The 54,047-nt window shown below is 70.7% G+C and carries 30 protein-coding genes; 24 read left to right on the plus strand and 6 right to left on the minus strand.

Annotation, left to right across the window (positions count from 1 at the left end; all coding sequences use genetic code 11):
* The first annotated feature begins 176 nt into the window (after nucleotides 1-176).
* From ACZ49B_RS11465 to meaB, 3 genes are read left to right on the plus strand one after another with little or no spacing between them, the layout of a single operon-like run.
* The gene (locus ACZ49B_RS11465; RefSeq protein WP_468303566.1) at nucleotides 177-2,072 is read left to right on the plus strand and encodes a methylmalonyl-CoA mutase family protein; all 1,896 of its coding nucleotides are present in this window, start codon (nucleotides 177-179) and stop codon (nucleotides 2,070-2,072) included.
* A complete protein-coding gene (gene scpA, locus ACZ49B_RS11470) occupies nucleotides 2,069-4,273 on the plus strand; it encodes a methylmalonyl-CoA mutase (RefSeq protein ID WP_468303568.1) in 2,205 nt (734 codons plus the stop codon). Before ACZ49B_RS11465 ends, scpA begins: the two co-directional genes overlap by 4 nt.
* A gap of 9 nt (nucleotides 4,274-4,282) precedes the next feature.
* On the plus strand, nucleotides 4,283-5,269 hold the full coding sequence (gene meaB / locus ACZ49B_RS11475) for a methylmalonyl Co-A mutase-associated GTPase MeaB (RefSeq protein ID WP_468303571.1): 987 nt from the start codon (nucleotides 4,283-4,285) through the stop codon (nucleotides 5,267-5,269).
* A gap of 163 nt (nucleotides 5,270-5,432) precedes the next feature.
* On the opposite strand, the gene ACZ49B_RS11480 is transcribed toward meaB, so the two are convergent.
* On the minus strand, nucleotides 5,433-6,434 hold the full coding sequence (locus ACZ49B_RS11480; protein ID WP_468303574.1) for an asparaginase: 1,002 nt from the start codon (nucleotides 6,432-6,434) through the stop codon (nucleotides 5,433-5,435).
* Between the two features lie 133 nt (nucleotides 6,435-6,567).
* Here ACZ49B_RS11480 and ACZ49B_RS11485 point away from each other — a divergent pair, with 133 nt between their 5' ends.
* The 10 genes from ACZ49B_RS11485 (at nucleotide 6,568) to ACZ49B_RS11530 (ending at nucleotide 32,220) form a co-directional block, all read left to right on the plus strand.
* Nucleotides 6,568-7,023: an Lrp/AsnC family transcriptional regulator gene (locus ACZ49B_RS11485; RefSeq protein ID WP_468303577.1), complete on the plus strand. Its 456-nt coding sequence runs from the start codon at nucleotides 6,568-6,570 to the stop codon at nucleotides 7,021-7,023.
* A 44-nt stretch (nucleotides 7,024-7,067) separates the two neighbouring features.
* The gene (locus tag ACZ49B_RS11490; protein ID WP_468303580.1) at nucleotides 7,068-9,173 is read left to right on the plus strand and encodes a protein kinase domain-containing protein; all 2,106 of its coding nucleotides are present in this window, start codon (nucleotides 7,068-7,070) and stop codon (nucleotides 9,171-9,173) included.
* 54 nt (nucleotides 9,174-9,227) lie between these two features.
* Nucleotides 9,228-10,178, plus strand: coding sequence for a protein kinase family protein (locus tag ACZ49B_RS11495; RefSeq protein WP_468303582.1), 951 nt, complete (start codon nucleotides 9,228-9,230; stop codon nucleotides 10,176-10,178).
* 5 nt (nucleotides 10,179-10,183) lie between these two features.
* Nucleotides 10,184-12,400: a protein kinase domain-containing protein gene (locus ACZ49B_RS11500; protein WP_468303585.1), complete on the plus strand. Its 2,217-nt coding sequence runs from the start codon at nucleotides 10,184-10,186 to the stop codon at nucleotides 12,398-12,400.
* A 222-nt stretch (nucleotides 12,401-12,622) separates the two neighbouring features.
* Nucleotides 12,623-13,042, plus strand: a complete 420-nt coding sequence (locus ACZ49B_RS11505) for an effector-associated constant component EACC1 (protein WP_468303587.1) — start codon at nucleotides 12,623-12,625, stop codon at nucleotides 13,040-13,042.
* Nucleotides 13,039-16,938, plus strand: a complete 3,900-nt coding sequence (locus ACZ49B_RS11510; protein ID WP_468303589.1) for a caspase, EACC1-associated type — start codon at nucleotides 13,039-13,041, stop codon at nucleotides 16,936-16,938. The genes ACZ49B_RS11505 and ACZ49B_RS11510 overlap by 4 nt, the downstream gene beginning before the upstream one ends.
* A 732-nt stretch (nucleotides 16,939-17,670) precedes the next feature.
* Nucleotides 17,671-24,036, plus strand: coding sequence for a protein kinase domain-containing protein (locus ACZ49B_RS11515; RefSeq protein ID WP_468303590.1), 6,366 nt, complete (start codon nucleotides 17,671-17,673; stop codon nucleotides 24,034-24,036).
* A 50-nt stretch (nucleotides 24,037-24,086) separates the two neighbouring features.
* Nucleotides 24,087-27,047, plus strand: a complete 2,961-nt coding sequence (locus ACZ49B_RS11520) for a helicase-related protein (RefSeq protein ID WP_468303593.1) — start codon at nucleotides 24,087-24,089, stop codon at nucleotides 27,045-27,047.
* Nucleotides 27,047-31,111, plus strand: a complete 4,065-nt coding sequence (locus ACZ49B_RS11525; protein WP_468303596.1) for an Eco57I restriction-modification methylase domain-containing protein — start codon at nucleotides 27,047-27,049, stop codon at nucleotides 31,109-31,111. Before ACZ49B_RS11520 ends, ACZ49B_RS11525 begins: the two co-directional genes overlap by 1 nt.
* A 137-nt stretch (nucleotides 31,112-31,248) precedes the next feature.
* Nucleotides 31,249-32,220 (plus strand): EcsC family protein, encoded by a 972-nt coding sequence (locus tag ACZ49B_RS11530; protein ID WP_468303598.1) that lies wholly within the window; start codon nucleotides 31,249-31,251, stop codon nucleotides 32,218-32,220.
* A 61-nt stretch (nucleotides 32,221-32,281) separates the two neighbouring features.
* Here ACZ49B_RS11530 and ACZ49B_RS11535 read toward each other — a convergent pair whose 3' ends face one another.
* Nucleotides 32,282-32,473, minus strand: coding sequence for a DUF397 domain-containing protein (locus tag ACZ49B_RS11535; protein ID WP_468303601.1), 192 nt, complete (start codon nucleotides 32,471-32,473; stop codon nucleotides 32,282-32,284).
* Nucleotides 32,470-33,354 carry a helix-turn-helix domain-containing protein gene (locus tag ACZ49B_RS11540; RefSeq protein WP_468303603.1) on the minus strand — a complete coding sequence of 295 codons (885 nt, stop codon included), beginning with the start codon at nucleotides 33,352-33,354 and terminating at the stop codon, nucleotides 32,470-32,472. Before ACZ49B_RS11540 ends, ACZ49B_RS11535 begins: the two co-directional genes overlap by 4 nt.
* 148 nt (nucleotides 33,355-33,502) lie before the next feature.
* Between ACZ49B_RS11540 and ACZ49B_RS11545 the strand changes: the two genes are divergently transcribed.
* The 8 genes from ACZ49B_RS11545 (at nucleotide 33,503) to ACZ49B_RS11580 (ending at nucleotide 44,729) form a co-directional block, all read left to right on the plus strand.
* Nucleotides 33,503-33,940 carry an ATP-binding protein gene (locus ACZ49B_RS11545; RefSeq protein WP_468303606.1) on the plus strand — a complete coding sequence of 146 codons (438 nt, stop codon included), beginning with the start codon at nucleotides 33,503-33,505 and terminating at the stop codon, nucleotides 33,938-33,940.
* 173 nt (nucleotides 33,941-34,113) lie between these two features.
* A complete protein-coding gene (locus ACZ49B_RS11550; RefSeq protein WP_468303609.1) occupies nucleotides 34,114-35,952 on the plus strand; it encodes a tetratricopeptide repeat protein in 1,839 nt (612 codons plus the stop codon).
* The gene (locus tag ACZ49B_RS11555) at nucleotides 35,949-36,236 is read left to right on the plus strand and encodes a hypothetical protein (protein ID WP_468303611.1); all 288 of its coding nucleotides are present in this window, start codon (nucleotides 35,949-35,951) and stop codon (nucleotides 36,234-36,236) included. Before ACZ49B_RS11550 ends, ACZ49B_RS11555 begins: the two co-directional genes overlap by 4 nt.
* Nucleotides 36,233-36,859, plus strand: coding sequence for a nucleotide exchange factor GrpE (grpE, locus tag ACZ49B_RS11560; RefSeq protein WP_468303614.1), 627 nt, complete (start codon nucleotides 36,233-36,235; stop codon nucleotides 36,857-36,859). Before ACZ49B_RS11555 ends, grpE begins: the two co-directional genes overlap by 4 nt.
* A 59-nt stretch (nucleotides 36,860-36,918) precedes the next feature.
* Nucleotides 36,919-39,420 (plus strand): Hsp70 family protein, encoded by a 2,502-nt coding sequence (locus ACZ49B_RS11565; RefSeq protein ID WP_468303617.1) that lies wholly within the window; start codon nucleotides 36,919-36,921, stop codon nucleotides 39,418-39,420.
* A gap of 87 nt (nucleotides 39,421-39,507) precedes the next feature.
* Nucleotides 39,508-41,325 carry an AAA family ATPase gene (locus ACZ49B_RS11570; protein ID WP_468303620.1) on the plus strand — a complete coding sequence of 606 codons (1,818 nt, stop codon included), beginning with the start codon at nucleotides 39,508-39,510 and terminating at the stop codon, nucleotides 41,323-41,325.
* Nucleotides 41,322-42,548: an McrC family protein gene (locus tag ACZ49B_RS11575; RefSeq protein WP_468303623.1), complete on the plus strand. Its 1,227-nt coding sequence runs from the start codon at nucleotides 41,322-41,324 to the stop codon at nucleotides 42,546-42,548. The genes ACZ49B_RS11570 and ACZ49B_RS11575 overlap by 4 nt, the downstream gene beginning before the upstream one ends.
* 36 nt (nucleotides 42,549-42,584) lie before the next feature.
* A complete protein-coding gene (locus ACZ49B_RS11580) occupies nucleotides 42,585-44,729 on the plus strand; it encodes a UvrD-helicase domain-containing protein (protein ID WP_468303626.1) in 2,145 nt (714 codons plus the stop codon).
* A gap of 45 nt (nucleotides 44,730-44,774) precedes the next feature.
* On the opposite strand, the gene ACZ49B_RS11585 is transcribed toward ACZ49B_RS11580, so the two are convergent.
* On the minus strand, nucleotides 44,775-46,430 hold the full coding sequence (locus ACZ49B_RS11585) for an N-6 DNA methylase (RefSeq protein WP_468303628.1): 1,656 nt from the start codon (nucleotides 46,428-46,430) through the stop codon (nucleotides 44,775-44,777).
* A gap of 162 nt (nucleotides 46,431-46,592) precedes the next feature.
* Between ACZ49B_RS11585 and ACZ49B_RS11590 the strand changes: the two genes are divergently transcribed.
* Nucleotides 46,593-48,296, plus strand: a complete 1,704-nt coding sequence (locus ACZ49B_RS11590) for a TIGR04141 family sporadically distributed protein (RefSeq protein WP_468303631.1) — start codon at nucleotides 46,593-46,595, stop codon at nucleotides 48,294-48,296.
* Between the two features lie 588 nt (nucleotides 48,297-48,884).
* On the opposite strand, the gene ACZ49B_RS11595 is transcribed toward ACZ49B_RS11590, so the two are convergent.
* On the minus strand, nucleotides 48,885-50,216 hold the full coding sequence (locus tag ACZ49B_RS11595) for a class I SAM-dependent RNA methyltransferase (RefSeq protein ID WP_468303634.1): 1,332 nt from the start codon (nucleotides 50,214-50,216) through the stop codon (nucleotides 48,885-48,887).
* A 92-nt stretch (nucleotides 50,217-50,308) separates the two neighbouring features.
* Nucleotides 50,309-52,357, minus strand: a complete 2,049-nt coding sequence (locus ACZ49B_RS11600) for an APC family permease (RefSeq protein ID WP_468303637.1) — start codon at nucleotides 52,355-52,357, stop codon at nucleotides 50,309-50,311.
* A gap of 197 nt (nucleotides 52,358-52,554) precedes the next feature.
* On the opposite strand from ACZ49B_RS11600, the gene ACZ49B_RS11605 reads away from it, so the two are divergent.
* Together ACZ49B_RS11605 and ACZ49B_RS11610 are read left to right on the plus strand one after the other, a co-directional pair.
* Nucleotides 52,555-53,223 carry a potassium channel family protein gene (locus tag ACZ49B_RS11605; protein WP_030293876.1) on the plus strand — a complete coding sequence of 223 codons (669 nt, stop codon included), beginning with the start codon at nucleotides 52,555-52,557 and terminating at the stop codon, nucleotides 53,221-53,223.
* Nucleotides 53,220-53,882 carry a potassium channel family protein gene (locus tag ACZ49B_RS11610; protein ID WP_053691455.1) on the plus strand — a complete coding sequence of 221 codons (663 nt, stop codon included), beginning with the start codon at nucleotides 53,220-53,222 and terminating at the stop codon, nucleotides 53,880-53,882. The genes ACZ49B_RS11605 and ACZ49B_RS11610 overlap by 4 nt, the downstream gene beginning before the upstream one ends.
* Nucleotides 53,883-54,047 lie beyond the last annotated feature (165 nt).

The following is a 54,047-nucleotide window of genomic DNA, read 5'->3' on the forward strand; positions in this document are numbered from 1 at the left end:
GCTGTCCGTCGTCCCCGGTTCGGATGCCCTCGAGGCCGAACCCGCCCGCCGGGGACGGGCCAGGTGGCCGCCCGCCCAGGGTGCTCTTTCGTGACCCGACCCGTCTCACATGAGAGGGCGAGATCACACCCTGTCGTTATAGTGGTTCCCAAGGTGACCCCCCTAGCATTCGAGCCATGACGGTCCTGCCTGATGACGGGCTCTCCTTGGCCGCCGAGTTCCCTGACGCGACGCATGAGCAGTGGCAGCGCCTGGTAGAGGGCGTTCTACGCAAGTCCGGCAAGGATGTATCCGGCGAAGCTGCAGAAGACGCGTTGTCCACAAAGCTCGAGGACGGGCTCACCACCCGCCCGCTGTACACCGCGCCCGAAACGGCCGACGAAACCGGTTTCCCCGGGTTCGCACCGTTCGTCCGGGGCGGCAGCCCCGCCGGCGGTGCCGCCGGCGGCTGGGACGTGCGGCAGCGGCACCTCGGCAGTGATCCCGCACGGGTGAACGAGGCCGTTCTCACCGACCTCGAGAACGGGGTCACCTCCCTCTGGCTGTCGCTGGGCGGACCCGGCGGACTCCCCGTCGACGCGCTCCCGCGCGCCCTCGAAGGCGTCTACCTCGACCTGGCACCCGTGTCCCTGGACGCCGGAGCCGAATACGCCGACGCCGCCCGTGCCTTGCTGCGCCTGTACGCCGAGCGCGGTGTGCCCCCCGAGGCCGCCCGCGCGAGCCTCGGCGCCGACCCCCTGGGCCACGAGGCCCGTACGGGTGAGGCCCTGGAGCTGGCCGACGCCGTCGAGCTCGCCCGGGAGGCGGCCGCCCACTGGCCCGGCGTCCGCGCCCTCGCCGTCGACGCCCTGCCGTACCACGAGGCCGGCGGTAGCGCAGCCGAGGAGCTGGGGCTGTCCCTGGCCACCGGCGTCGCCTACCTCCGCGCCCTCACCGAAGCCGAAACCGATGCCGATGCCGGCAACGGCAGCAGCACCCTCGGCGTCCAAGCCGCCCTCGGCCAGCTCGAGTTCCGCTACGCCGCGACCGCCGACCAGTTCCTCACCATCGCGAAGTTCCGCGCCGCCCGCCGCCTGTGGGCCCGGATCGCCGAGGCCTGCGGGGCCCCCGACGCCGGCGCCCAGCGCCAGCACGCCGTCACCTCGCCGGTGATGATGACCCGCCGCGACCCCTGGGTGAACATGCTGCGCACCACCGTCGCCTGCATGGCGGCGGGCGTGGGCGGGGCGGACTCGGTCACCGTGCTCCCCTTCGACCACGAGCTGGGCCTGCCGGACGCCTTCGCGCGCCGCATCTCCCGCAACACCTCCACCATCCTGCTGGAGGAGTCGCACCTGGCCCGCGTCATCGACCCGGCCGGCGGCTCGTACTACGTCGAGCAGCTCACCGACGAACTCGCGCACGCCGCCTGGGAGTTCTTCCAGACGATCGAGAAGGCCGGCGGCCTGGCCGCCGCCCTGCGCTCAGGGCTGGTCGCCGACCGGCTCGCCGCGACCTGGGCCGAGCGCTCCAAGAAGCTCGCCAAGCGCCGCGAACCCGTCACCGGCGTCAGCGAGTTCCCGCTCCTCTCGGAGAAGCCCCTCGACCGCGAGCCCGCCCCGGCGGGCCCCACCGGCGGGCTGCCCCGCGTACGGCGCGACGAGGCGTACGAGGCGCTGCGCGCCCGCAGCGACGCGCACCTGGCCGCGACCGGGAACCGCCCGCGGATCTTCCTCGCCGCGCTGGGCCCGGCGGCCGCGCACACCGCGCGCGCCACCTTCGCCGCGAACCTGTTCCAGGCGGGCGGCGTCACACCCGTCCACGACCCGGTGTCGGTGGACCCGGCGACGGCCGCCGAGGCCTACGCCGCGAGCGGCGCGGACGGCATGGCCGTGCTGTGCTCCAGCGACGCGCTGTACGAGGAGCAGGCCGAGGCGGTGGCCGAGGCCCTGCGCGCGGCCGGTGCGACGACCGTGTTCCTCGCGGGCAAGCCCGGCACGTCGGCCGGCGCCGTGGACGAGTACGTCTTCGCCGGCTGCGATGCGGTCGCCGTGCTGTCCTCCGTACTCGACCGGATGGGAGTCGCTCTGTGAGCAGCATCCCCGATTTCTCCACGCTCGCCCTGGGCGGCGGCGCCTGCGCGGCCGGCTCCGAGGACCAGTGGCGTGCGGCGGTGAAGGAGTCCACCGGGACCGCCGCCGGCGACCTGCTGTGGGAGACCCCCGAGGGCATCGGCGTGAAGCCGCTGTACACCGGGCGCGACCTGGAGGGCCTGGACTTCCTGCGGACCTACCCGGGCGTGGCCCCGTACCTGCGCGGCCCGTACCCGACCATGTACGTCAACCAGCCCTGGACGATCCGCCAATACGCGGGCTTCTCCACGGCCGAGGAGTCGAACGCCTTCTACCGGCGCAACCTCGCGGCCGGTCAGAAGGGCCTGTCGATCGCCTTCGACCTGCCCACGCACCGCGGCTACGACAGCGACCACCCGCGCGTCACGGGCGACGTCGGCATGGCGGGCGTGGCGATCGACTCGATCTACGACATGCGCCAGCTCTTCGACGGCATCCCGCTGGACAAGATGACGGTGTCGATGACGATGAACGGCGCGGTGCTGCCGGTCCTCGCCCTCTACATCGTGGCGGCCGAGGAGCAGGGCGTCTCGCCCGAGAAGCTCGCCGGGACCATCCAGAACGACATCCTCAAAGAGTTCATGGTCCGCAACACCTACATCTATCCGCCCAAGCCCTCGATGCGGATCATCTCGGACATCTTCTCGTTCACCTCGCAGAAGATGCCGCGGTACAACTCCATCTCGATCTCCGGGTACCACATCCAGGAGGCCGGGGCCACGGCCGACCTGGAGCTCGCGTACACCCTCGCGGACGGCGTGGAGTACCTGCGCGCCGGGCAGGCGGTCGGGCTGAACGTGGACGCCTTCGCGCCGCGCCTGTCGTTCTTCTGGGCGATCGGCATGAACTTCTTCATGGAGGTCGCGAAGCTGCGCGCCGCGCGCCTGCTGTGGGCGCGGCTCGTCAAGCAGTTCGACCCGCAGAACGCCAAGTCCCTTTCCCTGCGCACGCATTCGCAGACCTCGGGCTGGTCCCTGACCGCGCAGGACGTCTTCAACAACGTCACCCGCACCTGCATCGAGGCGATGGCGGCGACCCAGGGCCACACCCAGTCGCTGCACACCAACGCCCTCGACGAGGCGCTCGCGCTGCCGACGGACTTCTCGGCGCGCATCGCCCGCAACACCCAGCTGCTGCTCCAGCAGGAGTCGGGGACCTGCCGGTCGATCGACCCGTGGGGCGGCAGCGCGTACGTCGAGAAGCTGACGTACGACCTGGCGCGCCGGGCCTGGCAGCACATCCAGGAGGTCGAGGCGGCCGGCGGCATGGCGCAGGCCATCGACGCGGGCATCCCGAAGCTGCGCGTGGAGGAGGCCGCCGCCCGTACGCAGGCGCGGATCGACTCGGGGCGCCAGCCGGTGATCGGCGTGAACAAGTACCGGGTGGAGAACGACGAGCTGATCGACGTGCTCAAGGTCGACAACTCCTCGGTGCGCACCCAGCAGATCGAGAAGCTGCGGCGGCTGCGCGAGGAGCGCGACGAGGCGGTCACGCAGGACGCGCTGCGGGCGCTGACCAACGCGGCCGAGCGGGGCGCCGGGCAGGGCATGGAGGGCAACCTCCTCGCGCTGGCGGTGGACGCGGCGCGGGCCAAGGCGACCGTGGGTGAGATCTCGGACGCACTCGAGAAGGTGTACGGGCGGCACGCGAGCCAGATCCGTACGATCTCGGGTGTGTACCGCACCGAGGCAGGCGAGTCCCCGAACGTGGAGCGCACGCGTGCGCTGGTCGACCGGTTCGAGGAGGCGGAGGGCCGCCGTCCGCGCGTCCTGGTCGCCAAGATGGGCCAGGACGGGCACGACCGCGGCCAGAAGGTGATCGCGACCGCCTTCGCCGACCTGGGCTTCGACGTGGACGTCGGCCCGCTGTTCCAGACCCCGGCGGAGGTGGCCCGTCAGGCCGTCGAGGCGGACGTCCACGTGGTGGGCGTGTCGTCGCTGGCAGCCGGCCACCTGACCCTCGTACCGGCGCTGCGCGAGCAGTTGGCGGAGGAGGGGCGCGAGGACATCATGATCGTGGTGGGCGGGGTGATCCCGCCGGCCGACGTGCCGACGCTGCTGGAGATGGGCGCTGCGGCGGTGTTCCCGCCCGGCACGGTGATCCCGGACGCGGCCCACGACCTGGTGACGCGGCTGGCCGCGGATCTGGGCCACGAGCTGTAGGCGCGGCCGATGCCTCCGAAGATCGACATCGAGGCCTACGCGAAGGGGGTGCTCGACGGGAAGCGCGCGTTCATCGCGCGCGCGATCACGCTCGTCGAGTCCACCCTGCCCGCTCACCGGGCGCTCGCTCAGGGGCTGTTGACCGAGCTGCTGCCGCATGCGGGGCGGGCCCGGCGGATCGGCATCAGCGGGGTGCCGGGCGTGGGCAAGTCCACGTTCATCGACGCGTTCGGCACGATGCTGACGGGGCTGGGCCACCGGGTCGCGGTCCTGGCCGTGGACCCCTCGTCCACCCGCACGGGCGGCTCGATCCTGGGTGACAAGACCCGGATGGAACGCCTGTCGGTGGACCCGGCGGCGTTCGTACGCCCCTCTCCTTCGGCCGGCACGCTGGGCGGGGTCGCGAAGGCCACCCGCGAGTCGATGATCGTGATGGAGGCCGCGGGCTACGACGTGGTCCTCGTCGAGACGGTCGGCGTGGGCCAGTCGGAGACGACGGTGGCCGGCATGGTCGACTCCTTCCTCCTGCTCTCCCTGGCCCGTACGGGGGACCAGCTCCAGGGCATCAAGAAGGGCGTCCTGGAGCTCGCGGACGTCCTCGCGGTGAACAAGGCGGACGGCCCGCACGAGCGCGACGCGAAGGCGGCGGCGCGGGAGTTGTCGGGCGCGCTGCGCCTGATGCACCCCGCCGATGCGGCATGGACTCCGCCGGTGCTGACGTGCAGTGCGCAGGAGTCGGCGGGTCTGGACGAGGTGTGGAACCGGCTGGAGCAGCACCGGCGGCTGCTGGACGCGGGGGGCCGGCTGGCGGCCAAGCGGGCGGCGCAGCAGGTGGAGTGGACCTGGTCGATGGTCCGGGACGAGCTCCTGGAGCGGCTGCGCGCCAGTCCGTCGGTCCGCGACCTGGCCCCGGGCCTGGAAGCGTCCGTCCGCGCGGGCACGGTCACCCCCACCTCGGCGGCGGACCGCATCCTGTCAGCGTTCTCGGGCCACTGACGGCCCGGCCCGGCAGAGTCGAGCCCCGCCGGCGTTTGAGGTGCGGGGGCGCGAGCGCCCCCGCAACGGCGCCGCAGACGCAACGGGGGTTCGGGGCTCGCCCCGAGAAACGGTGAAAGGGCGGGGCGGGGAGACGGCACCGCGCGGCGGAGCGCCAACCGGCTCAGGCAGTGACCAGCGCCGACCCCGCCGAAGAAACACTGCGCTGCAGAATACGGACCTGGTCCGCCGCATCCCCGGACGCCAGCAGCGCCGAAAGCACCGCGATCCGCGCCTGCGGCGCCCGCAGAGTCCCCGTCGGGACCGCTCCCGCCGCCACCAGGTCCACCGCACCGCCGTGCGTGTAGATCTCCGTCACCGGCCCGGCGGCCACCCGCGTGGTCAGCGCCACCAGTACGCCCCGTGCAACGGCGTCCTTCACCGCGTCCACGATCTCCGGCGTCGCGTTGCCCGCGCCCGTGCCGATGAGGACGATGCCCCGCGCACCCGCCGCGACCGCCGCGTTCAGGAGCACCGGATCGCCGTCCGCGTGGTGCATCACCATGTCCACCCGCGGCGGCAGCTCCGGCATCGCGGGCAGCGGCAGCGGCTCCGGGCGCTGCGGGGTGCGCAGCATGGTGACCTTGCCGAAGCCGATCTTCCCGAGCAGTTGCTCGGAGGGGTCGGCGAACGCGTCCAGCGCCACCGCCTGGGTCTTCACCGTGCCGCGGGCCGCGTGGACCCGCCCCCCGAAGGCGATCAGCACGCCGAGCCCGCGCGTGCCGGCCGCGGTGAGCAGCGCGTCGTACAGGTTGCCCGGGCCGTCGCCGTCGGCGGTGCCCATGGGGCGCTGCGCGCCGGTGAACACCACGGAGCGCGGGTCGTGGTGGTGCAGGTCGACCAGGAAGGCCGACTCCTCGAGGGTGTCGGTGCCGTGCGTGACGACGATGCCGTCCACGCCCGGGTCGGCGAGCACCTCGTGCACGGTACGCAGCAGGGTGAGCTGGTGGGCGGTGGTGAGCCGGGGGCTGTTCACGCTGAACAGGTCCACCACCTCGACGGTGATGTCCTCGGGCAGCGGCGCGGTGGCCATGACCTCGCTGCCGTCGGCGTCGGCCGCGAAGCCGGAGCCCTGCCAGCGGCTGGCTATCGTCCCGCCGGTGCTGATGACGACGATCCGTCCCATTGGCCGCGGCCGCCCTTCCCTCGCGTGTCTCTCGTACACATGTGCTGAAAGCAGCAATGATACGGACATCCATGCGCAATACGATTGCCTCTTCAACCCAGCTCTCCGCCACCCAGTAGGTGATAATTGCGCAATGGACGCGATTGACCGGGATATCTTGCGCGAGCTCCAGGCGGACGGCCGCCTCAGCAACCAGGAGCTCGCCGCGCGCGTCGGCCTGACCCCCTCCCCCTGCATGCGCCGGGTGCGCCAGCTCGAGCAGGACGGGGTGATCCAGGGCTACCGCGCGGTGATCTCCCCCGAGGCGGTGGGCCGCGGCTTCGAGGTGCTGGTCTCGGTCGAGGTACGCCGCGACCGCGCCGCCGTCGAGGCCTTCGAGGCGGCCCTGCAGGACATCCCGGACGTCATCGAGGCCTACCGCCTCTTCGGCAGCCCCGGCTGCCTCCTCCGCATCGCCGTCGAGGACCTGCGCGCGTACGAACGCCTCTGGATCGAAAAACTGACGGCCCTCTCCGGCGTCACCGAGGTCAACTCCCAGATCATCATGAAGCGCATCAAGGAACCCACCGGCCTGCCCGTCGAGCGCTGACGCCGCCCCAGACGTACCGGACCAAGCGAAGGAAGCAGCACCCCATGGAACCTCTCGGCACCGGCGACCCGGTCCGGCTGGGCCCGTACCGACTCCTCGGCGTCCTCGGCGCCGGCGGCATGGGCAAGGTCTACTTCGGGCGGGACGACGCCGGCCGGACGGCAGCGGTCAAGGTGCTGCTGCCGGAGCTCGCGCACGACCCGAACCTCGCCCAGCGGTTCGTCCGCGAGGCGCACACCGCGCAGGCCGTCACCAGCTCCGGCGTCGCCCGCGTCCTGAACGCGATGAGCGAGGACGGCAACCGGCCTTGGATCGCCACCGAGTTCCTGACCGGACCCACCCTCGACGACGCCGTCCGCCGGTACGGGCCGTTCGGCGCCGACGCGGTCCGCGCACTGGCGGCCTCCCTCGCCACCACCCTGCGCGAGATCCACGCCGCGGGACTGGTCCACCGCGACCTGAAGCCTGCCAACATCGTGCTCACCTCCGACGGGCCGCGCGTCATCGACTTCGGCATCGCCCGCCCCGAGCACGGGCTGACGCTCACCACCACCGGCCAGGTCCCGGCCACCCCCGGCTACGGAGCCCCCGAGCAGGTGCTCGGCCGGCGCGTGGGTCCCGCCGCGGACGTCTTCTCGCTGGGCGCGGTGCTCGCGTACGCGGCGACCGGGCAGCGCGCCTTCGACGGGACGCACGTGGCCGCCGTGCAGTACGAGGTGGTGCACGGCGAGGCCCAACTCACCGGGGTTCCCGACGAGTTGCGACAGCTCATAGCACCCTGCCTCGCCAAGGACCCCGCCCGACGACCGACCCCCGAGCAGATCGCGGGCGCCTTCGCACCGCCGCGCGGAGCGGACCGCGTCTGGCGTACGGGGCCGCTCGCCCAGGACATCGCGCGGCGCGGGAGCGAGGCCGAGCGGCAAGCCGCCACGGTGATCGGCCAGGGGCCCGGAACCGGACCGTCCCGCAGGCGGTTGCTGCGCGCCTCCCTGGCGGCCGGCGGCGCGCTGGCCGCTACCGGCGGCGCGACGGGCGCCTGGTGGCTGATGCGCGACGAAGCCCTCCCCCCGCCCGGCACGGCCCACAACGCGCAGCCCCTTTCTTCGCTCTCCACGCAGTCCGGCACACCTCCGGACCCGCTGTGGGGCCCGCTGCCGGTAGCGGCGCAGGCGGTGGACGGCGTGGTCACCACCCCGCTCCCGCTGCTCGACGTGGTCGTCTTCGCCGCGAAGGAGGGCGGGCTGGCGGCCCGGCTGACGGCCGACGGCAAGGAGAAGTGGCGGCTGCCCGGCACCGTCCCCGCCGCCGGCCTGGTCGCCCTGCCCGGCAACCGATTCGTCACCGGCGGTCCCGGCGGGGGGCTGCTGTGCTTCGAACCCTCCACCAGCAAGCGGCTGTGGACGGTCGCCGCCGACACCCACCGCATCCTGGCCGCGGACGCGTCGACCGTGTACCTGGTGACCCGGGACGGGCGGCTGCGTGCCGTGGACACCGGCACCCGCAAGGTCCGCTGGACCGTGGCGCTGGCGCAGGACGCCCTGCGGGCGCCCGGCTCCAAGGCCGCACCCGGTGCACGGGCCGCGGCCGGCCCGGACCGGCTCGTGGTCTGCGGCGCCGACGGCACCGTGATCGCCGTCGACACCTCCACGGGCGGCACCATCTGGGAGGTCGTCAGTCAGGCACGGTCCGCCGTGCAGCCGCTCGTCGTGGCGGATGCGGTGTACCTCGGCGGCCGGACGCTGAAGGGGCTGAACATCCGGACGGGCACCGAGCTGTGGGACCCGACCGACGCGAAGGAGCCCCCGAAGGAGGACAGCGGCGGCTGGGGGCCGCCCGTCCGGTACGGCGAGTCCCTGTGGGCCATGGACGGTACGGCGATGAGCCAGGCGCGGCTCGCGACCGGACTGCCCACCCCGTACGGCAGCGCCGTCCACGGCCCCCTGCCGCACGTACCCCCCGTGGTGCAGGCCCGTACGGTCTTCGCCGTGGAGGGCGAGGGGCAGGGCGTCTCGGCGTACTCCGCCTTCGGCGGCAAGCGGTACTGGACCTGGTCGCCCGAGTCGCGCGGGGTCTGGGCGATGGCCGGCGCGGGAAACCGCCTGTTCACCGTCAACAGCTGGAAGCTGACCGCCCTGCCGGTCGTGGACTGACGATCGCCTAGGCTCGGGGCTCGGGCCGGGCAACCGAATGGGGAGAGCGCGCACATGGAACGCCTGCGGCAGGACGACCCCGCGCTGATCGGGCCGTTCGCGACCCTGGCGCGGCTCGACGCGGAATCCGCCGAGCGCTCCGTGCCCGAGCGCCGCTACCTCGCGCGCAGCGCCGACGGGGAGCGCACCGTCCTCGTCGGCGTACCGCGGGTCGGGGCCGACCCCTCCCGGTGGGCGGTCGAGGTCGAGGGCGCGCGGCGGCTGCGGCTGCCGCGGTTCCTCGACGTCGCCGAGGTCGGCGGCACGGCCGGCTTCCCCTGGTACGCGACCCCGTACGAGCCGATGCTGCCGCTGCCGGCGGTGCTCGCCGCCTACGGCGGTCCGCTGCCCGACGACGTCGTACGCGGGCTCGGTGCCGCGCTCGCGGAGGGGCTCGTCGCCGCGCACGCCCGCGGAGTGGCGCACGCGGGGCTGTCGCCGGCCGCCGTGCTGGTCACCTCCGGCGGGCCGGTGCTGTCCTGCGTCGGCGCCGTGCGGGCCGCCGCTCCCGACGGGGTGCCCCGGGCCGGGCTGCCGGGGCTCGACCCGGGCTGTCTGGCTCCGGAACTGGCCTCGGGCGCAGCCCCCGGCCCGGGCGGGGACGTCTTCGCGCTGGGATCCGTACTGGCCTACGCGGCGACCGGCCACACGGTGCCCGAGCAGGGCGAACTGCCGCCTGGGTTGCGCGGGTTGGTCGGTGCTTGCCTGGCGCGCGATCCCGCGGACCGGCCCGGGTCGGCCGGGGAGCTGCTGCGCGGGCTGGCCGCCCCGGCGCGGGTCCCGGACCCGCGGCTGCCGCCCTCCCCCGGACCCGCCACGGCCGTCGACGGCGCCGCTCCCCCGGTCGTACTGCCGGGCCGCGTCGTCGCCGCGCTCGCCGCCCAGTCCGCGTGGCTGCTCGCCGCCGAACTCCCGGCGGCACAGCAGCAGTTCGCCTCATCCGCATCACCGCAGAAAGTGCACTGACCCCGATGCCTCCCCTCCCGTCCCCGCTCGCACCGCTCACGCACGACGACCCCGTGCACCTCGGTGGCCACCGGCTGCTGGCCCGGCTCGGCAGCGGCGGCATGGGCACGGTCTACCTGGCCCGGTCGGCGGGCGGGCGTACGGTCGCGCTCAAAACCGTGCACACCCGCATCGCCGCCGACACCTCCTTCCGCACCCGGTTCCGGCTGGAGTCCGACGCGGCGCGGGTCATCGGCGACCGGTACGGGGCGCGCGTGTTCGGCGCCGACCCGCTGGCGCCGACACCGTGGCTGGCGACCGAGTACGTGATCGGCCCGCAGCTCGACGAGGCGGTGCGCCTCGGCGGTCCGCTGCCCGAGGCGTCGGTCCGGTCGCTGGGCGCCGATCTCGCGCGGGCCCTGGGCCAGTTGCACCGCTCGGACGTGGTGCACCGCGACCTCAAGCCCTCCAACATCATGGTCACCGCCGCCGGGCCGAAGGTCATCGACTTCGGCATCGCGCGCGCCCTCGGCGACGAACGCCTGACCAGCACCGGGGCCGCGGCCGGCACCCCCGCCTTCATGTCGCCGGAGCAGGCCGGCGGCCTCGAACACACTCCGGCCGGCGACGTGTTCGCGCTCGCGGGCGTCCTGGTCTTCGCGGCCACCGGGCACGGCCCGTTCGGCGGCGGCCAGGCCGCCGACCTCCTCTACCGGGTGCGGTACGCGGAGGCCGACCTCGGCGGCGTCCCGGTCGCACTGGCGCCGCTGCTGGCCCGCTGCCTGAGCAAGGACCCCGCCCTGCGGCCGGGCACCGACGAGCTGGCGGAGCTCCTCTCCCCCGGTGAGGCGGCCGTCTTCGCCGACGGGCTTCCGCAGCCGGTCCTCGCGGACATCGCCCTGCGGGCCGCGGCGGTGTGGCAGGCGCCGCCGCCCCGGCTCGCGGCGCCGGCCGAGGAACCGGATACCGCCGTTGCGGCGCAGACCGGGATGTCGCGGCGCAGGCTCCTGACGCTGGGCGCCGGAGCGGCGGTCGCCGGGACCGTACTTGCTGCGGGCGGCGGCTGGTGGGCCTGGCGCAACAGCCGCTCGGAGACCGCGGCGAAGAAGCAGCCCCTCCTCCAGCCGCCGCCCGAACCGCTGTGGTGGGCCGACGCGACGATCCCCCTGGTCCGCCCCGAGCCCCTGTTCGTGGGCGATGTCCTGGTTGCGGCCGCGGGGATCACGGTCGAGGCCGTCGACACGCGGACCGGCAAGGACGAGACGGAGTTCCTCGGTTACGCGGACCGCTGGCGGGTCGGCACCGACGGCAAGGTCCTGTACGGGCTCGGGAGGCGGGACCCCGACACCGCACCCGACAAGGCGGTCGCGGTCTCCGTGCTGCCCATGCAGTACGTGGAACGCGGCAAGGAGGCGCCGCCCCGCGTTCGCCTGCCCGCGTACGACGGCACCCACCCCCTGACCCAGATCCTGGGCGCGAGCGGGGACACGGTGTTCCTGCACGCGAAGACCGCGGGAGGCGAGCAGTGGTGGGTGGTGGCCGCGAGCCTGACCTCCGGCAAGGAGCTGTGGCGCCGGCCGGCGGCCGGCCCCACCCCGCACCAGATCGAGCTCGAGTACCCAGCTGTGCTGCGGCTGGGGGCCGTACGCGGCGGGGTGCTGCTGTGGCAGCGGGCCGAACTCGGCGACGACCTGCGGGTCTCCCACCACGACGCCGCGAACGGCACCGAACGCTGGTCCGCGACCCTGGCGGCGCCGGGCGCGACCCCGGACCAGCCGGCCACGGACGACGACCACGTCTACCTCGGCGCGGCCACGGTCCAGGCCCTCCGCCTCTCGGACGGCAAACCCGCCTGGTCCTTCGGCGAGGGCCGCGACGTGGGCCCGGTCGCGGGCAAACGCCGCTACGGCATCCCGACGGTCCGGGACGGCGTGGTCTACGCCGTCGAGGGCACCCACGGCCTCGTCGCCCTGGACGCCCGCACCGGAGCAGAACGCTGGCACGAGACCACCCTGAAGAAGTCCGCCGCGGGCGAGTCCACGCCCAACCGCGACGTGGCCCCGGTGGCCACGCCGAACCACGTCTACTTCCTGGACACCCTGGGCGTCCGAGCCGTGGACCTCCGCACGCACCGCCCGGTCTGGCGCTACGAAACCAAGGCGACCACCCTGACCCCGGACCCGTCGGGAACCCGGCTGTACGTGCGCGAGAAGGGCAGGATGACGGCCCTCCCGACCGACTGACGGCGCGGACAGCCAGCTCGGGTCAGAACACCGCGGAACCGGCATTGAGCCATGCCTCGATCGTGGAGTCGGGGCGCCCGGCAGGACCGCATGGGCGAAGATGACTGTTTCACGCCAATGACCAGCAGATTTTAGGAAATTGGCGGGTTCGCCGCCGAGGGTCTTCGCTACGCTCGCCCGTCCGTGTGTCCGCCGCACGGGTGACCTAGGGGGACGAAAAGCGTGAGCACAACCACCGACCCGGCGGCCGCCGGCCACCGTATCGCCATCCTCGACGAGGACCCGCTGCGCGCCCGGCGCGAAGCGCGCGAACTGCTCGCCGCCCTCGCCGGGGCCGATCCGCGGGCCGCGCTGGACATCCCGCGCTTGCAGCCCGAGGACGAGACCCTCAAGGGAGGCCCGGTCGCCGACCTGATCGGACTGGTCTTCAGCGGGGGATCGCTCGTCGCCGCCGCCATCCAGGTCTGGCTGGCCCGCGTACCCCAGCGAGCCGTCGTCATCACCCGGGCGGACGGGGCGACGCTCCGCGTGTCCGGCAAAGAGGCCCGGGCCGACAGCGAGCTGATCGACCGATTCCTCGCGGGCGGTGCGGCCGAGGTCCGGGGCGAGGGCGGTGGCGAGGCGGGGCCGGGGGCGCAGTGAGCGACAACGACCGGTACGCGATGCTCATCGGCGTATCCACGTACGACAGCGACCGCTACCACGACCTGCCGCCCGTCCGCGCCGACCTGCACTACATGCAGGCGGTGCTGGAGAGCACCGAGATCGGCATGTACAACGACTGTGCGGTGGTCGCCGAGCCGACCCGCGCCGAAATGCTGTACGCCGTCGAGCAGTTCCTGGAGGAGCGGCAGTCCAGCGAGACGGCGCTGTTCTACTTCAGCGGGCACGGCCAGTTCTGCGAGGCCGACGGGCAGCTGTACTTCCTGACCCGGGACGCCGACCCTGACGACCTGCCGGGCACGGCGGTCCCGGCCGAGTTCCTGGAGCGGATGCTCACCTCTTGCCGGGCCGCGTCGAAACTGGTGCTGCTGGACTGCTGCTCCAGCGGGTCCGTCGTACAAGGTTGGACGGCCAAGGGCGGCCCGGACACCGCCACCGACACCGGCGGAGGGCCTGCCTCGAGTACGCTGCTTCGCCCGACCGGCGTGTACTTCATCACCGCCTCCGACGCCCTTCAGGCCGCGTCCGCCATGGCTCCGGCGGGGTCTTCCCTCGGTACCTCCCGGTTCACCGGGGAGATCGTGGAGGGCTTGCGGAGCGGGCGGATCAAGGCGGGCGGCTGGATCACCCCGGACGACCTGTTCGAGTACCTGACCGCACAGATGGTGATCAAGGGTGTTCCTGAGGACCAGCAGCCGACCAAGTCCACGATCCGGGCCACCCGTTCACTGCCCTTCGCCCGCTCGGTCGCTCGTCCCGTCCGTCTTCCCGAAGCGCCGCGCGACCCGGCCCAGGCCGCCGCTCGAAACGGTGTCTCCCCCACGCTGCTGAAAGCGCGGCAGCTGGTCGACCAGGATGCCGGGGAAGGCGTCGACCCGCAGCGGTTGCTGCGGTACTACGCGCACTGCCTCGGAGCCCAGGCGGCGTCCGGCATGCTGCCGGACCGCGACAGCGGCCGGGGCTCCGCGTACTTCCTGCTGGGCCAGGGCTCGGAGGCGATCCAGTCCGGGTCAGGGCATTCCTTCCCCGCCCCCGGACAGTTGCCCAAGCCGAAGAGCACAGGCGCGCAGGGCGAGGGGGCCGGGCTCCAGGAGTACTGGTACGGGTATCCCGCGGTCACTCTTCCCGAACGCAGCGGGGACGGTCGTCGGCGGGCAGCGGTGCGGATCGCACCGCTGCTGGTCCGGCCGATGGAGCTCGCTCCGGACGAGAACGGCCGCGACCTGCTGCGTCCGAGCGGGGTCCCGTCCCTGCACACCGGTGTGATCACCGCGCTGCTGTCCGACGACGAGGCTGCCGAACTGCTGGCCCGCTGGCAGCCGAGCTGGCAGGAGGGCAACGGCGCCCAGATGGTCAAGGCGGTCCGGGAGCTCCTGAACGAACTCGGTGTTCCGGAGCTGGAGCCCCTCGACCTTTCTTCGCTCAGCGAGCGGTCCGTGATGGACTCGTTGCGGCCCGGCGCCCACAACGCCGCCGTGCTGTTGGTGCCTTCCGGCATGGAGCGGGTCGCGACCGAGGGCCTGGTCGACAATTTGCTCACGATGTCCACGCGCGCCGGCCAGATCGCGGGGACTGCACTGGACGCTCTCCTGACCGGCGGCGGCGACCGGGGTGAGGGGACGGGTCATGATGCGGCGGCCGTGACGGTGGTTTCCCCCGGCCCGTGCAACGAGAGCCAGGAGCAGGTGATCTCCTCGGCGATGACCCGCCGGCTCACCGTCGCGACCGGCCCGCCCGGCACCGGTAAGAGCGAGGTGGTGACGGCCGTGGTCGCGACCGCCGTCGCCGCCGGGCAGTCCGTACTCGTCGCGTCCACGAACAACGAGGCCGTCAACGTGGTGGCCGAGCGGTGCGACGAGATCTCGCCCGGTCTGCTCATGCGGACCGGAAACAGGGACGCCCGGGAACGGGAGGCCGAGAAGCTGGCCGGACTGCTGGCCGAACCGGTCGCTGTCCCGGCCCGGGGCGCCGCGACCGTGGCCGGTGAGCTGCGCAACCGCCAGGCGCGTACGGCCGCACTGCGGGCCGAGGCAGCAGGTCGGATCGGCGAGGAGGCACACCTGCTGGAGCTGGTCCGCGAGCGGGCTCGGCGGGCGGACGGGCTCGCGCTACCCGTACGGCTGCTGGAGGGCGCTTGGGCGGACGCGAATTCGGCTGCGCTCGCCCGCTGGGAGGAGCGCGCCCGGAGGGCCGCCGGAGCCGGCCGGCTGACCCTGGGTGGGTGGCGTCGCGGGCGGGCTCTCACAGCCCTCGTGGGTTCGTCCGGCCGCGCATCCGGTGCTTCGTGGCCGGCTTGGGTCACGGAGCGCCCTGTCCCGCCCGAGCTGCTGCTCGACCTCGCAGAGACCGTGGCGGTGGAGCGGGCCTTGCGGGAGCTCGTACCGGCGCATCTGGCCTGGGACGAGGGCGCGCTGAAGCAGGCCCGGCTGGGGAACGCCGCCGCGTCCTCCGCAGTCTCGGGTGAGCTGGCACGAGCCGCGGCCGCCGAGGCCACTGCGCGAGGCCGGTCGCTGATGAACCAGCGGCTCCAGGCGCTGCGCCGACGCTCCGGCTTTCAGAAGAGCCAGCGCAATCTGATGGCACACCTCAAAGCGTGGGCCATCAGTACGCATTCGGTGCGCCAGCTCGAGCTCGCCCCGAAGCTCTTCGACCTCGTGGTGATCGACGAGGCGAGCCAGTGCTCGATCCCGTCGGTGCTGCCACTGCTGTTCCGGGCGAAGCGGGCGCTGATCATCGGCGACCCGATGCAGCTCGGGCACATTGCCGGGATCAGCCCGGAGCAGGAACGGCAGGCCCGGGTGCGGGCAGGCCTGACCGCCGCGCAGCTGGAGGACCACCGACTGGCCTACCACGTGTACGCCTCCTACCACGCTGCGGCGCAGCACGGTGAGGCGGCACTGCTGCTCGACGAGCACTACCGGTGCCATCCGCAGATCGCGGACGTGGTCAACGGCTACTGCTATGCGGGCCAGTTGCAGGTCCTCACCGATGTCCGCAGGCAGGTCCCACCGGTAGATCCGGCGGCAGCGACCCATCCGGCTCCGGTGCTCGGCTGGGTGGACGTGGCGTACGGCGAGTCGGCGGCCGGCAGCGGCGGCCGGTCCTGGCGTAACCAGGCGGAGGCGGATCAGGTACGGCGGACGGTGGACGAGCTGCTGGCACGGCTGCCCGAGGACGCCACGGTCGGAGTGGTGACGCCCTTCCGCGCGCAGAAGGAGGCGTTGGCCGGGGTGTGGGCCGGTGACGACCGGGTCCGGGTCGGTACGGTGCACGCGTTCCAGGGCGGTCAGCGTGACGTCATGGTCCTGAGCCCGGTGGCCACGGGCAACACCCCGCCGAAGACGACGCACTGGGTGGCGAGCCAGGTCAACCTGTGGAACGTCGCGGTCACCCGGGCGAAGTCACAGCTGATCACGGTGGGGAGCCATCGCTTCTGGCAGGGGCAGGCGGGGCTGCCGGCCTTGCTCTCGGAGCGCTCGACGGTGTTGCGCGCGGAGGCTTCCGCAGACCAGGAGACGGTGGCCGGTCCCCCGGCATCGCCCGGATTCCGCGAGGAGCTCGCCGACCGGCTCCAGGAGTACCTCGGTACCCGTGGCATCACCGACCTGGAACGCGCGGCAGTGGTCGGCGGGCACCCGGTGGACCTGCTGTTCACGGTGGCCGGGGAGAACACGGCGGTGCTCATCGACACGGGCCCCCTGCCCGGGCAGGATCCCGCCCGCCACCTGAGGCTCACCCACGCACGCGGTGACCTGCTGATCGGGCTGCCGTCCGGCGGCCGGGGGGCGAAGCCCGCGCCGGTGGCACGGGCGGTGCGGGTTCCCGCCTGGCGAGTGCCGGCCGGGGAGGCAGCCCTGGACCCGCTCTTCCTCTGACCGCTCCCGCACGGGTCGGCACAGCCGGCCCGCCCGCGGGTTGCCGCGCCCCGGAAGTCCGGCAGCTCGGTGAGCTGCCGGACCACCCGCGGCGGCAACCTGCGGGAGAAAGCAGATCAAGCGAGCGGAGAGCACCAAGCCGCAGGTCAGGCGTCTTCGCGGATCGGCTCCAGGATGGCCACGTACTCCACGTGGTGCGTCATCGAGATCACGTCAGCCTGGCGGGAATCACGATAAGCCGCAGGTCAGAGCAAATTTGCCACGTTATCAGGCAACCGTTCGGAGACCTCGAGCGTCACGGCGAGCAACAGGTCGGACGTTTCGGGGCCATGGCGGTCACACAACTGATTTTCCCGGAGGCCCGGAATTCCGAGGACGGCCACGCACAAGGAACTACCTACAGCCCGGCCTCTATCGTGCCCCACCATCCTCATCGTCGTCCGTCCCCGACGAGCCGAGGGTGCATGGAGCCTGGAGCGGCCCACTGCAGCCTGACGCAGAAGCAAACCGCCTCTCTCCGGAGCGTCGCGGCCGCCCCCGAAGCAGCGACCATCCCGCCCGGGGGACAGCCGACGGCTCGGTCAATGGAGCACCTGTGAATGAAGCCACCACCCACCCGTGCCTGTTGACTATGTCAACATAGCTGTGTAACCCTCGACGGTAACCCTTGGTATACACTCCATCCGGAATGTATCCATCTGGCGCGTAACGGGTGCAACACGGGGAGGGGCAGTGGCCCTGGAGACGGTGGACACGCGGTTCCGGATCACGGAATTCGTCGGGCGCGGGAACATGGGCGAAGTACACCGAGCCGAAGATCTCCATGCTGCCCCCGACTCCCCGCACAGGGAAGTCGCGATCAAGACAGTGCTGCGTGGGCGGACCGGGATCGCAGTCGACACCTCGGGGTCCAACACGGAGATCGACCGCTTCCGCCGCGAAGTGCGGATCATGCGCATGCTCTCCCACGGCCACCCGAACCTCACTCGTCTCATCGACGGTGGCGTCGACGAGACGCCGGGCGGCAGTGGTCTGCCCTACCTGGCCATGGAACTGCTGGACGGTCATCCCCTCGCCGATCTCATCGACGAGGAACCCCAGCTCCCGGTCTCCTGGGTCTCCGCCATCGGGGCGCAGATCGCCGCCGGCCTCACGGCCGCTCACACCGCCGGAGTCGTCCACCGGGATCTGAAGCCGGCCAATGTGATGCTGACCGGCGACGGCACCGTCAAGATCCTCGATTTCGGCATGGGTTCGATCGTCGACGATCCCGACCAGACGCGGCTGACGAGCACGGGCGTCAGCGTGGGCACGGCCCGCTACATGGCACCGGAGCAGTTCCGGGCCGAACGCGTCTCCGGCCTCGCCGACCTCTACGCCCTCGGCTGCATCCTGTACGAACTCCTCATCGGGCAGCCGCCCTTCTCGGCACGAACCCCGTACGAACTCTCCGAGCAGCACCAGCACGACCGGCCCCCGATCCTGACCTTGGTACGCCCGGACCTCCCGGCAGAGCTGGTCCGCCTGGTGGAGCGGCTGCTGGAGAAGGACGCCGAGCTGCGGCCCGAGAACGCCGCCCTGCTCCGTGACGTGCTGGTCCCGCTGGCGTTCGCACCGGACGAGACGGCCGCCCTGTTGGCTCCGCACTGGCAGGTGATGGATCCGGTGAAGCGGCTGCGCGCCCTGCTTCCCGAACGCGCCCCGGCAGCACCCGTACCCGTGCCGCGCAGGCAGCCGCGGCTGCCCGAGACGATGGACGTCTTCGGCATCCACTCGGAACTGATCAACGAGTACGAAAGCTTCACGAAGAGCGCGACGGTGATCCGGGACCCCCGTATCGAGGGCTTCGTCAAGGACGACCTGGCAAAGAAGTCACAGTGGCCGGACCCGTGGTTGTCTCTGAATCCGTTCTTCGCCGACGGCGGGCAGGTCACCGATCTCGTCCGGGACGGCGTGCTGCACCCCCGGTGCGCCGAGATCTTCCAGGCGGGAAAGAAGGAGAGCGCGCGGCGTCCGGACGGACGGCCGCTCACCTTTCACCTGCACCAGCGGCAGGCGATCGAGGCCGCCCAGGCCGGCGACTCCTACGTGCTGACCACGGGTACCGGTTCCGGTAAATCGCTGTCGTACATCGTCCCGATCGTGGACCACGTCCTCAAGGAGCGCGAGACGGCGGGCCCCCAGGCGGGGGGCCGGGTGCGCGCGATCGTCGTGTATCCGATGAATGCCCTGGCCAACTCGCAGCTCATGGAGCTGGAGAAGTACCTGCGCCACGGCTTCGGCGCGGGCCACGAGCCGGTCACCTTCGCCCGCTACACCGGGCAGGAGTCCGACGAACAGCGCCGGGAGCTGCGCAAGAGCCCTCCGGACATCCTGCTGACGAACTACGTGATGCTGGAGCTGATGCTGACCCGGCCGGACGACCGGTCGAGTCTCATCCGCATGGCGGACGGGCTGCAGTTCCTCGTCTTCGACGAGCTCCACACCTACCGGGGACGACAGGGCGCCGACGTGGCGTTCCTGATCCGCAGGGTCCGCGAGGCATGCCGTGCCTCCGCCACCCTGCAGTGCATCGGCACCTCCGCGACCATGTCCACCGAGGGCTCCTGGGAGGACCAGCAGCGCGAGGTTGCCAAGGTCGCCGGACGGCTGTTCGGGACGACCCTGCTGCCGAAGCGCGTCATCGGCGAGACTCTCGTCCGGGCGACCGAGGAAGCTCCGGCGATCGTGCCCGCCGAACGCCTGCGGGTACCGGCAGCTCCTCTCTCGTACGAGGCTCTGACGAAGGACTCGCTGGCCCGCTGGCTGGAGTCGCGGTTCGGGCTGGAGCGCGAGAAGGAAACGGGGCGGCTGCGCCGTTGTGCCCCCGGGACCGTCGAGGCCGCGGCCGTCGATCTGGCCGACGAGTCCGGGGTATCCGAGGAGAAGGTCTGCGAGGCGATCCGCACCACGCTGGAGGCAGGCTCGCGGGCGAAGCATCCGGTGACGGAACGCCCCCTGTTCGCCTTCCGGTTGCACCAGTTCCTCTCCAAGGGCGACACCGTCTACACGACGCTGCAGGATCCGCTCAGCAGGCCGCTCACCCGTACGTACCAGCTGGAGCAGCCGAACAGCGGCGGCATGCCGCTCTTCCCGCTGGCGTTCTGCCGGGAGTGCGGGCAGGAGTACCTGACCGTCTGGCGCACCGAGGAGCAGGGTTCGTTCCGGTACGAGCCGCGCCGGGACACGTCCGCCTCGGGCGGCCGTGACGGTGAGGGGTATCTGTACCTCGGCATCCCCGGCGAGGACTACGAATGGCCGGCGGATCCTCAGACGGCCGTGGACGACCGGCGGTTGCCGGAGTCGTGGCTGGAGCCCGACGCGCAGGGTGTGACCGTCGTCAAGAAATCGTACCGCCCTCGGGTTCCCAAGCGCGTCGTCGTGGATCCGTTCGGGAACGAGTCGGGAGAGGGTCTGACGGCCGCGTTCGTCCCGGCGCCGTTCCTGTTCTGCGTGCACTGCCAGGTTTCCTACGAGCAGACGCGCGGCCGGGATTTCGCCAAGCTGGCCACGCTGGACCAGGAGGGCCGTTCCTCGGCCACCTCCCTGATCTCGGCGTCGATCGTCAAGTCCCTTCGGGCCGTACCCGAGGACAGTCTGGGCAAGGAGGCACGCAAGCTCCTCACCTTCGTCGACAACCGCCAGGACGCCTCGCTCCAGGCCGGCCACTTCAACGACTTCGCGCAGGTGACCCAGTTGCGCGGAGCCCTCTACGAGGCCGCCCTGCGGGCAGGTGAGGAAGGGCTACACCACGACGACCTCGCCGAGGCGGTGACCGCCGTGATGGGGCTGTCGACGCGCGAGTACACCGGAGGGGCGTCCCTGGCCCCGTCGATGGAGCGCCGGGCGGCGAAGGCCTTCCGGGACGTCGTCGGGTACCGGCTCTACCGGGACCTGGAGCGCGGCTGGCGCATCACGATGCCGAACCTCGAACAGACCGGGCTGCTGCGGATCGACTACGAGGACCTGGCCTGGATCGCCGCGCAGCCGGACCGCTGGGAGTTCGCGCACGCGGAACTCCGCAACGCCGACCCCGCCCTGCGTGAGGAGGTCGCCCGGACGCTGCTCGACCACATGCGGCGGGCTCTCGCCATCGACGTCCAGTACTTCCGCGACGACTTCGACGCCCTGCAACGGGCGAGCGAGGAGCGCCTGACCGGTCCGTGGGTGCTCAGCGAGGGCGACCGGCCCGCGGTCGGTACCGCCTACCCGTACGGCTCGCGCCCGGGCATGGAGCGCACCGCTCTCTTCCTGTCCGCCCGAGGCAAGTTCGGCAAGTACCTCCGCCGGAACATGCCCGAGCTGCGCGAACTCCCTCCCGAGGACGTCCAGGGCATCATCGAGGACCTGTTGAAGGTGCTGCTCGCGGCGGAACTGGTCCGCGAGGTGGACGCGACGCCCGAGCGCTCCGGACCGGCATTCCGCCGTGCGGCCGCACAGAAGCGAACCGGATACCGGGTGTCGGCCGCGGCCCTCGTCTGGCGCGCGGGGAACGGCGAGCGCGGCGCGGTCGACCCGCTGGCCCGTACCTACAACCAGGGCGAGGGACCCCGCGTCAACCCCTTCTTCCGCGACCTCTACCGGACGGCGGCGGCGGAGCTGGCAGGGCTGTTCGCCCGGGAGCACACCGCGCAGGTCACGCCGGAGGACCGGCTGGAGCGCGAGCGGCAGTTCCGCAGCGCCGAACTCCCGCTGCTGTACTGCTCGCCGACGATGGAGCTGGGCGTGGACATCTCCTCGCTCAACGCCGTCCTGATGCGCAACGTACCGCCGACGCCCGCGAACTACGCGCAGCGTTCGGGCCGGGCGGGCCGTTCCGGTCAGCCCGCGCTGGTGGCCACGTACTGCGCCACCGGTAACAGCCACGACCAGTACTACTTCCGCCGTTCCGAGAAGATGGTGGCCGGCCAGGTGACGCCGCCGCGTCTCGAGCTGGCCAATGAGGACCTGGTCCGCTCCCATCTGCAGGGCATCTGGCTGGCCGAGACCGGCATGAAGCTGGGGACCGCGATCCCGGACGTCGTCGACGTCGCCTACGACCCGGATGCCGGCGACCGGCCCGATCCGCAGATGGCGCTGCCGCTCGTCGACGGAATCTGCGACCTGTCGCTGGACGAGGGAGCCCGCCGCCGCGCCGCAGCAGCAGCCCGTACCGTCCTCAACCCGCTGATCAAGGACCTCGCCGCCACCACATGGTGGTACGACGAGTGGATCGAGGACCGGATCGAGCGCGCCCCGCAGCGGTTCGACGACGCCTTCAACCGCTGGCGCGAGCTGTTCCGGGCGGCTGTCATCGACCAGTACGAGCAGAACAGGCGCGTCGTCGACCACACCCTGTCGCAGGGCGAGCAGAGCCGGGCGCGTACCCGCCGCCGCGAGGCCGAGACGCAGACGAACCTGCTGCTGAACCGCTCGTCCGACAACAAATCGGTGATGAGCGACTTCAACCCGTACCGGTACCTGGCATCCGAGGGGTTCCTTCCCGGCTACAGCTTCCCGCGGCTGCCGCTGGCCGCGTACATCCCGCGCTCCGGCAACCGCCGCAACGCCGACGGCGACTATCTGCAGCGTCCCCGTTTCCTCGCGATCCGCGAGTTCGGCCCCGGAGCGCTGATCTACCACGAGGGTGCCCGCTACCAGGTCACCCGCGTTCAGTTGCCGCCGGACGCCTCGGGCGATCTGGCAACGGCGGAGGCGCGACGCTGCGACGGCTGCGGCTACCACTACGCGGTCAAGGTCGGCGCCGACGTCTGCGACATGTGCGACGAGCCGCTGAGGAGCAAGCGGACCGGACTGCTGCACCTGCACACCGTGTACACCACGCCGCGCGAGCGGATCTCCTCGGACGAGGAGGAGCGCCGCCGGGCCGGCTTCCGGCTGGAGACCTCGTACGCCTTCCAGGAGCACGGCGCCCGCAAGGGCCGCCTCACCTCGCACGTCACCGACGCGGAAGGAGCACCCGTCCTCGACCTGGACTACGGCGATTCGGCGACCGTCCGCATCACCAATCTCGGCCGCGTCCGCGACAAGGAAGGCGAGCCGGACGGCTACTGGCTCGACCTGGGCGACGGCCGCTGGCTCAACGACCGGGCCGCCGCGGACGCCATCGAGGGGACCGGCATGCCGGTGGTCGACGAGGACGGGAACGAAAAGCGCCGCAAGCGGCGTGTCCTGCCCTACGTGGAGGACCGTCGCAACATCCTCGTGGTCACCCTCGACGAGCCGCAGCCCGAGCCGGTGGCTCTGTCGGTCATGTACGCGCTGGAACGGGGCATTGAGGCGGCGTTCGAGCTGGAGGACTCCGAGCTCACCGCCGAACTGCTGCCTCCGGACGACGGTCCGCGGCGGCGCATCCTCTTCATGGAGGCGACCGAGGGCGGCGCCGGTGTGCTGCGGCGCATCCAGCACGACAAGGGCGCCCTCGCGAGGGCGGCCCGGACCGCCCTGGAGATCTGCCACTTCGACCCGGTGACCGGCAAGGACGAGGCCGAGGACGAGGTCGGGCTTTCGATCGACGAGCAGTGCGCCCGGGGCTGCTACGTCTGTCTGCTCAGCTACGCGAACCAGACCCACCACCGTCGGCTGAGCCGGCACAGCGCCAAACCGCTGCTCATGCGGCTGGCCGGGGCCCACACCGAGCGGGAGGACCGGGGCGAGTCGCGCAGCGAGCAGTTCCGCAGGCTCGCGCCGGTGGTCGACGTCGCACGCGGCGCGCAGCCGTCCACGGCGCCGACACCGACGCCGCTGGAGGCCGATCTGGGGGCACTGGTCGCCGGCGGCGACCTGCTCGGCTGGCTCCGGGCCAAGGGCTACCGGCTGCCCGACGAGGTCGAGGTCTTCGTCCCGGAGGCGGGTGCCCGCCCGGACCTCGTCTTTCGCCTGGCCGGAGCCAGCCTCGCCGTGTTCGTCGACGGCCCCGGCCGTACGGCCGACTCGATGCGCGACATCGAGGCCGGCTACCGCTTGGAGGACGCCGGCTGGGACGTCCTGCGGTTCCCCACGGACGCGGACTGGGACGCCATCACCGGGCACAACGCCGACTACTTCCACCTGCGTTGACCCATCTCCCCAGACCTTCCTTTCTCGACCTCTAGGAACTGAGACAACTCATGAGCCTCACGTACTCGGCCGGCTCCCTGGTCACCGCCCGTGGCCGGGAATGGGTGGTGCTGCCGGAGAGCACCGACGCCATGCTGGTGCTGCGCCCGCTGGGCGGGAGCGATGACGACATCGCGGCCGTTTTCCCGTTCGAAAAGGTGGAGCCGGCCGAGTTCGCGGCTCCGAGCCCGACCGATCTGGGCGACCAGCGGGCCGCCGGCCTGCTGCGCACGGCGCTGCGCATCGGGTTTCGTTCGGGCGCGGGCCCGTTCCGCTCGCTGGCGTCGATCGCCGTGGAGCCCAGGGCGTACCAGCTCGTGCCGCTGCTCATGGCACTGCGGCAGCGCACGGTGCGGCTGCTGATCTCGGACGACGTCGGCATCGGCAAGACGGTCGAAGCCGGTCTGATCGCCAAGGAACTGCTCGCGCAGGGCGAGGCGAGCCGCCTCGCGGTGCTGTGCGCCCCGGCCCTCGCCGAGCAGTGGCAGTCCGAACTGCGGGAGAAGTTCGGCATCGACGCCGAGCTGATACTGGCCTCCACGGTGTCGCGCCTCGAGCGCGGTCTGGAGCTGGGCCAGTCCCTGTTCGACAAGCACCCGTACACCATCATCTCCACGGACTTCATCAAGTCGACCCGGCACCGCGAGGACTTCGTCAAGCACTGCCCCGACCTGGTGATCGTCGACGAGGCCCACTCCTGCGTGGCCGCCGACGACACCGCCCAGGGCGGTACTTCCTCCTCGGCGAACCAGCTCCGCTACGAGCTGCTGCGCCGCGTCTCCGCCTCCCCCGACCGGCACCTGCTGCTGCTGACCGCGACCCCGCACTCCGGCAAGGAGGCCGCGTTCCGCAACCTGATCGGCCTCGTGCGGCCCGAACTCGCCACGCTGGACCTGGAGTCCCCCAAGGGGCGAGCCGAGCTCGCCAAGCACTTCGTGGCCCGCAAGCGCGCCGACGTCCGTAACTACCTCACGAAGGAGGACGGCCTCGCCGACGACTCCCTGGCCGAGCGGACCGCCTTCCCGTCGGACCGCTGGACGAAGGACGAGCCCTACAAGCTGACGCCCGCCTACCGGGCGCTGCTGGACGACGCCATCGCGTACGCGCGCGATCGCGTCACAGCGGCCGGGGAGCAGGGCAAGCGGGAGGCCCGGATCGCCTGGTGGTCGGTGATCGCCCTGCTGCGCTCGATGGTTTCGTCACCGGCGGCCGCCGCCCAGACCCTCAAGACCCGCTCGGAGTCGGCGGCCGCCCGCACCGCCCAGGAGGCGGATCTGCTGGGCGCCCCGGTGGCCTCCGACTCCGCCGAGAACGACCGCCTGGAGGGCATGGACGTCGCCCCGGGCGCCGCCGAGTCGGAGGAGGCGGGAGCCCGGCTGCTCGAACTGTCCCAGCGGGCCGCGCAGCTCGTCGGTCCGGCCGAGGACGCGAAGCTGAAGGCGCTCATCCGGCACCTGAAGGGCCTGATCGCCGACGGCTACCACCCGATCGTCTTCTGCCGCTACATCCCCACCGCCGAGTACCTCGCCACGCAGCTGGAGGGAAAGCTCGGCAAGAAGGCCCGGATCGCCGCGGTGACCGGCACGCTCTCCCCGCAGCAACGTCTTGAGCGCATCGAGCAGCTCGCCACCGGCTCGGCCGAGGACGCCGCCGACCCGGCCGTCCGCCGCGTGCTGATCGCCACCGACTGCCTGTCCGAGGGCGTCAACCTCCAGCACCACTTCGACGCCGTCGTCCACTACGACCTGGCCTGGAACCCGACCCGGCACGACCAGCGCGAGGGCCGGGTCGACCGGTACGGGCAGAAGCGCGACCAGGTCCGGGTCATCACCATGTTCGGCGAGGACAACGGCATCGACGGCAAGGTCCTGAAAGTGCTGTTCGAGAAGCACCGGCAGATCCTGAAGGACCTCGGTATCTCCGTCTCCGTCCCGGACGAGACTGCCTCCGGTGTCACCGACGCCGTCGTGGAGTGGCTGCTGCTGCACGGACGGCAGGGCAGCCAGGAGAGCCTGTTCGAACTGGACGGCCACCAGGAGTCTTTCGACCGCATCGAGCGCGAGTGGAACTCCGCCGCCGAGCGGGAGAAGACGTCCCAGTCCAAGTACGCCCAGCGCACGATCCACCCGGAAGAGGTGGCGCGCGAGGTCGCCGCCGTACGCGCCGCGCTCGGCGGCGCCGACGAGGTCCGCGGCTTCGCCCTGGAGGCACTGCGGGACTTGGACGCCCTGGTCCGCACTGCGACGTCCTCTGGGCGCGACGACTCCGGTGACTTCACCGCCCAGCCCGGCGGCACCCCGGCCGGTCTGCGGGACGCGCTCGCCGCCACGCTCGGCGGGCGGATCGTCGAGGAGGACCGCGAGATCCCGTTCCGCACCACGCCGGCGATCGCCCGCGGCGAGGCGGCACTGGTCCGCACCGACCCGGCGATCGGCGCCATCGCGTCGTACGTCCTTGACTCCGCGCTGGACGCGAAGACCCCCGGCCCCCGCCCGGCCCGCCGCTGCGGCGTGGTCACCACGGACGCCGTGACCGCCCGCACCACGCTCCTCCTGGTCCGCTACCGCTTCCACCTGACACTGCCGTCCCGTAAGGGCGATCAGCAGCTGGTAGCCGAGGACGCGCGGCTCCTCGCATACGAGGGGATGCCGGCGCGCGCCCGCTGGCTGGACGACGACGCGGCGGCCGCTCTCCTCACGGCCCTCGCGAGCGGCAACACCCACGAGCTGGCCGCCCGCAACGCCATCACCAAGGCTTTGGACGGCCTGCCGGAGCTGGCCGAGCACCTCACCGCGTACGGAACCCGCCTGTCCGGCGAGCTCGACGCCTCGCACCGCCGGGTGCGCAAGGCCAACGAGGAGATCGTCCGCGGCCTCAAGGTCGTCCCGCAGGAACCGGCCGACGTCCTCGGCGTGTACGTCTACCTGCCCCCCATCGCGTCCGCCCCCACCGTGTCCGGAGCCGAAGCCTGATGTCCGCCGCCACCCGCAACGCCCTGGCCTTCACCGCCGTCACTCCGGTCGGCGGTCTGCTCCCCTCCGACATGCTGCTGCGCATCGCCGAGGCACGGAACCTCCCGGGCACCAAGTCCGCCGACTACGGCCTGCCCGCCTCTGTACCCGTACGGCTCGAGGCCGAGCGTGCCTGGGAGTACCTGAAGCCGCTCTGGCGCGACCTGCGCGCCGCCCTGCCCTCGCACCCGGAGACCGGCGCGCCCGCTGCCGATCCAACGGGCCGCGCCGGCACCGACTGGCTGGCGCAGCTCTTCCGCAAGCTGGACTTCGGCGCGCTGACGGAGGTCGGCGCAGAGGGCATCCCGGCCGACTCCGACCCGGACAAGCGCTTCCCGGTCTCCCACCGCCACGGCCCGGCCCTCATCCACCAGGTCCCCTGGAACCAGGACCTCGACAACCGCCCGGCCCCCGGCCAGGTCCCCGCCCAGTCCATGGTCCAGGACTGCCTCAACCGCACCGAAGCCCACCTGTGGGCGGTCGTCACCAACGGCCGCCGACTCCGCCTGTTGCGCGACTCCTCGTCCTTCTCCACAGCGGCCTACGTCGACGTCGACCTCGAAGCCCTCTTCGACGGCGAGCTGTTCAGCGAGTTCGTGCTCCTGTACAGCCTGCTGCACGCCTCCCGGTTCACGGTGCCGGAGGGCACGACGCCGGCCGGGTGCTGGCTGGAGAAGTGGCGCGCCGAAGCCGTCACCTCCGGCACCCGCGCCCTGGACCAGCTGCGCCGGGGCGTACAGAACGCCCTGACCGTCCTCGGCACCGGCTTCCTCCGCCACCCGGACAACGGCGCACTGCGGGAGAACACCGACCCGAAGGCCCTCCGGGACGCCCTGCTGCGCCTCGTCTACCGGCTGCTGTTCGTCTTCGTCGCCGAGGACCGCGGCGCGCTGCTGGACCCGGAAGCCGGTGAGGGGCCGCGGGACGCCTACGAGCGGTACTTCTCCTCCGCCCGCCTGCGCGAGCGCGCCCGCCGCCGCCAGGGGACGGCCCACGGCGACCAGTACGAAGCCCTGCGCATCGTCCTCGAAGCCCTGGGCACGGAGGGCGGACGCCCCGAGCTAGCCCTGCCAGGCCTCGGCGGCCTGTTCTCCGACACCGACACGGATGCTCCGCTGGGCGGCCTGAAGCTGTCCAACGAGTCGCTGCTCTCCGCCGTCCGCCACCTCGCCCAGGTCCGCGACTCGGGCGCGCGGCGGTGGCGGCCCGTGGACTACCGGCACCTGGACGCCGAGGAACTGGGCTCGGTCTACGAGTCCCTGCTGGAGCTGGAGCCGAAGCACTCGGCGACGGACCGCTCCTTCGAGCTGGTGGAGGTCGCGGGCAACACCCGGAAGACGACGGGCAGCTACTACACCCCGTCCTCCCTCATCGAGTGCCTGCTCGACACCACCCTCGACCCGGTGATAAACGACGCGGTCAAGCGGGGCGAGCAGCGGGCCACCGCCGCCGGCCACCCCGACCCGGCCGACGGCATCGTGGCCGAACTGCTGTCCCTGACGGTCTGCGACCCGGCGTGCGGCTCCGGCCACTTCCTGGTGGCGTCGGCCCGGCGCATCGCCAAGCGGGTGGCGTCGGTCCGCGAGCGCAACCCAGAGCCGACGGACGGCGCCGTGCGGCATGCGCTCCGCGAGGTCGTCGCACGCTGCATCTACGGCGTCGACCTCAACCTGATGGCCGTAGAGCTGGCGAAGGTGTCGTTGTGGCTGGAGGCGATGGAACCGGGCAAGGCGCTCGGCTTCCTGGACGCCCACGTCAAGCACGGCAACGGCCTCATCGGCGCGACTCCGAAGCTGCTGGCTGACGGCGTCCCCGATGACGCCTTCAAGCCGCTTGAGGGCGACGACCGCAAGTACGCCTCTGCCCTCGTCAAGCGCAACAAGGCCCAGCGAGGCGGCCAGGACGAGCTTCTGTTCGACACGGAGCCCCTGCCGGGCAACGAGCGGTACGCCGTTGAGCTGGCCCGGATCACCGCCGCTCCGTCCGATTCGCTGGAGGATGTGCACGCCCAGGAGTCCGCCTACCGTGCGTACACGAAGTCGTCCACGTACGTCCAGGATCTCCATGCCGCCGACGCGTGGTGCGCAGCCTTCGTCTGGCCGAAGTATGTGGGGGCGCCGGAGGCGCCGACGGACCAGATGTTCCGTGCGCTGCGGGGCCGGGACCGGTCGACTGTGCCGGACGCGACCGACAAGCAGATCCTGGAGTTGCGCGACCAGTACCGATTCTTCCACTGGCACCTGGAGTTCCCGGAGGTGTTCGCCGTCCCGGCGTCGGGGGCCGGCGTCCAGCTGGGGACCGGGTGGGTCGGCGGGTTCGACGCGGTGGTGGGGAATCCGCCATGGGACAGCGTGAACTTCCCGGAGACCGAATTCTTCGCCGTGCGCGCACCGGAAATCGCGGCGACTGACAACACAGCCGCTCGCAAGAAAAGGATCCAAGCACTCAAAGGCGACCCGGACACCGTCCAGCTGTACAGCGAATACGAGGCCGCAAAGCGAAAGGTATACGGCGAGAGTCACTTCTGGCGCACCTCCAGTCGCTTCCCCTTGACCGGTCGGGGAAATCTCAATCTCTATGCACTATTCGCCGAGGGAAACCACATCCTCACCTCGAACAACGGGCGCACTGGTGTCCTCGTCCCAACTGGCATTGCTACGGACTCTCGCACGCAGTACTTCTTCAAGGATCTCGTTACTCGCAGCTTGCTGTCGGTTCTCTTGGACTTCGAAAACCGCAACGGATTGTTCCCAGCTGTAGACTCCAGAATGAAGTTCTGCATCCTCTCCCTAGGCGGAGTTTCCCTCCCGACTCGGGCAGCCCAGTTCGGCTTCTTCCTTCTGGATCCCGCCGAGTTCCATGACCCGAACAAGACCTTTCCACTCACCCGCGAGGAGATCAATCTTCTCAACCCGAACACCGGTACTTGCCCGATCTTCCGCAGCCGCCGGGACGCCGAGATCACCCTGGGGATCTATCGCCGCATGCCTGTGCTGATTGACGAGACAAAGAAGTCGGGAGGAAACACCTGGGACATCTCGTTCATGACCACGTTCCACACCTCACACGAATCGCACCTACTCCGCCCCGACGTCCAGAACGGCGAGACCTTCGACGACCTCATGGCGGCAGGTTGGAACCTCGACGGGAATGTCCTAGTCCGCGGAAAGGAGCGCCTGCTCCCTCTGTACGAGGCCAAGATGCTCCACCACTACGACCACCGCTGGGCGACCTACACCGAGGACGGCTCCGTCCGCGACTTCACCCTCGCAGAAAAACAGGACCCCGAGAAGGTGCCTCTTCCACACTATTGGGTCCAGGAACATGACATCCCCACTGGAAAGTTCAACAAAGACGCCGAGGAGATCCAAGCCCCTGGTGTCCGCAGCCGCCTGGCCGCCAAGGGATGGGACCGGGAGTGGCTCTTCGGCTGGCGTGACATCTGCCGGGCGAATGATGAACGCACACTGATCGCAGCGGCAGCGCCTGCCCACGGCTTCGGCCACAAGTTCTTGCTAGCCCTCGCCCCGCAGGCGGCATTGCTCACCGCGGTCTGGTCCTCGTTCGTCGTTGACTATGTTGCTCGGCAGGCCGTCGGCGGCACCTCGATGAGCTACTTCATCGTGCGGCAGCTGGCAATTCCCTCCCCCGACCAGCTCGCCCCCCACACAGAGTTCATCGCCCCTCGCATCCTCGAACTCGCCTATACCGCATCCGACATGGGCGTATTTGCTCGCGACCTCGGTGACAGCGGCGCGCCCTTCCGCTGGGACACTGGCCGCCGAGCCGTCATGCGTGCCGAGCTGGACGCCCTCTTCTTCCACCTCTACGACATTACTCGCGAGGACACGGCCTACATCCTGGACACCTTCGACATCGCCCACGACAACGACATGAAGGCACACGGCGAGTACCGCACCAAAAATCTGATCCTTGCCGAGTACGACCGGATGGCCACCGACGGTCTGACCGACTACCGGTCCACCCTCACCCCTCCCCCCGGCCACGGCCCCCGTCACGACTGATCCGCCTCTGGGGTGGCCGCGTCTACGGTCACCCCAGGGAGTGCCACCCGCTCGACCTCGAATATCGCCTCCGTGCACCCTGCCGTCACCATCGAAAATGGAGAACCCCATTGAGCACTCACACGGACCCACCATCGATGAGCACGTACGAGGAGCAGGTGTGGAAGGCGCTCAACGAGCACTGGGAGCGCCGCAACAACCGCCGTAGTCTGCCGAAATGGGCGACCAACGCCCTCGACCGCACCGGCGAGGTCGCGGGAAACGCCGGGCGTCGGGTCAAGGAGGCCGTGCCGGAAGCGGTCAAGGAGCCCATACGTCGCGCGGGTGACGCGCTCGCCGATGCGGCCCTGCGACCGGCGGTCGCAGGCGCGACGGCACTGCTCGACCTGGTCAACGACTGGGCCTTGGAACTCAACGACCCGAAGAGCGTCGAGAAGATCGCCCGAAAGCAAGGGCTCGAAATCGACAGCTTCGCCGATCTGCGGGAGCAGGACCTCAAGGTCTGCGACCGGCTGCTGGGCGCCAACACCATGAAGTGGCGGACCGCCGGCGCGTTCGAGGGGGGCGCCATGGGTGCACTGGCCATGGTCCCCGTCGCCGGTATCCCCGCCGCGATGACGGCGGACATCCTCGTCATCCAGGTCCTGAGCGCGTCGATAGCCGCGCGAATCGCGTACTCCTACGGCTACGACGCCAAGGACCCCGATGAGCAACTCTTCATCCAGCGCCTGGTGCACCGGTCCTTCAAAGCCCAGGTGGCCAAGGCCGAGCCGCTGCGCCAGACCGCTCAGGCGGCGCAGGCACTCAAGGGGCGCGTGAGGTGGTCGGACAAGCTCCGTCACGACCACAAACTCGCGGCCGCTCTTGAAAAGTTGATGCAACACCTGAGCCCGGCGGGCTCCAAGGTGTCGGTCAAAACCGTCGCCAAGGTCGTGCCGTTCGTCGGCATCCTCGTCAGCGCCGGCCTGAACTCCGCAGTCCTCGGCCGCGTGGCCTCCGAGGCCCAGCGGTACTGCCAGACCCGCTTCCTGTGCGAAAAGTATGGGCTGCCGCTGCCGGCCGCACTGGCGGCCGATCGGGACGACGACCTCGAGACCGACTTCGCGTAAAGACCACACTCCCCCTGAACGCGAGACGGTGTGCCGCCGTCGCAGACGGCACACCGATCGTTCAGCTACCCGTCACGAACCTCACGAAGGGCGCCCACTCCTCGCTCGTCACTGCGAAGGCGGGGCGGGCCAAGTCCTTGGAGTCCCGTACGTGAACAGCGTCTTCGGCGATCGCGATCTCCACGCAGTCGTCGCCCTGGGTGCCGCTGTAGCTGGACTTGAACCAGGCGAGTTCCGTCGTACCGCTACTCATAGCTCTCCTCGCAGTCGCTCCAGCAGGTCCCGGGATTCCTTGGGATTCAAGGCCTGCGAGCGCAGTGTTTCATAGCGGCGGCAGAGCAGACTCATCTCTTTCGGGTCGGAGATTAGCCGCCCGTTCTGCTGTCCCTCGACATAGCCCAGCCGACGCCCTTCCTTCGCTTCCAAGATCCGCACAGGCCCGTCCAGACACCCGTGGAACTCCAGCTCCAACGGCACCACCTGAAGCGTCACATTGCGCGGAGCCGTGAGCTCAAGCACATGATCCAGCATGCTCGAGTGCACCACCGTCCCACCCAGCCTGCGCCGGAACACATGCTCCTCCACGATGAAGCTGAACGGCACGGTCACCCGTTCCCGCACCATCCGCTGCCGCTCCATCCGCGCGGTGAGCTGGTCCTCCGTCTGCCCGTCGGGCAGCAGCGGGACGCTGTTGTCGAACACCGCCCGCGCATACGCCTCCGACTGCAGCAACCCCGGCACCAGCCGGCACTCGTACGTGCACAGGCTCACCGCCTCCCGTTCCAGCCGCGCCCACCGCCGGAACCAGGCGGCAAGACCGACCTCGCCACGGCTGAGGTGGCGGGCTGCGCGGCGGAGGGCTCCGGTGTTGCCCAGCGCCTCCTCCGCGCGCTCGATGAACGCCTCATCCGGCATGCGGCGGCCCAGTTCGATGGACTCCACGGTGTGTTTGGAGTACCGGACGAGGGCGGCGAGCTCCGCCCGGCCGAGTCCCGCGTGCTCGCGCAGGGCCTGGACGACCGCGCCGAACGTACGCAGGCTGTCCGATGGATGGGGTTCCCGCTCCCACTCCCCTGCCGGTACCGTCCGGGTTCCGCCGGCGCCCGCCGCCATCTCCTCTTCGGCGTTGCTCATCCGCCGCCCCTTTCTCCGCGCCCGCCCGACTTCACGACTCAGCGTGACGGCTCACCTCGCGTACCGTCCACTGTGCTGGCCCGTACGCTGACTTCGCGTACGGGGTTCAGTGCTCGCCCCCACAGCGCCGGGCCGCCACTCTGGCACCATGGATCAACTTCTCCCCCAACTCGACCTGGCTGTACACGGATTCACCCAGCTGCTGTCGTCCACTCGTCGAGGCGCCCGGCTTGCCCGGCTGCTCGCCGTCTCGTCGCTGCGGTCCTGGGATGTACCGCAGGACCTCACGGAGCGTGCCGAACTGGTCGTCGCAGAGCTGGCCGCCAACGCCGTCGGCCACGGCCAAGTCCCCGGCCGCGACTTCCGGCTCGGTCTCCAGTTCCACCCGGCGGCCGAAGTGCTCCGCGTGGACGTGACCGACGCGCGCGGGGAGCGGCTTCCCCGGCGCCCCGCCCTCATGACGAGGACACCCCGTCCCCCGCGCTGCACCCCGGCGGGTACGGTCTCGCGCTCGTCACCGCCCTCGCCGACTGCTGGGAGACGGTTCCGTACCCACCCAGCGGCAAGACCGTCCGGGCCGTACTGAGGACTTCGGCGTCGCGATCTAGCCCGCGACGCCGTCCCGCCTGACGCTGCCCGTCACCCTCAAAGGTGGAATCACGCCAAGATCGACCGATGTGCAGGGAGGTGCGTTGACGTCGCCAACACACCTCCCTACGGTGGTTCTTGTTACGTGGGGGATCCAGGGGGCGGCAGCACATGCAGGCGGACGAGACCGGTGGACCTGGCCGGGACGTCACTGCCGAATCCTTGTTGGACGCCGCCGTACAGGCCTTCCTGCGCGCCGAGTTCAACATCGTGCAGCCGATTCTGCAGCGACTGCGGAACCAGTTCGGCGTACCCGACATCGGGCCCGCCGCCGTTCGCCACGACACGCTCCTCGCTGCGCTGGCCGCGCGGGTCGGGAACTGGCCGGAGGTACTGCGCCGGTGCCCCGACTTCGACCTTGTCAAGGCGGACACAGGAATCGTCCACGCCCTCGCTGTAACCGCTCTCCGTGAGCTGGCTCAGGAGGGGCGGCACACCGATGCCCGCACCGCGGCGGTCGTGATCGTGCTGTGGGCGTACCTCCTGGACGAGGAGGACCCGGACGACTTCCGCGCTCTGCTCACCGAGCGGCGGGGCGAACCCGTGCCCGATGCGGTCTGGGAGCAGGCCCTCGCCCAGCTGCGTGGGCGTGTCGCCGAACTGCTGCGCGCCTTGGACGTCCGGGCCGGGCGGGACGTGCTTTCCGCCTGGAGCACGGCTTGGGAGGCCGAGTGCGAGGGCGGCGCGGTCTTCTTCGCCGGCCTTCCCACGAACGCCGGACCGGATGCCCTGACCACTCTCGGAGAGGCCGCTGGGTACCTCGTACGCAACGGCCGCGGCGTCGAGCTCCTCACCGCCTACGAGGCCCGGCACCCCGACTCCATGCCGGCCGACCTGCCCGGTCATGACGCGTGCGCCGTACCCCTGGCCCGGGCTGTCGCGGGCCGGGGCCGGGACCTGGCGCGGGCCGGCGAGTGGAGCGAGGCCCTCGCCGACCTCGATGCGGCGGTACGGCTCGGGCACACCCTCAGGGACGACGAGCGGGCGGCCGTCCGCGAGGCGGGAAAGAACGTGGGGCGGAGCCGTACCGGGCGCGACTACTCGCCCCGCGTACGGATCGCCGGACTCGAACAGGCCCACGCCCTTCTGCCCCAGGACAACTCCCTGGCCGCCGAACTCACCGCTGAACTGGTAGCGGAGGGCAAGAGAGTCGAGCGTTCCGACCCTCGGGAGAGCCGGATCCGATTCACGCGCGCCCTTGCCGTGACACCGGAGCACCCGGAGGCCCGGGCAGGCCTCGACAGGCACCTGACGGGGGATTTGGAGAAGGCGATCAGGGGCGCGCGCACGGGGAACGCCATCCTGATCGGCGAGGTGCGGGACCTGCTCGCTCGCGACCCGGAATGCGTGCCGGCGCGGCTGTGGCTGGAGAATCACCAGGCCGAGCGGGCCGTGGCCGCGTCCGCACGCGGGCGTACGGACGAGGCGCGCCGCGCCGTCCGGGAGATGTTCCGGTACGACGGCCCGGAGGGGTCACCTGGCAAGGGGCTCGTCGACGACCGGCTCGTGGGCATCCTGGTCACCGCGGCCCGGAACACCCGCATCGAAGACGCCCGCGCCGGCCTGGAGCGCCGCGTACAGCTGCTGCACACGGCCGCGTCCGTCCCGAGCCGCACCCGGGGCCACGTCAGGGAGGACCTGAACGAGGCGCTCCTGCACCTCGCCGAGCATCTGGAGGATGCCGCCTCCCCCTCGGACGTCATCGAGCTGTTCCTCCGGGACCTGATGCGGACGGGGGTCAGCGCGCGGTTCGACCAGATCGTGGAAGCCGCCTACCGCAACCGTGCCCGGGGCCGGGAGGCGGCCGGAGATCCCGGTGGGGCGCTTCGGGACCGCATGTGCGCCGAGTGGGTCGGCGCCGGGCTGCCGGCTCAGGGGCTTCTCTTCGGTCCCACCTCCGCCAGACCACCACGCCGCAAGGGCGACACCGGACAGGACACTCTCTTTTGACCACCGGAGTACCCTCCCCGAAGCCCGCCGACGCCGAGCCGCCCGCGCTCCCCTGGTTCGGTCCCACGCTCCACGAGCTCATTCCCGGCACCCCGCTCGGCGCCCGGCCGCTGGTCCTCCGGAAGCAGGCGGCCCGGGAGCTGAACGCCACCGTCCGGAAGGACCCGGCCAGGCATGCGCTCGTCGAGCGGGCCAACCAGAACTCCCACACCCCGGCCGCCGCGCTCGTCGCCGAGATGCTCACTCCGCCCCTGTCCCGCCAGCACACCGAGGAACGCCCGTGACCGGTCCCGTCCCCATTGACGCCGGCGCCTCGCCGTCCGAGCTCGACAAACTGCGACGCAGGGTCGCCGCCCTGTCCGGCAAGCGGGACGAGGCCGAAGCCCGTCTGGACACCCTGCTGGAATCGCTGCTGCGGCTCGACGACCTGCTCGCCGATACCCGCCGCCGCGTCGGAGCCCTGCACGAGGCTCGCTCCGCCCGGGAGGCGGCGTCGGCCGCCGCCGTGCTGGGCGAGCAGATCGACTCGGCCCATGTGATGCTGCGCAGCGAGTTCGCCCGGTACGACGTCAGCCCGATGGAGGTCCTGGGCAGGGCAGTGGACCCGGCGGAGATGCGCGTCGTGGGCACTGAGCCGCATCCGAGCCGCCCGGCCGGCACCGTGCTGCGGGAGAAGGTCGCCGGCTTCCGGCGGGGCTCCGTCACGCTGCGGCCCGCGGATGTGGTCGTCGCGGTGCCGGGTCCGGCACCAGAGCCCGTGGCCGATCCCGCACCGGAGCCCGTACCCGAGTCCGAGTTGCCTCCGGCGAGCCGCGCAAGGAGCCAGCCCCGGCGTACGACCCGCTCCCAACGGCGACTCCCCCGCAAGGCGTCGGCCGGGCGGGGACGCCGTTCCCGCCGGGCCTGACCACACACCACCTCTACAACCCCGCCCTGCCGTACCACGACGATCAGGAAGCGCCCCGCATGCACCGGACCCTCGGCATCGACCTCGGTACCACCAACTCCGTCACGGCATGGATGCGCGACGGCGTCCCCGTCGTCCTGCCCAACCGGGACGGCGGCCAGGCCACCCCTTCAGCCGTCGGGCTCGACTCCCGCGGGGCCCTGCTCGTAGGCCAGGAGGCCCTCAACTGGCGGCTCGGCGACCCTCTCTCCGTGATCACGGAGGTCAAGCGGCTGATCGGGCGGCGCTGGGCGGACGAGCTCGTCCAGCAGGCCCTCGAGGCGCGGCCCGACGACGCCCCGCCCGTACGGGAGAGCGCCGACGGCTCGGTGGAGATCCGGCTCGGCGCGCACTACCTCTCGCCCGTGCAGGTCTCCGCCATTCTGCTGCGCAGGCTCAGGAAGGACGCCGAGGACGCGGCGAGGGTGCCGTTCCGGCGTGCGGTGATCACCGTGCCCGCGTACTTCGCCGAGCCGCAGTTCGACGCGGTGCGCGAAGCCGGGCGGCTCGCCGGCTTCCACGTGGCCCGGATCGTGCAGGAGCCGACCGCCGCCGCGCACGCCTTCGGGGTGCGCCCGGGCGAGGACGGGCTCAAGGACTACGCCACCGTGCTCGTCTTCGACCTGGGCGGCGGCACCTTCGACGTATCGCTCCTCACGATCGGTCCCGGGCACTTCTCGGTGGCCGGACTCGGCGGGGACAACCTCCTCGGCGGAGCGGACTTCGACGCGCTGCTCGACGGCCACGTGCGCAAGCAGCTCGTCGGACGCGCGCTCGACGGGGACGGTGACGACTCCCGCATCCGGGCCGCCGCCGAGCGGGCGAAGATCGAACTGTCCGGGAAGGAAACCGTCGACGTCGTTCTCGCTCCGCTCGGACGCCAGGGCGGTGCCTGGTCCGGAGCGGTGCGGCGCGCCGACTTCGAGGAACTTCTGGCCGGGCACCTGCACCGGATGCGGGAGACGGTCGAGACGGTACTGACGGGGTACAGCGCGACGCCCGAGGACGTGCAGCGGGTTCTGCTGGTCGGCGGTTCCACCCTCGTTCCGGCCGTCCGGCGCAGCCTCCAGGACCTCTTCGACGAGGACACGGTGTCGGACGCCGTGGATCCCATGACAGCCGTCGCGCACGGCGCCGCCGTGGAGGCGGGTCTCCTCGACACCCTCGGCTGCCCGTCCGAGACCTGCGCCACCGACAGCATCCCCGTCGACTCCGAGGCCTGCCCGGACTGCGCCACCCCGCTGCTCGGCGCCCCCACGGTCGACTGCCCGGCCTGTCACGTCCCCGCCCCCGAACTCACCGCCGCCTGCACCGTGTGCGCCGCGGACCTGTCCGGCCTGCGCGCAGCCGCCCCGGTCGTCGCCCTCGCCGAATGCCCGGCCTGCGGCCGCGACGACAACCCGGTTGGTGCGACCGTATGCCTCGACTGCGACGAGCCGATGGACACGGGCGGACTGAAGTGCCCTTCCTGCAACATGGTCAACGCTCCCGGGCTCAGCGCCTGCTCGTTCTGCGACGGCGACTTCGGGACCGCCCTCCCCCAGCAGATCACGGCCCAGGACCTCGGCATCGAGCTGGAGGACGGCACCCTGGAGGTCCTCATCCCCGCCGGCACCCTGTACCCGACGCAATGGCACCAGGTGGACACTCTGGGAGTTCGCGGCGCCGACGGCACATCCGTACGGTTCAACCTCTGGGAGGGACCGCACCTACGCTCGGCTCAGCGCAACGAATTCTGCGGAGGCTTCGTCGACCCGAGCCCCGACGGGCTGCGGGGCGATGTACCGCTCACCCTTCAGGTACGGCTCGACGCCGACCGGACCATCGACCTGCGCTATCGCATCGGCACCGGGGACTGGTCCCTTGCCCGGCTCCGACGCAACATGATCTCTGAAACCGTGCGTCGGAAGGGCGCCGGCCTGCTGAAGCGTTACTCCGAGTTCCTTGACGAATGGAAGCAGGAACTCACCCACGCCGAGAACGACGCGCTCACCGAGATCGCGGCAGATCTCGAGGCCCTCGGGCGGGGAGAACCTCTGAGCCGGTCCCTGGACGGGCTGCTGGACTCCGCGCGCGACACCCTGGAGCTGTGCCTGCGGGCCCGGGGCGCCCAGGCCGGCGCGCGCATGGCCGCCCGGCGCGGGAACGGCCTCCTGCCGCCGCAGTGCGTGCGGGACATGACGAATGCGGCCGAGGACGTCAAGGACGCGCGCGAGGCCATGAACACCGGTGCGATGCGGGCAGCCACGGACCGGGTGGACAACCTCATGGCCGGAATCGACCCGGTGGTCCGCGCCGCGCTCTACGCCATCCAATTCGCCGAGCAGAACGCCTACCCCGCGACCCTGCGCGGTGAGGTCCTGGCCGCCCGCGACGCCCTGCTCGGCGCGAAGGCGGACGATCAGGACGCGCGGGACATCCAGCTCGTCCGCCTCGGGCAGCTCTACGAAAACGGCCGCCACCTGTTCGCCGACGGAAGCACCTTCTCGCTCCCCTTGAGCGTCCTCCCCTCCCGGCGGTGAGCGATTCCCCGGACAGCATGATCCTTTGACAGTGTCAACAAGTAGGCTCTGCGGTATTGCCCGCAGGTCCGCCCCGGAAGGTCGTCCATGCCCCAGCCCGAATTCCTCCCCGGCGCTCCGGAGTTCCACATCAAACTCCCCAAGAACGACGGGGTGGCGCGGGGCCGGCTCCTCACCGAGTTCGGCGGCAACGGCACCCACCAGTTCCTCCTGCTGGCGGGATCGGTGGTGGCCGCCGACGCATGGCCCGGCTTGAGCGAACACCGGCGCCGCTCACGCGCCGCACTTCGGGCGAACGGCGCGTTCACCGACGCGCCGGCGAGTCCCGACCTGCCGGATGCACCCGCACGGTGGGTGGCGACCCGGGACATCACGTGCAACTCCTCGTCCGCGGCAGCGGGACTGGTATACGGGTACGACGCCTCCGGTCCGGAATCCTGGCGGACCGCCGAGGGCCACCCGCTCGGCGACTACCTCTCCACCAGCTGGCGGGCACCGCGCAAGGCCTGGCTGGTACGCGGTTCCAACGTGTCGGGGCACAACCTGGTCCGGCAACTGTGGCTGAAGGAGGGACTCGTCTCGCTCTCCGGCGCCCATCTACCGCCCGTGGAGGAGGACGATCCGACCAAGAGCGCGTTGCGCCGTTACGTCGAGGACGGGTACGAGGGGGCGGCCTCCTACAACCAGAAGCGCGGCCTCGTCGACGAACTCCACGCATTCCTCACCCAGATGCGGGTGGGCGACACGGTGACGACCATAAGCGACGGGCGCCTGCACGTCGGCCGGATCACAGGCCACGCCGTGCAGACCGCCTCCCCGGGCGGGCTGTCGAATCTGCGGCGGACAGTCTCCTGGCTGCCCGGCAGCCACCCGTACGAGGAGCTCCCCGAGGAGGTTCAGCAGAAGCTGTCGGCACAGCACGACGTCGTCGACCTCACCGTTGCCCTCGAAGCACTGGACACACTGTCCGGGTCCGTCGGCACGGACGAGGGCAGTACCGCCGCCCTGCCGCCTTCCGCCGAGGGCGCGGCCCAGCGGGAACTGGTCCTGCCGGAGGTCACGGACGACCTGCTGGCCGAACTCCTCGTCCATGAGCGGGATTGGCTGGACGAGGTGCGCGAGCTCCTCATCGACGACCGTCAGCTGGTGCTCTACGGCCCGCCGGGCACCGGCAAGACCTATCTGGCCATGAAGCTGGCGGAGCACTTCGGCGGGGGCCCCGAGCAGGTCAAGATCGTCCAGTTCCACCCGTCCTACGCCTACGAGGACTTCTTCGAGGGGTTCCGGCCCGTGGAGGACACCGAGACCCGGGAGGTGGCCTTCCGGCTGACCGCCGGACCGCTCCGCGAGCTGGCGGACCTCGCCTCCCGCGAGGGCAACCGGCACGTCCCCCATTTCCTGATCATCGACGAGATGAACCGCGCCAACCTGGCCAAGGTCTTCGGCGAGCTGTACTTCCTGCTGGAGTACCGCAAGCGGTCCGTCCGGCTCACCTACTCGGGGGACGACTTCGGGCTGCCGCCCAACCTCTTCGTGATCGGCACCATGAACACCGCCGACCGGTCCATCGCACTGGTGGACGCGGCCATGCGCCGCCGGTTCGCGTTCGTGGAGCTGTCACCTCGTACCGAGCCGACCGCCGGTCTTCTCGCACGCTGGCTGGAGCGCGAGAAGAAGGACCAGGAACCCGCCCGGCTCCTCGATGCCCTCAACGCCCTCATCGACGAACCCGACTTCGCCGTCGGCCCGTCGTACCTGATGAAGCCGGGCGTGTACCGCGAGGGCGGCCTCGACAGGACGTGGCGCACGAAGATCCTTCCCCTCCTGGAAGAGCACCACTACGGCGAGGGTCTCGACGTCGCCGCCCGCTACGGCCTCGAAGCCCTGCGGAAGAAGCTCGTGTGAATTCGGAGGACGTGTCACTGCGCGAGCACGGTCCTGCCGTCTCCGTCCCCCTCGGCACCGACGCAGGACGGGCCCTCGCCGCGGCGGGCATCCTGCGGAGCGCCACCCCCGATCCCGGCCGGGAGGGGCACTGGCTCCTGCGGGCGGGGAGCAGCGTCGGCGCGGTGCGGATCCCCGGCGGTCCTGTCATACGGATCGCGCCCAAGACGTCCGTGAGCCGGCTGTTCTTCCTGCTCGGCTTCAGTATCGACCCGGCACGGGCCTGGCGGGACAGCCGGGAGGGCACGATCGACACCGGAGGGCACGACGACGTCGTTCCCTCGCTCGCGCACGCCGTGGAACGGCAGATCGACGCGGCTCTGCGCTTGGGCGTTCTTCAGGGTTACCGGACGGTGGAGGAGTCCGCTCTCTTCGTCCGTGGACGGATACGGGAGGCCGATCAGGTCCGACGGCATTTCGGCCGGACACCACCCGTCGAGATCAGCCATGACGACTACACGGCCGACACCGCCGAGAACCGCATCCTGCGCGCCGCCGTCGAACGACTGCTCCACCTGCCGGGGGTGAGCGGGCCCGTCCGACGCCGACTGGCCCGCCATCGCGCCCGCCTCGCGGATGCCCTTCCCCTGGTGCGGGGCCGGGAACTGCCCCGATGGCAGGCGACCCGCCTCAACTCCCGTTACCAGCCGGCCTTGCGACTGGCCGAGGCCGTCCTGCGCGGCACGTCCCCCGAACACCGGCCGTCCGGAGCTGCTCCACTCACCATGGACGGCTTCCTGATCGACATGAACCGGCTGTTCGAGGACTTCGTCACGGTCGGACTGCGCGAGGCCCTTCGGGAGCACGGCCTGACCGCGCGCCTGCAGGACCCCCACCACCTCGACACCGCCGAGAGCGTCCGCATGCGTCCGGACCTGGTCGTACGCACCGGCGACGGCCGTACTCCCGTCGCCGTCGTCGACGCGAAGTACAAGGTGGTGAAGGCCGACGGCCACCTCAACGACGACCTGTACCAGGCGCTCGCCTACGCCACTGTCCTCGGGCTGGGTGAGGCCCACCTGGTGTACGCCGCGGGCGGCGTTCCCCTGCGCGTCCACGAGGTGCACGGAGCGGGGATCCGGCTGTACCAGCACAGCCTCCACCTCTCGTGCCCGACCGAAGGGCTGCTGTCGGAGCTGGAGCGCATCGCCGGGCAGCTCGCCGGGACCGCGGCACGTCTTTGATCACGAACCATCGTCAGGCAGACACGGGAGGACCTCATGCCCCGGCTCGCATTCGCCCAGAGCTTCTGGGACGGTTACGAGAGCTTGGAGAAGCCGGTGCGCGCCGGGGTGCGCAAGGCCATGGCGAAGTTCCAGGCCCTGAGCGCGGCCGAGCTCAATGCGGACAAGGGGTTGCACCTGGAGTCCGTCGAGAAGGCGCGCGACGCCCGGATGCGTACCATCCGCATCACCGACTTCTGGCGGGGTGTCGTGCTCGCCCCCGACGACGGCAGCAATGTGTTCCTCCTCGTCAATGTGCTTGCGCATGACGACGCCTACACCTGGGCTGCGAAGCGGCTGTACAGCGCGAACTCCGCGACACGGGCGCTGGAGGTCCGCAACGCCGTCGCTCTGGACGAGCTGACTCCGCTGTACGAGACGGCCTCGCTCCGGGTGCCGCGGCGGCTGTTCGCGAAAGTGTCCGACGGAACCCTCCGTGAGCTGGGCGTCGACGATCAAGTACTGCGCGCCGCGCGCTCGCTGGTGGACAAGCAGCAGCTCGACGCCTTCGCCACGCTCCTGCCGGAGGATCAGCTGGAGGTTCTCCAGTACCTCGCCGAAGGCTTCAGCCCCGAGGAGGTGTACCGGGACGTCGTGGCCGTCCGACGGCCGGCGGACGCCCCGGCCGAGCCTGTCGAGGACCTGGCGACGGTCATCGCCAACACCACCGCCCGCATCCGTCTGATCACGGGACCGCAGGAACTGGAAGAGATCCTGGAAAAGCCGTTCGAGGCTTGGCGGGTCTTCCTCCACCCCTCCCAGCGCCGCGTCGCCTACCGCGCTTCGTACGGCGGTCCCGTCCAGGTCACCGGAGGACCCGGCACCGGCAAGACGGTGGCGGCCCTGCATCGGGTACGGCATCTCCTCAGCCGGTCCGCGGACGGCCGCATCCTGCTCACCACTTACACCAACGCACTCGCCTCCGGACTGCGCGACATGCTCGGTCTGCTCCTCGACGAGGACGAGAAGGCACTCGCGCGGGTGGACGTGACGACAGTCGACGCCTTCGCGAACGGAATCGTACGGTCGGCTTCGGCAACCGCGCTCAAGCCGGTCGGGGACCGGGAACAGCTGCAGCTGTGGGGCAAGGCGATCAAGCAGCTCGGCCTGCCGTTCAGCGCTCCGTTCCTGGCGCAGGAGTACCGCCACGTCGTCCTTGGCCAGAACCTGCGTGGTCTCGATGCATACCTCAGCGCGAGCCGCCGCGGCCGCGGCACCGGCCTCGGACCCGCTCGCCGTCGCCAAGTCTGGAGCGGCGTAGAGCGCTTTGAACAGCTCCTCGACGGCCGGGGCGAGACCACACACCTGCGGATCTGCGCGCGTGCGGCGGAGCTCCTCGGGGCCAGGTCGACGCCATACGCTCACGTCGTGGTTGACGAGGCCCAGGACCTTCACCCCGCGCAGTGGCGAGTGCTGCGCGCCGCCGTTCCTGCGGGTCCCGATGACCTGTTCGTCACCGGTGACCCGCATCAACGAATCTACGACTCCCGGGTGGCTCTCGGTACCCTGGGCATCGCCACCACCGGTCGCAGCTTCCGGCTACGTGTCAACTACCGCTCCACCGAGGAGATCCTCACCTGGTCGGCGGAGCTCCTCGCCTCGATCGCCGTCGACTCACTGGAGGGCGAAGGAACGGACTCGCTGTCCGGGTACCGTTCGCTACTGCACGGGAAACGGCCTCGGTCCCGGGAGTACACGACGCAGGCAGAAGAGATCGAGGCCGTGGTGGACCAAGTGCGGTCGTGGGTGGCCGGAGGGCTCGCGCCGCACGAGATCGGCGTCTGTGCACGCTTCAACCTCCTGCTGAACGCCGCCGAGGAGAAGCTGACGTCCGCCGGTATCCCGGCCGTACGTGTCAAGGGGCAGCTACCGCCTGGAACCGAGGGCGTACGGCTGACGACCATGCACGCGATGAAGGGGCTCGAGTTCCGGGCGGTCTCCGTCCTCGGTGTCAGTGACGGCACCATACCGTTCGCCCGCGAGATCACGGCTCGGGAATCGGACGCGCTGCAGCACGAAGCCGACCTGCTCCGGGAACGCTGCCTGCTCTTCGTCGCCTGCACGCGCGCTCGCGAAGCACTGGTCGTCACCTGGAGCTCCGATCCGAGCCCCTTCCTGCCCCCTTCCGCCCGCTCTACCTGACCGGCACCGACTGCCACGGGTACGGGTGCGCCTCCGCAGCACACCTCACTCCTCGGGCGCCAGTCCCCCCGTGGCCAGACCGTCCCGCGCGAGATCGGCGAGATGCCCGCTCAACTCGACGATCTCGTGCACGTCCCGCTCGAACGCGGACAGCACGCGGAAGGCGGAACCGTAGCGACGTTGCTCGTCGATGCCCATCCGGGGGATCCGCGCGCCGCGAGAATCAAGACGGTAGCTCCCGCTGGTACTCGTGGACCGACGCGTGTTCACGGAGCTGCGCAAGAATCCCTGCAGGTAGTCCGTGTCGAGCTGATCGCTGGCCGAGATCGGCTCCGAGTCCTCGTAGCTGACCAGCCCGGCCCGAGCGAGATCCGCGACGCTGGTGGTCGCGCCGTCAAGCGAGCCCGGTCCACCGCCCTCGGCCAGTTCGGGCAGCAGAGTGACCAAGCGGCGGACTCTCTTCTCTACTTCCGCACGGAGGGCGGAGTACTCCGCGCAGTAGTCACGGTGCCGGGACCGGAGGTGCGCACCGGGGGTGAGATCGACGGTGTCGTCGAGGAGTTCGATCAACGGCACGTCGGCGATCTGATCGGGGCGGGGATCCAAGCTGCCGTCAGGGCTGTTGCCGGTCAGATCGACCATGTGCACCGTGTGATTCGTGTCGGCGGTTCCGGAACCCTCCGGGCGCTGGAGACACCAAACGTGCACAGGCAGGGAGTGTGAGGTGGCCACGCCCGGCGGGAGGGCCACCACTTGTCTCAGGATGCCGCGGCGCACCAGCTCCGAGCGGATCCGGCGCCCTGCCTTGCGATAGGCGACTGAGGCAGGCATGACCATGAGAACGTGGCCGCCCGGCCCGGTGTGCGCGTAAGCATGCTGCAGCCAGGCGAGCTCACTTTCGGCCTTGGAAGGCGTGCCCAGCTCCCAGCGGGAGTCAAGCAGCAACTCCTCCCGCCCCCACTCGGTGATACCGACCGGCGGATCGCAGACCACGAGATCGGCCCTCAGATCCGGCCAGGCGTCCGCACGCAGGGAATCCCCGGCCGCGACGGTGACGGGTGTACGTCGTAGGAGATCGGCGCGGAGCTGCGCGAAACGAGCGCTGTCCGCGTCCGACTCCTGACCACAGCAGCGCGTGTCCGCTCCCGCGCCTACGGCCAGGAGCAGGACTCCGATCCCACACGCGGGGTCGAAGATGGTGGCACCCCGGGGAAGATCGGGGGCGAAATGGCGTACGGCACGCACGATGCGTTCGGGGGTCACCTGATCCGATCCTGCCCGCCGCGCCGAGTCCATGAACCGCTCGGTCAGGCCGTTCACAAGATTGACAGGCGCTTCGCTCTGGGCGAGTCGACGCACACGTGCCACCAACTCGTCCGGCAGGCCGGGCGAGGGCGCCCCGGCGAGGGTCGCAGCCACTTCCGCCAGTCCCGCGACCATCTGCTCTCCACAAAGCGCCCGAAGGGCTTGCCACAACTCGACCTCGGGCGAGAGCTCTTGTCCCTTGCGTTGCTTGTCGAGCCAGGCCTGGACCTCGACCAGTGCGAAGAGCGGGCTGTTCGCCGCCCCTGCCGCCGGCAAGGGGAAGTCGTCGTGGCGCCGACGCCAGTTGGAGACAGCCGCCCGGGTGACACCGGCGAGGCGAGCGATCTCAGCTCCGGTAACCAAGGCGCCGACTGATGCAGCGGCTTTCTCCGTCATGGCCCCAGCGTACACGGGCAGGAGAAGGTGCTCCAGAGTGCAGTCAGTTGACGTTGTACACAGACATATGCCAACCTCACTCGTGTACAGCGTGTCCCACAGGGACGCGCCGCGAGGGCGTGTCCGCATGCGCTCCTCGCCCCTGTTCCCCGGAGGCCCGCGATGACCACGAACACCGAAGTGCGCACCATCTACCGGTTGAGTTCCGTCGCTCCCACACCAGAAGCCATGTTCGACGTCTTCGATGCGGCGACGCTGGACGAGCGCGGAGCGGACGTCCACTTCCCCGACCTGATCGGCGTCCCCGCTGTGTACATCACCTGCGGAATGGAGATCGACGAAGCTGCATGGTGCGCGCCCATGGCGCGCACCACCGGCATCACAGTTACCGAGAATGTCCGCCGAACCGCGGCCGTCCTGCTCCTCGCCGTCGACGGCACGGTGTACGGCATCGGCTGCGACCAGGGGTACCGACTGATTCCCGACCACCTCAAGGACAAGCGTTTCGGTCTCTCCTTCGTCATCCGGCAGATGGATCCGGCCATGATCCGAGGCGTAGTCTCGAAATCACTCGGGCATGCACGTACGGACATCTCTCTGGTCCCCGGTGGTGCACCAGTGCCCCTGCTCGGCATCCGCGACCACTCGCGCATCGTGCGGAGCCTGGGTGGCTACCTCGACGGCCTGCCGCTCACCCGCTCGCGCTATGCGCGGGGGAAGGCCGTCAGCGCCCAGGGCGGCTGCGGATTGAAGATCGCCCTGGGGATCGAGGCCGGCGAGCTGCTCTCCGACCTGCGCACCATCACCGCCATCTGCCACGAGGACGTCCCCCATCCGGAGCTGGAGTTCGTCGACCGCATCGCGCCGGTCGGCGACCCTTCCACCCTCGAAGCGCTCGAACGGACTCTGGATGACCGTCTCGGCCTGCCCGGCGGCGAACGGATCGCCGTCTCCGTTCCCTTCGACCGCCACGAGGCGTACACGGAGGCCACGGCGTACCTCACACGGATCAACAGCACGGAGGCCAAACGCTCCGACAGCTTCGACCTCAGCTACGTCCTCGAACGGGCCCGACTGGCACCGTCCGGTCGGCGCCTCGCAGTACTGCGGGAGGGGACGGTCACGCTGGCGCGGGACCGCCGGGGGAACACCCGCGACATGCTCGCCGTCACCGACGCGCTGTCATGGTTGGAGGCTGAGGTCTCCCTGGGTCCCCTTCGGTTCTTCCTGCTGGATGGCGAGTGGTACGAGGTGGGGGCGACCTACGTGGAGGAGTGCCGGGCTGCGGTCACCGCCATGCTGTGCCGTTCGCCCTCGATCACGCTGCCCACCTGGAACGATGGTGAACACGAGAACGCGTACAACAACAGGGTGGCCGACGAACGGCCGGGTTGGCTCTGCCTCGACACCAAGAACATCACCAATCCTCTCCGAAGGAAGGACCAGGTCGAGATCTGCGACCTCCTCACGCCGGACGGCACCCTGGTCCTTGTCAAGCGCGCGGGCGCTTCAGGGCCGCTGAGCCACCTGTTCCAGCAGGCCAGGGTGGCGGTGGAACTGCTCCAGGAGTCCGCCCGAGCCCGTTCGGATTTCACTGCGAAGGTCGCCCGCCTCAGCAAGGGCCAGTACGTGCTTCCAAAGGACTTCACGCCCTCGCGCATCGTTCTCGCCATCCAGCTCAAGAACCGCGAGAGCCTGACCCCGGAGTCACTCTTCGGCTTCTCCCAGATCACGGCAGTCCAGACCGTAAAGGCCCTGCTGGCTCGAGGCGTGACCGTTGAGGTGACGGGCATTCCGGAAGGTGGTGCTGACCCGATCCCCTACACGTCGCGCCATGCGTGCATCAGTGCGGGCGTCCCCTACTGAGCACCTCGGACACCGTTTCATTCACCCTGGCAGGTACCTGGCCTTGAACAAGGGGTGGGGTTGGAACACGGCTCCCTTCGAACGTCATTCGAGAAGCGCACGTTTCACTCAGGGCCGACCAATACATCGCGCCCGGAGGGGTGCTCGCCCTCAGCCACCAGGCACAGGAACACGGCAGCCCGATGAAGATGTCACGCACTGCACCTGTCCGGGAAGAGGTCACGTCGCCCGAGCGTTTCGCCATTGGCGCATAGCGCCTCGCGATCCGCACTGATGACAACTGGGCCGACCATCACGTCGACCGCAATGAGGCCGATCCGACTGATCGTCTCCTGACACCCGGCAACCGCTGGCCCATACCAGCCGGGCCACACGGCGAGGTCGAACCCCACCCAATGTGATGGGCTTTCAGAACGAGCGTCACACGAGCGTCAAGAACCTGGGGAGCGTGCAGCCACAGCTTGCGCCGCCGTCGTCAGCCCCCAACGAATCCGCAGGTCAGGCGCGTATAGCCAAACGGCCTGGCGCTTCACCTGTTGGACGGGCGGAAACAGGTGAAGCGGAGGGCGACCGCCACAAAACCGCAGGTCAGGCGTCCTCGCGGATCGGCTCCAGGATTGCCACGCACTCCATGTGGTGCGTCATCGGGAAGAGGTCGAAGACTCGGAGGGTGCGGGGCTTGTAGCCCGCCTCGCGGAAGTAGGCCAGGTCGCGGGCCAGGGCCGCCGGGTCGCAGGCCACGTACGCGATGCGGCGGGCCGAGAGGCCGGCGATGTGGCGGACCGTCTGCTTGCCCGCGCCCGCGCGGGGCGGGTCCAGGACGACCAGGTCGCACTCCGTGATGCCGGTCTTCGGGAGGACCGACTCGACCTTGCCCTGCTCGATGCGGACCCGGGGGAAGTCCGCCAGGTTGTGCCGGGCGTCCTCGACCGCGCGCTTCGTGGACTCGATGCCGAGTACCGCGCCCGTCTCGCCCAGGCGTTCGGCGAGGGCGCCCGCGAAGATGCCGACGCCGCAGTAGAGGTCGAGGGCCATCTCGCCCTTGCGCGGCATCAGGCCCTGCATGACGGCCTTGATCAGGGTGTCCGCGGCCTGCGGGTGGACCTGCCAGAAGCCGCCCATGCCGACGCGGTACGTACGGCCGTCCGCGCGCTCGCGGACGAAGGGGCGGCCGTGGACCCGGTGGACCCCGCCGTCCTTCTCCTCGACCCGGAGGACCGAGACCGGCTTGTCCAGCTCGACCAGCGGGAGGCGGCCGCCGGGGCGCGGCGTCAGGACGACCTGGCGGTCCTGGGAGCCGGTCGCGGCGATCGCCTCGACCGTGGCCATCTGGGGCCAGTCCTGCTTCTCGATGCCCAGCTCGCTGACGCCCGGCGCCGCGATCATGCAGTGGTCGATCAGCTCGATGTCGTGCGAGCGGTGCTTGCGCAGACCCGCGTTGCCGTCCTCGTCGATGGCGAACTGCACGCGGGTGCGCCACTGCGGGACCTGGCCCGCCGGGAGCTTGTCGCCCTCGGCCGGCATGACCGTGCCGTCCCAGCCGGCCTCCTCCGGGGTGAGCCCGGCGAGCCGCAGCAGCTGCTCGGCGACGACCTCGCCCTTGAGCCGGCGCTGGGCGCCCGGCTTGGCGTGCTGCCAGTCGCAGCCGCCGCACTTGCCGGGGCCGGCGTACGGGCACGGGGCCTCGACGCGGTCCTTGGAGGCCTCGAGGACGGTGATCGCGTCGGCGCGCAGGAAGCGGGAGTCCGACTCGCCCTCCGTCACGCGAGCGACGACCTTCTCGCCCGGCAGGGTGTGCCGGACGAACAGGACCCGTCCGTCGGAGGTCCGGGCGACGCAGATGCCGCCGTGCGCGACGGGGCCGACCTCGACCTCGTACTCCTCACCGACCAAGGACTGCTTCTCGTTCTGCTCGGTCATGGTGGGGAGACTCCAAAACATAAATGGGAACGGCCGGACGACCGACCCACCAGTTTACGTGGATCTCGTCCGGCCGTTTGACACCCTGATCGCTACTTCCCCGCACGGTCCTTCGGGCGCGGGGTGTCCACCGGTCCGCGGCGCACCGCGCCCGGGGCGTTCCAGTCCTGCCGCTTCTTCGCCCGCTTCTTCGCGAGCTCCGAGGACTCCAGCTGGTACGGCACCGAGGTGACCATCACGCCGGGGGTGAACAGCAGGCGGCCCTTGAGCCGCAGTGCGCTCTGGTTGTGCAGCAGGTGTTCGTACCAGCGGCCGACGACGTACTCAGGGATGTACACGCTGACGGCGTCGCGCGGGTTCTCGCTGCGCAGGCCCTTCACGTACTCGATCACCGGGCGGGTGATCTCGCGGTACGGGGAGTCGAGGATCTTGAGCGGTACGTTGATGCCGCGCCGCTCCCACTCGTCCCTCAGCGCCTTGGTCTCGGCCGCGTCGACGCTGATGCTGAGCGCCTCCAGGGTGTCCGAGCGGGTCAGCTTGGCGAAGGCCAGGGCGCGCAGCGTGGGCTTGTGCACCTTGGAGACCAGGACGATCGAGTGGACCCGGGAGGGCCGCACGCTGTCGTCGCTGGGGCCCTCGGCGGCGGCGATCTCGGCGGAGACCCGGTCGTAGTGCTTCCGGATCGCGGTCATCGTGCCGTAGAAGATCACCATGCCCAGCAGGGCGACCCAGGCGCCGTGCGTGAACTTGGTGGCCAGGACGACGACCAGGACCAGCCCGGTGAACATCGCGCCGAAGGTGTTGATCGCCCGGGAGCGGTGCATCCGGCGCCGCGCCGCCTGGTCCTTCTCGGTGCGCAGGTGGCGGTTCCAGTGCCGGACCATGCCGATCTGGCTCAGCGTGAAGGAGACGAACACGCCGACGATGTAGAGCTGGATCAGCTTGGTGGAGTCGGCGTCGTAGATCCACACGAGCAGGATGGCCGCGCCCGCGAGCAGCACGATGCCGTTGGAGAACGCGAGCCGGTCGCCGCGGGTGTGCAGCTGGCGCGGCAGGTAGCGGTCCTGGGCGAGGATCGAGCCGAGCAGCGGGAAGCCGTTGTACGCGGTGTTGGCGGCCAGGAACAGGACGAGCGCGGTGGCGGTCGCCAGCACGATGAACAGGAAGCTGCCGTTGCCGAAGACGGCCTCGGCCACCTGGGAGATCACCGGGTGCTGGACGAAGTCGGGGCCGACGGGGACGCCGTTGTCCAGCAGGTTGGTGGCGGGCGACTCGGCCATCTTCACGTCGGTGGCCATGGCCAGGCCGATGATCCCGCAGAACATGGTGACCGCCAGGGCGCCCATCAGGGCGAGGGTGGAGGCGGCGTTCTTGCTCTTGGGCTTGCGGAAGGCGGGGACGCCGTTGCTGATCGCCTCGACGCCGGTCAGGGCGGCACATCCGGAGGAGAAGGCCCGCAGCAGCAGGAAGACGAGCGCGAAGCCGGCCAGCCCCTGGTGTTCGGCCTTGATCTCCAGGTGGGCCGTCGGGGCCTCCATGGTGTCGCCGGCGACGAGGCCGCGCCAGGCGCCCCAGGCGATCATCACGAAGACGGCGCCGACGAATACGTACGTCGGGATCGCGAAGAGTTTCCCGGATTCCTTCACGCCGCGCAGATTCATCAGCGTGAGCAGAAGAATCATGATCACCGCGGAGAGCACCTTGTGCTCGATGACGAAATCGACGGCGGAGCCGAGGTTCTCGACTCCGGAGGAGATCGACACGGCGACGGTCAGGACGTAGTCGACGAGCAGGGCGCTCGCGACGGTGAGTCCGGCCTTGGGCCCGAGGTTGGTGTTGGCGACTTCGTAGTCGCCACCGCCGCTCGGGTACGCGTGGACGTTCTGGCGGTACGAGGCGACCACGGTGAACATCAGCACGACGACCGCGAGGGCGATCCAGGGGCTGAAGTGGTACGCCGACACACCCGCGATCGACAGGACCAGCAGGACCTCGCCGGGGGCATATGCCACCGAGGAGAGCGGGTCGGAAGCGAAGACAGGGAGGGCGATCCGCTTGGGGAGGAGCGTTTCCCCGAGGCGGTCGCTGCGTAGCGCCCGGCCGATCAGGATCCGTTTGGGCACGTCGGTCAGTTTGGACACGCAGAGGATCGTATGCGTTCGAAATCCGGCTGACGAACCCCCCGCCGGTATTCCGGGGCAACGAGTCGCCGTCTGCACCGCAAAGGTCACAACCGGGACCGCCCGTGTGTAGCTTGGGCCATGGTCTGAGACCCTGTTAAGCCAGAGCATGCAATGAGGCTGGGAACCAGCGAGCGCTGACAGCCGGAAGGACGGCCGTGCACATCGTCATTATGGGCTGCGGAAGGGTGGGCTCCGCGCTCGCGCAGACCCTGGAACAGCAGGGGCATACGGTCGCGGTCATCGACCAGGACCCCACCGCATTCCGCCGGCTGGGAGCCGGATTCGGCGGCCGCCGCGTCACCGGTGTCGGCTTCGACCAGGACACGCTCCGCGAGGCCGGGATCGAGGAAGCGGGCGCTTTCGCAGCCGTCAGCAGTGGTGACAATTCCAACATCATCGCCGCCCGCGTGGCGCGCGAGATGTTCGGTGTCGAGAACGTCGCCGCCCGCATCTACGACCCGAAGCGCGCCGAGGTCTACCAGCGCCTGGGCATCCCGACCGTGGCCACCGTGCGGTGGACCGCCGACCAGATGCTGCGCCGGCTGCTGCCGTCCGGGGCCGAGCCGCTGTGGCGCGACCCGAGCGGCGGGGTCCAGCTCGCCGAGGTGCACACCTCCGCCGCCTGGATCGGGCACAAGGTCAGCAAGCTGCAGGACGAGACCGGCGTCCGCGTGGCCTTCCTCACCCGGCTGGGCGAGGCCATGCTGCCGACGTCCCAGACGGTGCTGCAGGAGGGCGACCTCGTCCACGTCATGATGCGTACGGACGAGATCGACAAGGTCGAGGCGGCCTTCGCCGAAGGCCCCGAGGAGGCACACGCATGAGGGTCGCGATCGCCGGAGCCGGCGCGGTGGGCCGTTCCATCGCGGGCGAGCTGCTGGAGAACGGGCACGAGGTGCTGCTCGTCGACAAGGCGCCGACCGCCATCTCCGTGGAGCGGGTGCCGCAGGCCGAATGGCTGCTGGCCGACGCCTGTGAGATCACCTCGCTCGACGAGGCCGCGCTGCAGCGCTGCAACGTCGTCATCGCCGCCACGGGCGACGACAAGGTCAACCTGGTCGTCTCGCTCCTGGCCAAGACCGAGTACGGGGTCCCCCGGGTCGTGGCGCGCGTGAACAACCCGAAGAACGAGTGGCTCTTCAACGAGTCCTGGGGCGTCGACGTCGCGGTCTCCACGCCGCGTCTGATGTCGGCCCTGGTCGAAGAGGCCGTCAGCGTCGGCGACCTGGTGCGGCTGCTCCGCTTCAGTCACGGCGACGCCAACCTCGTCGAGCTGACCCTGCCCGCCGACTCCTCGGTCGCCGGGACCCAGATCAGCGAGATCACCTGGCCCGAGGACACCTCGCTGGTCACGATCATCCGCGGCAACCGGGTCCTGACCCCGCACGCGGAGGAGACCCTCGAGCCGGGCGACGAACTGCTCTTCGTGGCCGCCCAGGCCCGCGAGGAACAGCTGGAGGACCTCCTCCAGGCCCGTCACTGACGACGCGCGACACCGCGACACCGCGACACCGCGACACGACGAAGGGGCGGGGGGGGGGGGGGGGGGGGGGGGGGGGGGGCGGCGCGTTGGGGAGGGGGGGGGAGGGGGGGGGGGGGGGGGGGGGATGAGGGAGGTGTGGTTTCCGTGCGAGGAGTCGGGATGGGT

Source organism: Streptomyces sp. NPDC031132, assembly GCF_055570595.1.

Coding starts and splice junctions, on each gene's coding strand:
- ACZ49B_RS11465 (WP_468303566.1), top strand. CDS start 177: ATGACGGTCCTGCCTGATGACGGGCTCTCCTTGGCCGCCGAGTTCCCT.
- meaB (WP_468303571.1), top strand. CDS start 4,283: ATGCCTCCGAAGATCGACATCGAGGCCTACGCGAAGGGGGTGCTCGAC.
- ACZ49B_RS11480 (WP_468303574.1), bottom strand. CDS start 6,434: ATGGGACGGATCGTCGTCATCAGCACCGGCGGGACGATAGCCAGCCGC.
- ACZ49B_RS11485 (WP_468303577.1), top strand. CDS start 6,568: ATGGACGCGATTGACCGGGATATCTTGCGCGAGCTCCAGGCGGACGGC.
- ACZ49B_RS11490 (WP_468303580.1), top strand. CDS start 7,068: ATGGAACCTCTCGGCACCGGCGACCCGGTCCGGCTGGGCCCGTACCGA.
- ACZ49B_RS11495 (WP_468303582.1), top strand. CDS start 9,228: ATGGAACGCCTGCGGCAGGACGACCCCGCGCTGATCGGGCCGTTCGCG.
- ACZ49B_RS11500 (WP_468303585.1), top strand. CDS start 10,184: ATGCCTCCCCTCCCGTCCCCGCTCGCACCGCTCACGCACGACGACCCC.
- ACZ49B_RS11520 (WP_468303593.1), top strand. CDS start 24,087: ATGAGCCTCACGTACTCGGCCGGCTCCCTGGTCACCGCCCGTGGCCGG.
- ACZ49B_RS11525 (WP_468303596.1), top strand. CDS start 27,047: ATGTCCGCCGCCACCCGCAACGCCCTGGCCTTCACCGCCGTCACTCCG.
- ACZ49B_RS11530 (WP_468303598.1), top strand. CDS start 31,249: ATGAGCACGTACGAGGAGCAGGTGTGGAAGGCGCTCAACGAGCACTGG.
- ACZ49B_RS11535 (WP_468303601.1), bottom strand. CDS start 32,473: ATGAGTAGCGGTACGACGGAACTCGCCTGGTTCAAGTCCAGCTACAGC.
- ACZ49B_RS11540 (WP_468303603.1), bottom strand. CDS start 33,354: ATGAGCAACGCCGAAGAGGAGATGGCGGCGGGCGCCGGCGGAACCCGG.
- ACZ49B_RS11545 (WP_468303606.1), top strand. CDS start 33,503: ATGGATCAACTTCTCCCCCAACTCGACCTGGCTGTACACGGATTCACC.
- ACZ49B_RS11550 (WP_468303609.1), top strand. CDS start 34,114: ATGCAGGCGGACGAGACCGGTGGACCTGGCCGGGACGTCACTGCCGAA.
- ACZ49B_RS11565 (WP_468303617.1), top strand. CDS start 36,919: ATGCACCGGACCCTCGGCATCGACCTCGGTACCACCAACTCCGTCACG.
- ACZ49B_RS11570 (WP_468303620.1), top strand. CDS start 39,508: ATGCCCCAGCCCGAATTCCTCCCCGGCGCTCCGGAGTTCCACATCAAA.
- ACZ49B_RS11580 (WP_468303626.1), top strand. CDS start 42,585: ATGCCCCGGCTCGCATTCGCCCAGAGCTTCTGGGACGGTTACGAGAGC.
- ACZ49B_RS11585 (WP_468303628.1), bottom strand. CDS start 46,430: ATGACGGAGAAAGCCGCTGCATCAGTCGGCGCCTTGGTTACCGGAGCT.
- ACZ49B_RS11590 (WP_468303631.1), top strand. CDS start 46,593: ATGACCACGAACACCGAAGTGCGCACCATCTACCGGTTGAGTTCCGTC.
- ACZ49B_RS11595 (WP_468303634.1), bottom strand. CDS start 50,216: ATGACCGAGCAGAACGAGAAGCAGTCCTTGGTCGGTGAGGAGTACGAG.
- ACZ49B_RS11610 (WP_053691455.1), top strand. CDS start 53,220: ATGAGGGTCGCGATCGCCGGAGCCGGCGCGGTGGGCCGTTCCATCGCG.